This is a genomic window from Salinivibrio siamensis, assembly GCF_001996005.1.
GTDB lineage: Bacteria > Pseudomonadota > Gammaproteobacteria > Enterobacterales > Vibrionaceae > Salinivibrio > Salinivibrio siamensis.
Genome location: NZ_MUFB01000001.1, coordinates 173015 through 230685 on the forward strand (window position 1 = coordinate 173015; position 57671 = coordinate 230685).

A 57671-nucleotide genomic window follows, 5' to 3' on the forward strand; every position below is an offset into this window, starting at 1 on the left:
ATAAATGCAATCACTGCGCGTAACGCAGTAGCAAGGGAGAATTGCAATGTCGCTGTACAACCCAATGCTGGAAAAAGATAACTGTGGTTTTGGCCTTATCGCCCATCAAGAGGGGGAGCCCAGCCACAAACTGGTTCGTACTGCTATCGCTGCACTTGACCGCATGACCCACCGAGGTGGCATCAACTCTGACGGCAAGACAGGCGATGGTTGTGGGCTACTACTGCAAAAGCCCGACCGCTTTTTCCGCCTTATTGCTGAGCAAAACCAATGGAAGCTGAGCCGTCTATATGCGGTCGGCATGATTTTTCTCAGTGCCGATCCGGCAAAAGCCCAACAAGCCAAACAACGCTTCGAGCAAGAAATCAACGCTGAAACGCTATCAGTGGTGGGATGGCGGACCGTACCGACCAACCCAGATGTACTCGGGGATATCGCCAAACAGTCTCAACCGGTCATTGAACAAGTGTTTATCAATGGTCCAGCAGGCTGGCGCGCACGCGATTTAGAGCGACGCCTGTATATTGCGCGTCGCCGTGCAGAAAAAGCCTTGGCAGACGATGCTGACTTTTATGTCACCAGCCTATCCACACAAACCATTGTTTACAAAGGGTTGTGTATGCCAGCGGATCTGCCTCGTTTTTACACCGATCTCGCGGATCTGCGCCTAGAGTCATCTATCTGCTTGTTCCACCAGCGTTTCAGTACCAATACTCAACCACGCTGGCCGCTCGCACAGCCCTTTAGATACCTTGCCCACAACGGCGAAATCAACACCATTGAGGGGAACCGTCAGTGGGCACGCACACGTGCATACAAATTTAACTCCCCTTTGTTGCCTGACTTACATCAAGCCGCCCCGTTTGTGAATGAATCAGGGTCTGATTCCTCAAGCCTCGACAACATGATGGAAGTTTTTCTCGCCGGTGGGATGGACTTATTCCGGGCTATGCGCTTACTGGTGCCGCCCGCATGGCAAAATCACCCAGATATGGATGATGAACTGCGCGCATTTTATGACTTTAACTCCATGCATATGGAGCCATGGGACGGGCCAGCGGGCATCGTGATGTCAGACGGCCGCTATGCCGCCTGTAATCTTGACCGCAACGGCCTGCGTCCGGCGCGCTATGTGGTTACCAAAGATAAGTTTATTACCCTCGCCTCCGAGATTGGGATCTGGGATTACGCACCTGACGAAGTGTCAGAAAAAGGCCGCGTGGGCCCGGGTGAGCTTTTAGTGATCGATACCCGCGAAGGGAAGATTTGGCACTCAGGTGAAATCGATGATGAGCTAAAAAGCCGTCATCCGTATCGTGAGTGGCTGGACCAACATGTCCGTCGTCTCACACCGTTTGAAGACTTAGATCCTGACACCAGTGAAGGCAGCCGTAACCTTAAAGACGCCCAGCTTAAGACCTATCAAAAGCTGTTTGGGATGTCGAATGAGGAAGTGGATCAGGTCGTCAAAGTGCTGGGCGATATTGGCCAAGAAGCCACTGGCTCCATGGGTGATGATACGCCAATGGCGGTACTATCGTCGCGTCCACGCTGTGTGAGCGATTACTTCCGGCAAAAATTTGCCCAGGTGACTAACCCACCGATTGATCCGCTGCGCGAGAACCACGTGATGTCTCTGGCCACCTGTATTGGCCGTGAAATGAATGTGTTCTGTGAAACCGATGGGCACGCCGAGCGGGTCGCGTTTAAGTCTCCGGTTCTTTTGTTCTCGGATCTGGTGCAACTGCTCGAGCTGGACGATACCTATTATCGCAACAGCATTTTAGATATTAATTACGATCCGAACGAAAAAGATCTTCATCAAGCCATCCTCGATTTATGCGATCAGGCCGAGCGTTGTGTCCGTGATGGCACCGTTCTTGTGGTGCTCTCTGACCGCAGTATCAATAAAGATACGCTGCCGATTCCTGCGGCAATGGCGGTCGGTGCGGTGCAAAAACGCTTGGTTAACCAAAACCTACGCTGTGATGCCAACATCATTATCGAAACCGGCAGTGCTCGCGACCCCCATCAATTTGCGGTGTTACTCGGGTTTGGTGCCACGGCGGTTTATCCTTACTTAGCCTATGAAACACTGGCGAACTTGGTCGATATTGGCGCCGTCGATAAGCCGTATCGCGATGTGATGGTCAACTTCCGTAATGGCATTAATAAAGGCCTTTACAAGATCATGTCAAAAATGGGGATTTCGACCATTGCCTCTTACCGTTGCTCGCAGTTGTTCGAGGCGGTTGGCTTGCACCAAGATGTGATTGAGCTTTGCTTTAAAGGCGTGGCTAGCCGCATTCAAGGGGCCAATTTTGATGATTTCCAACAAGATTTGATCAACCTATCTCGCCGAGCATGGATCAAGCGTAAACCGCTAGAACATGGCGGTCTGCTTAAGTATGTCCACGATGGCGAGTACCACGCGTATAACCCAGATGTGGTGACCAACTTGCAAAGCGCGGTGCGATCTGGCGAAGCCATGGATTACAAAACCTACGCTAAAACCGTGAACGAGCGTCCTGTGGCAACCTTGCGCGATTTAATGCAACTGAAAAAAGCGGCCTCACCGGTTGCGCTCGAGCGTGTAGAGCCGGCAACGGAGCTGTTCAAACGGTTTGACTCGGCGGCAATGTCTATCGGTGCCTTGAGCCCGGAAGCGCACGAAGCGCTGGCTATTGCCATGAACCGTCTAGGTGGCCACTCAAACTCCGGCGAAGGAGGCGAAGACCCACGTCGTTTCAATAGCGAACGCAATTCACGCATCAAACAGATTGCATCTGGCCGTTTTGGCGTCACCCCGCACTATCTGACCAATGCGGATGTGCTGCAAATCAAGGTTGCCCAAGGCGCGAAGCCCGGAGAAGGTGGACAACTGCCTGGCCATAAGGTGACAGCAGAAATTGCTAAACTGCGTTTCTCCGTCCCCGGCGTGACCTTGATTTCGCCACCGCCGCATCATGATATTTACTCGATTGAGGATTTAGCCCAGCTGATCTTCGATCTCAAACAAGTTAATCCGCAGGCACTCGTGTCGGTTAAGCTGGTTTCAGAGCCAGGCGTAGGCACCATTGCCACCGGGGTGGCCAAAGCGTACGCCGACCTAATAACCATCTCAGGGTACGACGGTGGGACAGGTGCCAGCCCGCTCACCTCGGTAAAATATGCAGGTAGCCCATGGGAATTGGGGCTCGCTGAAACTCAGCAAGCACTGGTTGAAAACGGCTTGCGCCATAAGATCCGTTTACAAGTCGACGGGGGCCTAAAAACCGGTTTAGACATTGTCAAAGCCGCTATCTTAGGCGCAGAAAGCTTTGGCTTTGGTACCGCCCCTATGGTCGCACTTGGCTGTAAATACCTTCGTATTTGCCACCTCAATAACTGTGCAACTGGCGTTGCTACTCAAGATGAAACCTTGCGTAGTGAGTACTTTAAAGGCCTGCCCGAGCAAGTGATGAACTTCTTCAAAGGCCTAGGGGAAGAAGTGCGCGAGCTGCTGGCCGAACTAGGGGTGGAAAAGCTCACCGATCTGATTGGTCGAACCGACCTCCTTGAGGCGGTTGATGGCTTTACCGCCAAGCAACTGAAGCTCGACCTAAGCCATATTCTCGATGCGCCAACGCCGTGGCCAGGTAAAACCTTGTATTGCAGTGAGCCTAACACGCCATTTGACAAGGCTGAGCTTAACCAAGCCCTGCTTAGTGAGCTGGGTGAAGCTATTGCGGCCAACCACAGTGCCAGTGTCTACAAGTCTGTTCGTAATACCGACCGTTCAGTCGGTGCCAGCTTGTCTGGTGCGATTGCCAAGCGTTACGGCAATACCGGAATGGCAGCTAACCCGCTGGATGTCCAGCTGCAAGGTACCGCTGGCCAATCGCTCGGGGTATGGAATGCCGCGGGAGTGAACATCACCCTTATTGGGGATGCTAACGACTACGTCGGAAAAGGCATGAGCGGCGGACAGATTGTGATCCGGCCCCCTATCGGCTCAGCATTTGCCAGTCATGAGTCCACCATCATGGGTAACACCTGCCTATACGGTGCCACTGGGGGCAAATTGTTTGCGGCCGGTAAAGCCGGTGAGCGTTTTGCCGTGCGTAACTCAGGTGTCCATGCCATTGTGGAAGGCGCGGGCGACAATGCGTGTGAATACATGACGGGAGGCATTGTGGCCATTCTCGGTCGCACCGGGGTCAACTTTGGCGCTGGGATGACCGGTGGCTTCGCATACGTGCTGGATGAAGAGGGCGATTTTAACGGTCGTATCAACCCTGAGTTGGTTGAAGCGCTGTCGTTGGAGGCTTTGGCTATCCATCAAGAGCACTTACGTGGCCTGATAGCCCAACACTTCGAGCTGACCGGCTCGGATCGTGCACAACAGCTGCTCGATGACTTTGACACTTGGGTACACCGTTTCTACCTCGTCAAACCGAAAGCCGCTGATGTGAATACCTTATTAGGCCACCAAAGTCGCAGCGCTGCTGAGCTGCGCGTTCAGGCGCAGTAAAAGGAGGGACCCATGAGCCAGAACATCTATCAGTTTATTGATGTGCAGCGCATTGACCCGCGCAAAAAAGCGATTGAAACGCGCAAAATTGAGTTCGTTGAAATCTATGAACCCTTCACTGAAAAAGAGGTGTCAGCACAAGCGGATCGTTGTCTTGACTGTGGCAACCCCTACTGTGAATGGAAGTGCCCAGTGCACAACTATATTCCGCAGTGGCTCAAGCTCGCCAACGAGGGTCGGATTATAGAAGCGGTTGAGCTGTCGCACCAAACCAATAGCCTGCCCGAGGTATGTGGTCGCGTGTGCCCACAAGACCGTCTCTGCGAGGGGGACTGCACCCTCAACGACGACTTTGGCGCCGTCACCATCGGCAATGTCGAAAAGTACATCACGGACAAAGCCTTTGAGATGGGCTGGAAGCCTGACATGTCACATGTTGAGTGGACAGATAAAAAAGTCGCTGTGATTGGTGCCGGCCCAGCAGGACTCGCCTGCGCCGATGTACTGGTCCGCAACGGGGTAAAACCCGTGGTCTTTGACCGCTACCCAGAAATTGGGGGCTTGCTCACCTTTGGCATTCCATCTTTTAAGCTGGAAAAAGATGTGATGCGGCATCGTCAGCGTGTCTTTACCGAGATGGGGGTTGAGTTTCGCCTCAACACCGAAGTAGGTAAAGATATCGACATGCAAACCTTGGTCGATGACTACGATGCGGTTTTCTTAGGGGTTGGCACCTACAAGTATATGCGTGCAGGCCTCGCCAATGAAGATGCGCCCGGCGTCTTTGATGCGCTGCCCTTCTTAGTCTCCAACACCTATAAGGTGATGGCTCTGGACAACGCTCCACCGTTCATCGATATGGCGGGGAAACGTGTCGTGGTGCTTGGAGGGGGAGATACCGCGATGGACTGTGTCCGTACCTCGATTCGTCAACAAGCCGCCAGTGTCACTTGTGCCTATCGTCGTGATGAGGAAAACATGCCTGGCTCGCGCCGTGAGGTCAAAAATGCCCGCGAAGAAGGGGTGAACTTTATGTTCAACCTGCAACCGTTAGGGATTGAAGTCGACGGTAATGGCAATGTTAGCGGCGTCACTGTGGTGAAAACCCAGCTCGGAGAGCCTGATGCTGCGGGTCGCCGCCGCCCAGAGCCAATTGAGGGCAGTGAGCATGTGCTGGAAGCGGACGCGGTGATCATGGCCTTTGGTTTTCAGCCACACGCGATGGAGTGGCTAGAACCTTACGATGTCGCCCTTGATGAGCGCGGACGAATCCAAGCGCCCGCAAAAGGTGATATCTTGTACCAAACTACGAACCCCAAAATTTTTGCCGGGGGCGATGCGGTGCGCGGCTCCGATTTGGTGGTGACGGCCATTGATGAAGGTCGCAAAGCAGCAGAAGGCATCATGGACTACCTAGAAGTATAGCGCGGGCGACGCACCAAAGGCATCGTCCGACATCGTTCACGTAGACATCGATGTTATCTATCCAGAAGTGCCTCAGGGAGGCACTTTTTTATTGCCTCATGTACACTAACGGCATTTACACGAACAGGATTATCAGCATGAAAATCGGCATTATTGGCGCCATGGAGCAAGAAGTCACTCTACTGCGCGACAAGCTGGAAAACAGCGCCACTCACCAAGAAGGCGGCTGCACCTTTTATACTGGCACTTTGCAAGGCCATGATATCGTGTTACTTCAGTCTGGCATCGGTAAGGTTGCTGCTGCCGTTGGTACCAGCTTGCTGCTATCACAATTCAAACCTGACTGGGTGATCAACACAGGGTCGGCCGGTGCGTTTGAGCCCTCACTCAATCTGGGTGATGTGGTAGTGTCTTCCAAAGTCTGCTATCACGATGCGGATGCCACTGCATTCGGCTATCAAATGGGACAAGTGCCGCAGCAACCGGCGGTCTTCGAATCCGATGAAGCATTAATGCAACTCGCAGAAAAAGCAGTGGACAGCCAAACACATGTGGTGCGTGGCTTGATCTGTACCGCCGATACCTTTGTGCACACCGATGCCCACCGCCAACATATCTATACCCACTTCCCAGATGCGGTGGCCGCCGAAATGGAAGCGGCAGCGATCGCGCAAGTGTGTGCCCAGTTTGCCACGCCTTTTGTGGTAGTGCGCGCCATCTCCGATGTCGTGGCAGAAAAAGAGTCACCCATGACCTTTGAAGAGTTTCTGCCGTTAGCGGCCAAAAGCTCATCGGCCATGGTGGAAAACATGATCGCAATGATCGACGCCTGATCACTCAACCCCATGGATGATTTGCTCAATCCGCAACAATGGATGATCTACGCCGCCGACCAAGGCCGCTTATGGGCGCTGTGGTTGGCGGTATTAGTGCACTGGCTACTCCCATTGCCCAGTCAATACTCTCCGTTTCAATACTGGCGACAGTATGCCGACTTGCTCGCGAGCCAAGTCAACAAAGATACAGACCCTAAGCGCCAGCGTAAGCTTGCCGGTGCGCTCGCCTTAATGTTGATGGGTGGCACCCTCGCCATTTTTTTAATCGCCACCCGAGAGCTCGTTTGGTCGCGTCCCCTGTTCGATGCCATATTGCTCTGGCTCGCACTTGATTGGCGGCCAATCGATAAGTTTGGCCACACCATCGCCCATGCGATAGACCAACATGACAAGGGCGCAGCGCGCGCGTTGCTCGCCACACGCGTCAATCGTGAAACCGAGTCTCTGTCATTGATCGGAATAGGAAAAGCGGGCGCGGAAACACTGCTTCTTGGCACAGCGCGGCACTGTGTTTGCGTGATATTTTATTATCTGCTCGCAGGCGGTGTGGGTGCCTTGCTATACACCAGCTTGGTACACCTTCACCGCGTTTGGACCCCAAGCCGCTTAAGCTATTACCCGTTTGGACTCGCCAGCGCCCGCTTATTGAACCTGTTGGATATAGTGCCAATGGGGCTGTTTGCTGTGATCGTGGCAATGAGCCGTCAACCTTGGTCACACCTAAAAACCGGCTGGCAGCAGGGCAGACGCTGGCGAACGCCTGGTTCAGGTTGGCTACTCGCGTGTGCAGGTAGTCGCTTCCAGCTCTCTCTAGGCGGCCCGGCTGTTTATCAAGGTACTAAGACCTTGAGAACCAAAATTGGCTATGGGGTCACCCCTGCTTGTTATCACCTTTTATTGCTGCGCTTGAAGTTAACCCACAGTGTTTTAATCTGGCTCGGGTTATGCTCCTTGGTTTTAATCGTTTAAGGACACTGATTGATGCCACGTTTTCGTGCCCTTTGTACCCTTTTTCGCTTGCAAGCCTGTTGGCTTGTCTTGGCCTTAACATGGATGCCTTTTGCTCACGCCACTCCGTTGCGAGTGATTAGTCTCGCCCCCCACGCCACAGAGCTGGCTTATGCCGCTGGGCTTGGCCCCAATATGGTCGCTGCAAGTGCCTACAGTGATTATCCGCAGCCGGCTCAGTCGCTCGAACGCGTGGCCAACTATCGGGGAGTCAAACTCGAACGCATTATCGCCCTGCAACCGGATCTTATTTTAGCTTGGCGCGGCGGGAATCCGCCCAAACCTCTGGAAGCCTTGGCGGAATTAGGCTTTACCATCCGTTACCTCAACCCAGACACGCTCAGTGATATTGGTCAGTTTATTCGCGAGCTGGGTCATTATAGCGAGAGCCCAGACATCGCCACACGCAATGCTAACGCCTTTGATCAAAAGCTGGCGCAATTAAACGCCCAGTACCGCAGTGCAGAGCCCGTTCCCTACTTTTACTTACTCAGTGACACGCCACTGATGACCGCCAGTAACCGAGCCTGGCCGAGTCAGTTATTTCGTTTATGTGGAGGGAAAAATATCTTCGCCGACAGCCCCGCCGCCTATCCACAAGTCAATATGGAACAAGTCATCACACGTGCCCCCAAAGTGCTTTTCCACACAGGCGAGCAGCTACCAGACAGTTGGCATTCAATGGCTGAGTTGCTGCCTAAGGCGACGCGCCAGTTTACTTGGTCACTTAACCCGGATTGGCTCACTCGCGCGACCCCTCGTGCATTAAACGCCGCCGAGCAAATTTGTACCGCCCTCGATGAAGTCCGTCAGGCACAATAGGATTTAGCATGACTCAGACCATGATTTTGTATTTATTCGACTTATTCGGTACGGCCGTGTTCGCAATTTCCGGGGTGCTGGTGGCGGGCCGTCTGCGTATGGATCCCTTTGGCGTGGTCGTTCTCGCCTGTGCAACCGCCATTGGCGGCGGGACAGTGCGAGATATGGCGATGGGCGCCAAACCTGCGTTTTGGATCACCGACACCACCTATATCTGGGTGATTTTAGCCACCTGTGTGGCCACTATGCTACTTATCCGTCACCCTCGCCGTCTCCCCTGGTACGTGCTGCCTTGTGCCGATGCCATTGGGTTGGCGGTCTTTGTGGGTATCGGTGTCGATAAAGCCCTGAGTTGTGGCGCATCTCCCTTGGTAGCGGTGATCATGGGCGTGATCACCGCGTGTGGCGGCGGCATTATTCGTGATGTGCTCGCGCGCGAAGTACCTATGGTGCTGAGAACAGAAGTGTATGCCACTGCCTGTATTGCTGGCGGCATCGTTCATACGCTCGCCGTTCAAGTCAGCCCGGGCTCTGTCACTGCCTCTATTGTGGGTATGGTCACCACACTATTGATTCGCTTAGCGGCGATCCGCTGGCATTTGTCCTTGCCACCATTCGCGCTAGACAGGTCTTAAAAGCCATTATTGGGACAGTATGCCGAGCCTGAATAGACAGCGGTTGAAATTTAGACAACACACCCTAAGGTCTGACGTACAGTCTCAGTAAAGGAGCCACTATGATCAGCATTGCCATCATTTATCATTCTGTCGACGATCATACTCATGCGCTAGCCACCACGATTGCGGAAGGCATTCATGCCGGCGATGCCGAACCTGTGGTTTACCGCATTGAGCCAGACATGATTGAAAACGGACGCTTTGTCGATGACAAGGTGTTTGAAAAGCTTAAAGACGTTGATGCGATTATCTTCGGTGCGCCAACCTACATGGGTGGACCGAGCGCCCAATTTAAGGCGTTTGCCGATGCCTCTAGCCCCACCTGGGAGCGCCAAGACTGGCGAGGAAAGTACGCGGCAGGCTTTACCGTAGGCACCTACCCAGGAGGTGACCAGCCACAGACACTGCAGTATTTCCAAACCTTAGCCAGCCAGCATGACATGCTGTGGTTAAGTCTAGGTCGCGCCAACATAGGGGTGGAAAAGATTAATCCAAGTGGCACAAGCCTTGGGGTGACTGCACACACGCCAGACGATGATCAACCTAACGAAGCCTGCCTACAAACGGCGTTTTATCTTGGTCAACACATGGTACGTGCACTAAAAGGCGTTTGGCACACCTAGTGGCTAAGCGCCAGTCCCACTATCGGTGTTGAGTATTTGATATAAAAAACCCTCGCGTCATGCGAGGGTTTTGCACTCTCAGTGGCTGCTGAATACGCCAGCTAGGGTGCGGTTTAGCTGAGCGTCACCCGAGCAAACTTGCGTTTTCCCACTTGGTAAACGGCTTCACCCGCGGCAGGCACTAACTTGGTATCTTCGACTTTTTCGCCATCAATTTTCACCGCGCCTTGGCGAACCATACGCAGCGCATCCGAGGTGGAGTTAACCAACCCCGCCTCTTTTAATAGGTTAGCAATCGCCATACCTTGCTCGAAGGTGAAGCTTGGCATTTCATCCGGCATCGCGCCTTTTTGGAAGCGATTGACGAACGTTTGCTCAGCGGCATCGGCGTCGGCTTCGGAGTGGAAACGCGCGATGATTTCTTTGGCTAGCAGGATCTTAATATCACGTGGGTTTTTACCCGCTTGTACGTCCTGCTTAAATTGGACGATTTCCTCGAGGGGACGGAAAGACAGCAGCTCATAGTAATCCCACATCAGATCGTCAGAAATCGACATGATTTTACCGAACATATCATCCGGGCGTTCGCTCACACCAATGTAGTTGTGTGCTGACTTCGACATCTTTTTAACGCCATCTAACCCAACCAGCAGTGGCATGGTCATCACCACTTGCGGCTTCTGTCCTGCTTGCTTTTGTAGCTCACGCCCCATCAGCAAATTGAACTTTTGGTCAGTGCCGCCCAGCTCAACGTCAGCTTCCAGTGCCACCGAATCGTGCCCTTGAAGCAGTGGGTAGATAAACTCATGGATAGCAATGGCTTGGTTGCTGGTATAACGCTTTTTAAAGTCATCACGCTCAAGCATGCGAGCCACGGTCGAGCTTGCCGCCAAACGGATCATGCCATCTGTGCCCAGCTCCCCTAGCCATTTCGAGTTGAATTCGATACGCGTTTTCGCCGGATCCAGAATTTTGAACACCTGCTCTTTATAGGTCTCTGCATTTTGCAGCACCTGTTCACGTGTCAATGGTGGACGGGTAGTATTTTTACCACTTGGGTCACCCACCATACCGGTATAATCACCAATCAAGAAGATCACTTCGTGGCCAAGCGCTTGAAAAGCTCGCAGCTTATTAAGGATCACTGTGTGACCCAGGTGGATATCGGGTGCGGTGGGGTCCGCGCCAAGTTTGATGCGAAGAGGACGATCCTCTTTCAGCTTTGCCACCAGCTCGTCTTCCGGGATTACTTCATCTACGCCACGTTTTAGTTCTGCTAGCGCAGCTTCCAGGCTCGCCATAGTCTCTTGCTCCTACCCAATAGGCAAAAATGTGATAAACCGACATACTACTCGAATAGCGACAGTTTTTGAAACCAGTTAAACTGATAGAGTGTGTACAGGGTGCGCGCAGCGGCTGCCGTCAAAAGATGTTTGTGGTCTTTGTGTCAGCCGTGTCAAATCTACTTCAGGGCATCATCCCCAATAAAACCGATTGGGTGTCTGACTGTCATAACTTTATTCGTAGTGATTCAACATAGTCTTCATGCCGTTAAATAAACTCTCAGCCTTACCTAAGTTACATAAACTCGTTATCGGTGCATTGAGCGCATTCATTGTCTTATTAATCTTGGTACCAGACGGCGCCGATACGCCGCGCCCTAAACCTAATTTCGAACCGGGTAAACATTACCCGTTACCGGTTAAAGCGGTCTCATTACTGCCTCCCAAAGATGAGATGCCCGCGCAGTTTAAGCGCAATATCAACTGGCAAACCTATGAAGTGCAGCCTGGCGAGAGCATGGCGCTACTGTTCAGCCGTGCGGGGTTAAGCCCAACGACCCTTTATCGCCTTGTGAATGCCGACGAAAGAACGCAAACCCTCGCTTACTTAAATCCAGGCGATGAAGTACGCCTAGGGGTAGACGATGACGGCGAACTGGTGCAGCTCATTCAGCCTCGAGGCAGTAATGAAACGCTGATCGTCAACAAAATTGATGATAGCTATCAATCACGTATTGAAACCAAGCACGTGGATACGCAGCTAAACTTTGCGCGCGCGACCATCAAGTCAAACTTCTGGCAAGCAGCCTCGGATGCTGGATTAAACCCAAATCAGATCATGCAATTGGCGGGGATCTTTGGTTGGGATGTGGATTTTGCCCTTGATATTCGCAATGGTGATAGCTTCTCCGTGTTGTATGAAGAAGAGTTTGTGGAAGGGGAGCATATTGGCAGTGGTAATATCCTCGCCGCGACCTTCACTAACCGAGGAGATACCTTTACGGCAGTACGCGCAAAAAATGGTAAGTACTACACGCCGAGTGGTAAAGCGATGAAAAAAGCGTTTTTACGCTCACCGGTTAACTTCCGCTATGTTAGCTCAAACTTCAACCCACGTCGTTTGCACCCGGTCACTGGTCGTGTAAAGCCTCACCGTGGTACCGACTATGTTGCGCCAGTGGGTACCCCCATAAAAGCAGCTGGGGACGGCGTGGTGATGAAAGCCTCGTATAACCGCTTCAACGGCAACTATGTGTTTATCCGCCACAGCTCGACCTATATCACCAAATATTTGCACCTGACCAAGCGTAAAGTGAAAACCGGCCAGCGAGTCAAACAAGGGGATATCATTGGTACGCTAGGCTCAACAGGGCGCGTGACGGGCGCACACTTGCACTATGAGTTTCTCGTCCATGGGGTACACAAAAACCCGCGGACGGTAAAGCTGCCTGAGGCGAAGTCGTTGCAAGGCGAACAGAAAAAGGCGTTTGTGCGACTGGCCGAATCGCGTATGGCTCAGCTAAGTAAGTTTAATCAGTTACTGGCCACCGTGGGCAGCTTGAATCATTACAACCGAGGTGGCTAATCGCCTTGGCGCATAAAAAACGGCGCTCAAAGGCGCCGTTTTTTATCTCAAAAAGCTGAACGTCGCCATAAAAAGGTTAGACGCTAAACGATGCACCACAGCCACAGGTGGTCGTGGCATTGGGGTTATCAATGAAAAAGCGCGATCCTTCAAGGCCCTCAGTGTAGTCGACCTTACCGCCCATCAGGTACTGTAAGCTCATAGGATCAACCACCAGCATCACGCCGCTTTTTTCGATCTCCATATCCCCTTCATTGACGTTTTCATCGAAGGTAAAACCATATTGGAAGCCGCTACAGCCACCACCGGTGATATAGACGCGCAACTTCAGGTTGGGGTTTTCTTCTTCCTGAATCAGCGTCTTTACCTTGGTTGCCGCGGCCTCAGAAAACTCTAACGGCAAAGGTGCTTCGCTCATTGTTACCTCACATGCTCTTTGTGCTAAGTATGGGATTATCTAATACCTGAGTAAAGTGTTCAAGTATTGCGCGTTTGATCGCAACTGTGATCAGTACGTATTAATTGCCAATCTTGTCTTAACGAAATCATACTCTACCTCGCCAGTGTTCCGTATCTTTGGTTAAAATACGCCAACGCAATTTAGGCCAAGCCTTACCAAACAGGATATGTCATGACCAAATCAGCACAACTTTTTCAACAAGCTAGACGCACCATTCCCGGTGGCGTGAATTCTCCCGTGCGTGCTTTTGCCGGTGTCGGCGGCGACCCTGTCTTCATGGAGCGTGCTGACGGCGCGTATATTTTTGATGCCGACGGCAAAGCCTATATAGATTTTGTCGGCTCATGGGGCCCGATGATCTTAGGCCATAATCACAGTGCTATCCGCGAAGCCGTGGTGGATGCCGCACAGCGTGGCCTCAGCTTTGGTGCGCCAACCGAGAGTGAAACAACCTTGTCGGAGCTGGTTGCAGAGCTAGTGCCTTCGATGGAAATGGTACGCATGGTGAACTCAGGCACTGAGGCGACCATGAGCGCTATTCGTCTTGCGCGCGGATTTACCAAACGCGATAAGTTCATTAAATTTGAGGGCAACTATCACGGCCATGGCGATTGCTTGCTGGTCAAAGCGGGGTCTGGTGCCCTCACCCTCGGTGAGCCCAACTCGCCAGGAGTGCCGGCCGACTTTGCCAAGCACACACTGACCTGCACCTATAACGATCTTGAGTCGGTACGCCACACATTCGAAACTTACCCTGAAGATGTTGCCTGTATCATTGTTGAGCCGGTATCGGGCAACATGAACTGTGTGCCGCCGCAACCGGGTTTCTTACAAGGCCTGCGCGAGTTGTGCGACGAGTTCGGTGCCTTACTGATTTTTGATGAAGTCATGACTGGCTTCCGCGTGGCGTTAGGTGGCGCACAAGCTTACTACGACGTAAAACCTGACTTAACCACACTGGGTAAAATTGTCGGTGGTGGTATGCCGGTGGGTGCCTTTGGCGGACGTCGCGAAGTGATGGAATACTTGGCACCGACAGGTCCGGTATACCAAGCGGGAACACTGGCGGGGAACCCCGTCGCCATGGCGGCCGGGCACGCCTGTTTGTCTGAGCTACGTCAGCCAGGTAACCACGATTACTTGACCCATGTTACCCATCAGCTCGCAGAAGGGTTTAAGTCCTTGGCTGACAAACACGGTATTGCGCTGACCACCAACCAAGCAGGCGCGATGTTTGGCTTCTTCTTCACCGAGCAAGAGACCGTCACCTGCTTTAAAGATGTGCAACAGTGTGACACCGAGCGCTTCAAGCGTTTCTTCCACTTAATGCTCGAGCAAGGGGTCTACTTGGCACCTTCCGCGTTTGAGGCCTGCTTTACCTGCTTAGCTCACGGTCAAAAAGAAGTGGACGCTACGCTCGCCGCGGCCGATCACGCTTTCGCGACATTGGCGGCTGACGCGTAAACTCATTACGACATCAGAGCGTATTTGCCCAGTAAAAAGGCCCCGCAGCGTGCTGCGAGGCCTTTATAGGTTAAAGCGGCGTGAATATTGCCCTTATGATCGGCACAACAATCGAGACACATTAGAATATCGAGCGACCAATTCTCGCCGACAATAGCTCCAACGCGGCCGTCCCTGCCAGTGAATTACCTGAAGGGTCTAGCTCCGGCGACCAGACGGCAATCGACATCTCGCCAGGTACAATGGCAATAATGCCTCCCCCCACGCCAGACTTACCCGGCATGCCTACGCGATAAGCAAATTCACCCGCACCATCATACAAGCCACAAGTGGCCAATAAGGCATTCATCTGTTTACTTTGTGTAGGACTTAAAATCGCGGCGCTGTCAGACAGCGGTGTCCCTTTATTGGCCAGATAAAAGAACGCCTTCGCTAGATCGACACAGCTCATCTCTAACGCGCAGTAATGAAAGTAGTTGGTTAATACCGGCACCACATCGTTATCAAAGTTACCAAACGCGCGCATCAGGTACGCAATCGCCGCGTTTCTGTCACTGTGCAGCATTTCTGAATCCGCCACCCCTTTGTCATAACAAAGGTGCGGGTTGTCAGCGAGATGGCGAACAAACTCTAGCATACGTTGGCGCGGCGCAGATTGGCGCGTGTGTAGCATATCGCTGACCACCAAGGCACCGGCGTTAATAAAGGGATTACGTGGGATCCCTTGCTCCATCTCAAGCTGAATTAACGAGTTAAACGCTTGTCCCGAGGGCTCTTTGCCCACACGCGTCCAGATCTCCTCGGCTTGATAGTTTTGCATCGCCAGTGTCAGGCTCAACACCTTGGAGATCGATTGAATAGAGAATGCCTCATCCGCATCACCGGCACGGATCACATCGCCATCGTTATAACACACGGCGATACCGAGTTTGTGATGAGCCACATCCGCTAATGCCGGAATATAGTCAGCCACCTTACCTTGTCCAATTAATGGCCGAACATCAGCAAGAATTTGCTCGAGTAATTGCGCACTGGGTTTCACCGGCAGGATCCTTCTACAACATAGGACAAAAAAGCCAACGCTAGGTTGGCTTTAAGCGTGTCTGTGACACCGAAGCACACGCGCGTTTTTATGCGGTACGCGTATATTTGATATCCCAAACACCGTGGCCAAGACGCTGCCCACGCTGCTCAAATTTAGTGAGAGGACGATCGTCAGGGCGTGGCACATAAAGCCCCTCTTGCGCCACGTTCTGATAGTGAGGCGCGGCTTCCATCACGTCAATCATATGTTCGGCATAGTTTTCCCAGTCGGTCGCCATATGAAAAACGCCGCCCACTTTCAATTTATCGCGTACCATTTCTGCAAATGGCAATTGGACAATGCGGCGCTTATGGTGACGTTTTTTATGCCAAGGGTCAGGGAAAAACAGCTGAACCGTGTCGAGGCTGTCTTTCGGCAACATTTGCTCAAACACCTCCACCGCATCATGACACATCACACGTAGATTGCTAACGCCCGCTTCGCGCGCGGCCATCAAACAAGCACCCACGCCTGGGGTGTGGACTTCAATACCCACAAAGTTTTTCTCAGGCGCATTTTTAGCCATCTCCACCAGGGATGCGCCCATACCAAAACCGATTTCCAGCACCACTGGGTTATCGTTGCCAAACACCTGCTGCCAATCCAGTTCGGTTGCCTCGAAGTCAATGCCCATGGTCGGCCAAGACTCGTTGAGCGCTTGCTCTTGGCCTTTGGTTAAACGGCCTTCGCGACGCACAAAGCTGCGTACTTTACGAATAACTTTGCCATCCTCGGTCAGTTCGGTTTTAGTGACTTCAGTCATGATTGAGTGCCTGTGATGCAGTGTTAGTGATGGTGGTGAAAAAGACCATCGATTGTTGGAAATCTAAACGGACTGCGCATTATGCAAAGTTTTCGCCATTGCGCAAGTTGGCAGCACGGATCCTATTAGTGCGCCCTCGGGTTAGTGTACCCTGTGACCTGCCTTTGTGCACGTGTGAGCAAAACAATAAGAGAGAGCACAGTGAGTCAATCTTTTTCCGACGCCATTTTAAACTGGTACGAGCAATATGGCCGTAAAACCCTGCCTTGGCAGCAAAACAAAACCCCGTATAAGGTCTGGCTCAGCGAGATCATGCTGCAGCAAACCCAAGTGAGCACGGTGATCCCATACTTTGAGCGCTTTATGACGCGCTTTCCAACAGTCACCGATTTAGCGAATGCCGAACAAGACGAAGTGTTGCACCTATGGACAGGACTTGGCTATTACGCCCGCGCGCGCAACCTACACAAAGCGGCACAAGTGATCGCACGCGAACACAACGGCGTGTTTCCTACCACGCTTGAGCAAGTCATGGCGCTACCTGGTGTCGGACGCTCAACTGCCGGCGCGGTACTATCATTATCGCTTAATCAGCCCCACCCTATTTTGGATGGCAACGTCAAACGCACCTTGGCACGCTGCTATGCCATCGAGGGGTGGCCGGGAAAAAAGCCGGTAGAAAACAAGCTTTGGGACATCGCTGGAGCACTCACGCCCGCCACAGATACCGATAAATATAACCAAGCGATGATGGATATGGGTGCCATGGTCTGTACCCGCAGCAAGCCTAAGTGCGAACTTTGCCCAGTCGCAGAGCGCTGTGAAGCGCGCGCACAAGGTCGTCAGCTTGATTTTCCCGGTAAAAAGCCCAAAAAGACTCTGCCCGTAAAGCAAGTCAGCTTTTTACTCATTCAATACCAAGACGATATCTGGTTAGAGCAGCGTCCGCCCAGTGGGCTATGGGGCGGGCTATGGTGCTTACCGGAAGCATCAGAGCATACACTTGATGTCGATATTGCCGACAAGCTTCAGGGGATCAAACCGACTCACACTGAGGTGCTCACCGCGTTTAGACACACGTTTAGCCACTTTCACCTCGATATTGTCCCCGTCAAGGTGCGTGTTAATGAACGGCCGCAAATCATCATGGAAGCAAACCAAGGGCTTTGGTATAACTTGTCGCAACCAGCAAAAGTTGGGTTAGCCGCACCAGTGAAAAAGCTGTTAACCTTAGTAGAACACGAGCGCCAACAACATCTCACAGGCGATGACAAGGAGCCTAGATTATGAGCCGTACCGTATTTTGCCAACGTCTACAAAAAGAAGCCGACGGGCTAGATTTCCAGCTTTATCCCGGCGAGCTCGGCAAACGCATTTATGACAACATTTCCAAAGAAGCCTGGGCTGAGTGGCAGAAAAAGCAGACCATGCTCATTAACGAGAAAAAACTCAACATGATGGATCCTGAGCACCGTAAGGTGATCGAAGAAGAAATGGTGAAGTTTCTATTCGAAGGCCAAGATGTGCATATCGACGGTTATGTGCCACCCGAGGCCTAATTAACGCGGCCCCGTCCACACTCGGGCATTGCCAAGGCTACAAAGCACCCGCATTGTGTTAATCTCGGTGCGGGTGTTTTTTATACTAATGCAATAACGATGACGCGAATACTTTGCTTGTTGGTGTGCTGTTTTAGCACCTTGCTGTCCGGTTGTAGCCGCGAAAGCGTMGARMARTACGTGGGCGTGGATTATCAAACCACCAATCGGTTTGCTAAAAATCTAGCGCCTATCCCCGGCCAGTTCGAAAAAGACATCGACGCCCTGAATCAACTGATTAGCCAGTTCACCGGCAACATTGAGGTGCGCTGGGGCGAAAACCAAGTGTTCGTGTCAGGCAAACGGGATTACGTCAAATACACAGACAATTACAAAAGTCGGGCGCGCATTGATTTTGAACGCGGTGTTATCCGCGTGGAAACCGTCGCCACTGATGCACCGAAGTCTCACCTCAAACAAGCCATCGTCACCACCTTACTCACGCCCCGAGATCCGGCTTCCGTCGATCTGTATTCTGCGGCGAAAGTGCCACTCAATGGGCGCCCATTTCTCGAAGGACAAGTGGTGGATCATGAAGGAAAAACCATTACTTGGGAGTGGCGCGCCAATCGCTTTGCTAACTACCTAATTGACAAGCGGTTAAAAAAGAAAAAAGTGCGTTTTCAAAACATGTATTACGTCACCATTCCCATGGTGAACGATCATGTTGCCAAGCGCAGTTATCAATATGCCGATATCGTCCGCCGTGCATCCAAGCGTTACGGCATCTCTGAAAAACTGATTTATGCGATCATCAAAACCGAAAGCAGTTTTAATCCTTATGCAGTGAGTTGGGCCAATGCGTATGGATTAATGCAGGTGGTTCCCAAAACGGCTGGCCGCGATGTATTCAAGCTGGTAAAGAAGCGTAGTGGTCAACCTACGCCTAAGTATCTTTTTGATCCTGAGCGAAATATTGATACAGGCACTGCCTATTTTTACATTCTTAAAAACCGCTATCTTAAAGCCGTGCGCGATCCACTCTCTTTGCACTACAGCATGATCTCCGCTTATAACGGCGGAACAGGGAATGTCCTGCGCACGTTTGACAGCAATAGACGCCGAGCCATGCAGGATTTAAACAAGCTGCGCCCGAATCAAGTCTATTGGGCATTGACTCACCGCCACCCCTCTTCGGAGTCTCGGCGCTACTTGCAAAAGGTCACACGCTATCAAAAAGCGTTTTCTAAACTCCCCCAATAAAGGGTGGTGAGCGCCGATTTTTGCTTGTTTTTATCGCACTTCGCTGGGTTTTTATCCAAACAATGCGATATCAGCACTTTTTTCAAAAAAACAGTTGACGGTGACACGGAAAATCCGTTTAATAGCGCCCCGTTAGCCCGGATAGCTCAGTCGGTAGAGCAGGGGATTGAAAATCCCCGTGTCGGTGGTTCGATTCCGCCTCCGGGCACCATATAATGAAATAATGGTGTGACACACAGTATTTCGCGATTTGTGTGCCGGCTTAGCTCAGTTGGTAGAGCAACTGACTTGTAATCAGTAGGTCGCCAGTTCGACTCCGGCAGCCGGCACCATTGCCTCGATAGCTCAGTTGGTAGAGCAGGGGATTGAAAATCCCCGTGTCGGTGGTTCGATTCCGCCTCGAGGCACCATTATTCCCCCATAGTTCAGTTGGTAGAACGCCGGACTGTTAATCCGTATGTCACTGGTTCGAGTCCAGTTGGGGGAGCCACCTTTAAAGAAGCGCTAGCCGAAAGGTTAGCGTTTTTTTTGTTTGGCTTGTTTGGCTATCGCCAAATATGTCACTGGGCTAGGCGCCCCCGACTAGGCGTCCCCGATGAGTCAAGTTGGGGGAGCCACCTTTAAAGAAAACGCTAGCCGAAAGGTTAGCGTTTTTTTTAGCTATTGCCATGCCGTATTACTCTCCCTCATTCTAAGTCGCGATAACGCACTTAGTCCTGAGGCTCCCCTTATAAACTCGCCAGTGCATAGCCATTTTTTAAGAGCTGCTTAGCTAAAACTCCCCCTACGACTAAGAGATGTTGACTCATTATTTCGTGGTCGAGTCGCCTGAGGAGCCCCATGCCTAACCGAACAGTAGATAAGACATTTCGGCTTCTGACTTTATTCGCTTAAAAGTGCTTGCCCCATCCTTGAGTTTGCGCATGTGCCCCTGCCAGCCAAAACATAAGTTGCAGCGTGAGGGCTATCAACAAAATGATTTCGAACCTTTTTGGGCAGCGAGTCCGGTTTTTACGTAGGCCTCACCCAGACATTTTAAATCCACCATCACTGATAATCAGTGGGGTCACCAAGAAGGGGAAAATGCTTGCAAGATCAGATAAAAACTGATCATAAGTAGACATAGAGCACTACTTTGACAGTAGAAAGACCTTTTATACAAAGACTTTGACATTCTTAGGTTAATGCTATTAAATAGACCGCCTCAGCCCGGATAGCTCAGTCGGTAGAGCAGGGGATTGAAAATCCCCGTGTCGGTGGTTCGATTCCGCCTCCGGGCACCATACTTAAAAAAATCCCTACTCACACGAGTGGGGATTTTTTTATGCCGACACCGTGTCGGTGACCTTGCAGGCCGCACCTTGCAGGCCGCACCTTGCAGGCCGCACCGCTATAAACACGGTACGCAACGCTTTGCCACGACAGCAAATGCATCCCCCTCTGGCACTTTTTGCTACCCTTTAAGTCGACTTCCGTTCAGTGCGATAGCGATTAGGCTTTTTACTCAACATCGCCTATTTATGGTAATCTGTTGGGGTTTATTCTTGTCTTTTACCTCATGGATCGAGTGTCATTAACGCATGTCAGCCAATAGCATCAAGCTCTCAACAGAGCGACTTCAACCCGGTCTTTACATCAAACTGCCGCTAAAATGGCGCGATCATCCGTTTATGCTCAATCGTTTTCAAATAGAAAGTGAGGCACAAGCGAAGGTGATACGCTCGCTCCCGATAAGCTTTGTCTACTATTACCCGGATAAAAGTACGGCGGTGCCCTTACCCGCACTGACAGAAAAAAAAGAAAACCCGGATGAAGTCGACCCACATGCGGTCAGCCGAGAAAAAGCGGCAATGGAGCAGGAGAAACAACAGCGCATAGAGGAACAACGCCGCTTTCGTGCGCGCATTCAAAAAGTGCAGAAGCATTATCAACGTTCGATGGCACAGCTACGGGCCATCAATATGAAGGCAGCCAACCGTCCACAAGCGGCTAACGAGGATGTCCGCATGCTCGTCGATAGCATGATGGTCTTTGGTAGCGAGTCGAATGTCACCCTGCATCTAATGGACGATCCGAGCCTGGCAGAAGACATGTATGCGCACTCACTGAATGTGGCCGTCCTCGCGCTGATGTTGGCACGTAGTAACGGGTACGACAATGATCAGCTTCGCGCATTGATCACCGGCGCGGTGCTGCATGATATCGGTACAAAGAAGGTGCCGTCGGCCATCGTGCGAAAAAAGGAGCGACTGACGGAGCCGGAAATGAATTACTACCGTCAACATGTTAATTATGGGGCAGAACTGGTATCAGAAATGAAAGAGTGTACCCCTGAGGTAGAAACCATCATTGCCCAGCACCACGAGTTTGCTAACGGCAGTGGTTTCCCCAAAGGCCTATTAGGCGATGACATTGACGAAGCGGCACAAATTGTCAGTATGGTGAACTTTTTTGACCGCTTATGTCGCCCTCAGTTTGGCGCACCAGCAAGGATGCCTTTTGCTGCCTTGTCTCATCTTTTTAAAGACAACAAAGCCAAGTTCAACCCACGTTTGTTGGCATTATTTGTCAAGATGATGGGCGTCTATCCACCGGGGACGGTGGTGAAATTGTCGAATGACGATGTCGGCATTATTATTTCGGTGAACAGCTCTGCCCTGCTTAAACCCAATGTGATGATTTATGATCCGGATATTCCTTCCGATCAAGCCACCATCATTGACATGCGTGACAGTGAGCTAGAGATAGACACGGCCGTGCCTATCTCCAAATTGCCAGAAGTGGTGAAAGAGTACCTGAAGCCACGCACTCGAATTGCCTATTTTATGGACGCTGACGGCTAAGCAACGACGCATTAGTCGCCACTGGGATCAGCTTTGTCCGCTTTATCGACGGCTCGATGCAATTCCACTGTTAGGTTATCAATAAGGCGTGTATTACCAAGATAAGCGGCGACCAAAATCACGGCTTGTCGGCTGTCTTCGTTCACGTACGCAAGAGAGGTGGCGTCACGAATATAAAATTCGTCAGGCTGTAATCCCGCTGCACGCAGTTGATCATGAGCATCTTCAATCAGATCGTCGAGATCACGACGCCCATTGCGCATTTGTGCACTCATCCAGCGCATGGTTTTTGCCAATACTGGTGCACGTTGGCGCTCATCGACGGTTAGGTTGTTATTACGAGAGCTCATCGCCAACCCATCGCTTTCACGCACGGTGGGTACACCAATAATCTCAATCGGCATGGCCATATCTGCCACCAATTTGCGGATCACCGCCAATTGCTGAAAGTCTTTTTCGCCAAAACAGGCCACCGCTGGCTGCACCAAATTAAAGAGTTTGCTCACCACGGTGGCAACACCACGAAAATGACCGGGGCGCGATGCCCCTTCTAACATGGTTGAGAGCCTTGGCACCTCGACCGTGGTGTGTGCATCGAGTCCGTGTGGATATAGCGTGTCGGCCGTTGGTGTAAACACCAGATCCACGCCCTCCTCACGCAACTTGGCCAGATCATCATCCAATGTACGCGGGTAGTTGGCTAAATCGTCCGCGCGATCAAACTGCATCGGGTTAACAAAAATGCTAACCACGACAGCATCGCCTCGCTCGCGAGCTTTGCGCACCAAGGTTAAATGCCCTTGGTGGAGATTCCCCATGGTCGGCACAAAGGCGATGCGCTTATCCGCTTTTTGCCACTGGCTGATTTGATCGCGCAGTGGCGCCACCTCAGAAATTACCTGCATACTCGGTCTCTCTATTTAAACGTGTGGGCGGAACCGGGAAATTCGCCACTCGCCACTTCCTGCACATACTTAGCCACCGCAGCGCGCGCATCACCGGCCTCTGCCAAGTAGTTTTTCGAGAACTTGGGCATGTAGTTTGCCGATACGCCGAGCATATCATGCATGACCAAAATTTGACCATCAGTGTCACCGCCAGCACCAATGCCAATCACCGGCACCGACACCGTCTCGGTAATACGTTTAGCCAGTGACGCGGGAACGCATTCAAGTACGATAATCTGCGCACCGGCCTTCTCTAGCGCGACCGCATCGGCCACCATTTGTTCGGCTTTATCGTCCTCACGGCCTTGTACTTTAAAGCCACCAAAGATATTCACCGATTGCGGGGTGAGGCCCAAGTGCACACAAACCGGCACGGCGCGCTCAGTTAGCATTTTCACCGCGTCAACCAGCCATGATCCACCCTCGATTTTGACCATATTGGCGCCTGCTTTGATCAACGCTGCGGCATTGGTACAGGCTTGCTCAGGGGTGGCACAGCTCATAAATGGCATATCGGCCATCAGCAAGCTGTTGGGACTGCCCGCTCGCACGCAACGGGTGTGATATGCTAGCTCGTCAACCGAGACTGACAAGGTATCGCTTTTTCCTTGCAACACCATGCCTAACGAATCGCCAACTAATAAAACAGGCACACCCTGCTGCTCAAATAATTGAGCAAAGCTCGCATCATAGGCAGTCAAGGACGCAAACTTCTGCCCTTGCTGCTTCCAAGTGATCAGATCGGTAATTGTGATTTTTTTCATTGTGTCTCCCAAAGCCTGAAACTGGGGCCCACCGATTAAGCGTGATCGCTAATACGGGTTAAACCATTGCGATCAACGCGCGTCAGGCACGCGGCGAGGGTGCTGCCATCAGGCAGGCACAAGTCGGGGGCGATGTCGGCAAGTGGATAAAGCACGAACTCACGCACTTTCATGCCGTAATGTGGCACCGTCAGTCGCGGCTCGTCGATGACGCGATTGCCATAGAGTAGAATATCGAGGTCCAACGTTCTCGGTCCCCAACGCTCTGCTTTGCGTTCCCTGCCATAATCAAGCTCAATGGCTTGTGTTGCATCCAATAGTGTCAGAGGGTCAAGCTGAGTGTCCAGCGCCGCGACGGCATTAACATAATCGGGCTGATCGGTCGGCCCCATGGGTTTGCTGGTATAAAGGGCTGATACTGCCACAAAACGACTCTGCGGCAGTGTCTTTAACGCAGCAATCGCCTGTTTGGCTTTTTCTACAGGCTCACCGAGATTGCTGCCAATGGCGATATAGACCCGATTCATGCGTCTGAATTTGACTGCGGTTTACGCCGACGTGGCGGTCCCTTACGCCGACGAGACTTGGGTTTACGCGTATTATGAGCTTTATTGATCGCACGCACCATTTTTTGGCGGCCACTTTGATCCGCACGCTGAAAGTCTCGCCACCACGCACACAGCGCTTCGGTCTCTTCACCTTCGACCGCACCGCGCATCTCAAGCAAATCAAATGCCGCGCGGAATTTTTTCTCGTCCAGTGTTTTAAACGCACGCGCACCAGTGCGACGCGTCATACGCATTTGCAATTGCCACACTTCACGTATCATGGCGGTGAAGCGCCGCGGAATGGCGATGGTCTTAACTTGCTCATCCACAATGTCACTGGCGGCCACCATGAAGGCATCGTAGTAGCTCAAACCACTCTCAAATGCCATTTCTTCCGCCCGTGTCACCAAGGGATACCACAGCATGGCAGCAAATAAGAAAGCCGGATTAATGCGCTGTTCGTTAACCACCCGCTTATCGGTTGAGCGTAATACCTGCTCTAACATCTGTTCCGTTTGGCTAGATTGCGCTTCGGTAAAGTGTGCGGCCACGGCAGGGAAAAGCTGCTGAAATAAATTATACTCGCGCAACATTTGGTACGTCGCGAACCCTTGACCGGACTGCAACAGCTTCAAGCTTTCTTCAAACATTCGCGCGGCCGGGATGTCTTGCAATAACGGCGCAAGCTCGACAATCGGCGCCGCTGTCGCGCTATTAATCGTCATATCAAGCTTAACCGCAAAGCGCACGGCGCGTAGCATCCGTACCGGATCTTCACGGTAACGCGTTTCAGGATCACCGATCAGGCGGATAACGCGGTTATTGAGATCATCGAGTCCCCCCGCATAATCCCGAATAGAAAAGTCGGCGATATTGTAATACAGCCCGTTCACCGTAAAGTCACGGCGCTGCGCGTCTTCATCGATGGTGCCATATACATTGTCACGCAATAGCATCCCGTCTTCGGAGCGAGCGGTTTGCTTATCTTTTTCGCCTTTACCGTGGTGGCCTCGGAACGTGGCGACCTCAATCACATCGCGGCCAAATAAGATATGGGCAAGACGAAAACGCCGCCCAATGAGCCGGCAGTTACGAAACAGCTTTTTGACTTCATCTGGCGTTGCGTCGGTCGCAATATCGAAGTCTTTGGGTTCACGCCCCAACAATAAATCTCGCACACCGCCACCAACGAGGTACGCTTCAAAGCCCGCTTTGTGCAGGCGATAAAGCACTTTCAGCGCATTTTCGCTGATACCTTTGCGCGAAATGCCATGTGCTTTGCGGGGGATAACTTCCAACTTAAGATCCTCAATTGCGCGTGTTTTACTATCACGATTCAGAACCTTACGGCAAAAGCTGGTCACTCGATTAAAGATAGCTCACCTCGTATTTAATTGTTCGGGCCATGAAACAGCGGCATATAATATATCAGGGTGGGCCATTTTAGAATGCTGTCGTCACTTCCGTTTTTCTCGGTATCTGTGTCAACGACCAACGCTTAACCGCCAGGTCCAATAATTGGGTGGGACTTGCCACCTCTTGCTCAGCCACTGCATGCAAACCAAGAAACGTCATCGCTGCGCGTAAAGCTGGCAGCGGCGCTTGATTATCAATGGCAGGAGCCCGGTTTTGCTTAGAAAGCTTGTGTCCCTCTGCATTGACAGCCAGAGGAAGGTGTAAATAACGCGGCACGGGTTGGCCGAGTTGTTGGTACAACGCGATATGGCGTCCTGTCGGCATAATTAAATCCGCCCCACGCACGATATCAGTCACGCCTTGGTCGATATCATCCAATACCACCGCAAGGTTATACGCATACAAGCCATCGCGTCGTTTGATGATAAAGTCTTCATTGGCAAGATGCGCATCAAGACCAAGCGTACCATGCAACCTGTCCTGAAACGCGAGCACCTCAACGGGACTTTTTAGTCTCACCGCCGCCGCTTGCGCCCCTTTACCTTTATCACGACACCAACCTGGGTAGACGCCGCCCGCCTCTTTAATCTGCCGACGCGTACAGGTGCAATAATACGCCTGTCCCGATGCAAGCCAAGCCTCTATTTGTGCTTGATAATCAGAAAGGTGCTGGCTTTGGTAACGCACCTCTCCGTCCCACTCAAAACCAAACGCCTCCAGCGTGCGCAAAATGTCACTCGCGGCGCCCGGCTGCTCCCGAGGCGGATCGATATCTTCAATCCGAACCAGCCATTGCCCATGGTGTGCACGCGCATCTAAATACGAGCCAAGTGCCGCCACCAATGAGCCAAAGTGTAGCGGGCCCGACGGGGAAGGAGCAAAACGGCCAATATAAGCGGTCTGCAAAGTCATGATAAGCGCATAGACAGTAGGTGCAACGCCTGCAGCGAGTGTGAATAGCGCAAATTGTACGGGGATCTTGCGCTAACACAAGCACCCTAAAACACAAAAAGGGAGCCGAGGCTCCCTTTTATCTGTCTGATTTTCTCTCCGCTAACCACGGCTAGGCATCGATGTGTGCAAATATAACGCGCCAGCGTTAGCCAGCCATTTGCTTTTCTTTTAGCTCAGCCAGTGTTTTACAATCAATACATAGCTCTGCTGTTGGGCGAGCTTCTAAGCGGCGCACCCCAATTTCGATACCACACGAGTCGCAAAAGCCGAAGTCATCATCTTCGATACGCTGCAATGTCTTATCGATCTTCTTAATCAGCTTGCGCTCGCGATCGCGATTACGCAGCTCTAGGTTGAATTCCTCTTCCTGTGCTGCACGATCGACAGGATCGGGGAAATTGGCCGCCTCATCTTTCATATGATTCATGGTGCGGTCGACTTCTTCCCTGAGCTGATTACGCCACGCATTGAGGATTTTACGGAAATGCTCAAGCTGAGCCTCTCCCATATACTCCTCTCCAGGTTTCTCCTGGTATGGCTCTAATCCGGCAATGGCCAGGATGCCCAGCGATTTCTTTTCTTTGCTTTCTGGCATTCAGCTTCTCCTAAAAAACCTTGACATGACCCGTGTCTGTCAAATGAGGGCGCTATCTATAGCAGAAAGCCTTTAGGGTGGCAATCTTTGATTTACGCCGCGCAACGCCCAATGTGAACATGCTTACACTTTTGCGGTATGACTAACAAAAGGTACGGAATTAACCAGATTTAGCTCACTCGGCGACATCTGAGCCTGATAGCAGATCACTTCTACCCCTGACGCCAACGCCTGATTTAATAACTGGTTATAATCCGGGTCGATATGGGGGGCACCAGTGACTTTTTCAATCCCCGAGTGCAAAACAACGAACAATAAAACCGCACGATGTCCTTGCTCTGCCATCGCCATCAGCTCACGCAAGTGCTTTTGCCCACGCGTCGAGACGGCGTCCGGAAACGCGCCCCAGCCGTCTTCCTCCAATAATGTGACACTCTTTACTTCTATATAGCAGTCCGCTTTGTCATCGTCACGTAATAGTAGGTCTATGCGGCTGTTTTCACTGCCATAGCGTACTTCCGTCTGTAATTGTCGATACCCCACTAGTTCAGGAATACGATTCGCCTGCACCGCCTCAACCGCCAAGGTGTTGGCACGCGCCGTGTTGACACAAATCCAGTGTCCCTGCTGGGTATGATTAAGCTCCCAACTGTGAGGGTATTTACGCTTGGTATTATCGGAGGTGGAATACCAAACGGTATCGCCTGGCGTCGCACAACCGGTCATCGCCCCCGTATTGGCACAATGCATGGTCAGCGACTCGCCATTAGCCAAGGTCACATCGGTTAAAAAACGTTTATAGCGGCGTACTAAGGTTGCCGACGCTAGTGGTGGGGAAAACTGCATCTGCCGTTCCTGCTGATGATTAACAAAGGCTGAATTGATGCAGGCATTGGTATAACGCCCGCCCCTCATTATCTCGAGGTATCGATTCATCCGACGAGGAGGAAGGCGAAGCATATAATCCAAATCGTTGACACGCAAATGTCTGGGCAGGAGGCGTCGGTAAGTCCAGCGCATCGTCATCTTTGACACCACGACGCAAGGTAATATGCGGGGTAAACGCATGACTGTCCGCTTTCGCTGGCCAAACGGGTAAGGTCTGTAAATGATGAGCCAGCGCCAATAAGGCTTGCGGAGGAGACGCTAACGTTGCACAGACAATCCTCGGCTGAGCCCATACTTCAACGGTCGAGGCCGTGATGGAAAAGGCGGGCAGTTGAAGGTCTTGCACCGTGGCTTGTAGACGAGGAATATATGCATCCGGCACATCACCCAAAAACGCCAAGGTAAGATGTAAGTTTTGATCGGGCACCGCATGCCCGACTCCACTGAGGCGATTTTTATACGCCACCAGCTGCGCCCGGGCGGTTTGGTTAATGCCCTCCTCCAAACCTAGCGCGAAAAATAGTCGCATGGGCTCTCCTTTTACGCTCAGTCCGTTAAAATAGTCACTTTGATTCTGACACAAAGGGCAAATTCTTGTCGCAGCTTCCGATTGATGCCGTGATACCTGACCTGATAGACGGGCTCGCGGCCTATCCACAAATCCTCTTATCCGCACCACCAGGAGCGGGTAAGTCGACGCGCTTGCCCCTCGCGCTACTTGAGCAAGCATCACTGCCGGGAAAAATCGTGCTACTGGAACCCCGTCGGCTCGCCGCTCGCAACATTGCTCGCTTCCTCGCCCATCACCTGGATGAGCCTATTGGCCAAACCATAGGTTTACGCATGCGTGGTGAGACAAAAGTCAGTGCTAAAACGCGTGTTGAGGTGGTCACTGAGGGAGTGCTAACACGTTTGCTGCAAACCGACCCCATGCTCGATGGCGTGAGTGTGATCATGTTCGACGAGTTTCACGAACGCAGCCTGCATGCCGATCTGGCGCTCGCCTTGAGCCTAGATTGCCAAGCCGGCTTGCGAGATGATCTGCGCCTAGTGGTCATGTCTGCCACCTTAGATAATCACGCCTTGGCGCAACATTTACCCGACGCCCTGACCCTGACAACTGAAGGGCGCAGCTATCCGATTCATTATCACTATCACCCACTGTCACGGCATTCACAATGGGCCAGCGCAGTAGCGAGCGCCAGCCTTGATTTTATCGCTCAACACGCAGGGTCGGCCCTACTCTTTCTCCCCGGCGTGGGCACGATTAGACAGGTTTATGCCGCCCTAGAAGGGCGCCTACCTGATGACATGGATTTGCACCGCCTCCACGGCAGCCTTGACGTCTCGGCGCAATACGCCGCGATTGCGCCTCCCTCCCCTGGAAGACGTAAGTTAGTGCTCACAACCAACATTGCTGAAACCAGTTTAACCATCGAAGGGATTCGTTTAGTCATCGATGCTGGGCTTGAGCGCTTGGTGTTGCACCAAGCCCAAACCGGTATCAATAAATTGGTGACGCGGCAAATAACGCGTAGCGCTGCCATCCAGCGTGCGGGGCGAGCAGGTCGTCTCGAAGAAGGGCAATGCCTGCGCTTATACAGTGAAGAGCAATTTCAGCGCTTACCTGCCACTCCCACCGCGCCGATCTTGCGAGAGGACTTGACCGATCTTGCCCTCAATGTCATCCAGTGGGGCTGTGATGTCAAAGATTTACATTGGCTTGACGTGCCGCCCACCAAGCATTGGCAAGCGGCCTGTACCAGACTGACACAATTGGGGCTGATTGATACGCGCCAAGGACTCACAGCGCTGGGGCAACGTGCCATCCAATTGGCCGCTAGTCCGCGCGCTGCCGCCATGTTGGCTCGGGCTGAAAAGGCGGATACCGCCGTGTTACCCACCGCCTGCTGGCTCGCCGCATGGGCCGACAAACCGATGACCTCAGGTGTATCACTGGCACTGATTGACCAATTACAGGCGGTCATGTCTCACAAAGACTATCAAGACCGCGCTCAATCGCTGGCACGGGCACTTGGGATAAAGTTACAACGCTCACTCGATGAAGCCATATTGCCACTGCTGGCCGCGAACATCTGGCCAGATAGAATCGCATTGAGACGGGGAAAAACGGGGCGCTTTATGATGGCCAATGGTCACGGCGTGACACTCGATAGCCAAGACGCACTCAGTCACAACGAGGCAATCGTGGTTTGTGATGTGATGGCCGGTGAGCAACACGACAGCCGCGCCTACAGTGCTATCGCGCTTTCACTGCGCTCGCTACAACAAATGCGCCCCGACTTATTACGTCAACATGAGGTCGTACAATGGGATGACCAACGCGGCACATTACAAGCAGAAAAACAGCAACGCCTCGGCGAATTAGTGCTTTATCGTGAGCCACTTAATACACTCAGCGCCGAGCAGCAGGCGCAAGGGTTATTAAACGCCGTGCGCCAAAAAGGCATTAATACATTGAACTGGCAAAGCGGCAGCCAATCCTTGCTCACCCGCGCCCGCTGCGCACAAGCCTGGGGACTGGATATCATGCTACCGCCACTTAGCGACGACGACTTATTGGCATCGCTCGATACCTGGCTGGCGCCTTTTGTCCATGGCATGTCACGTTGGCAAGCCCTGCAGCAGTTGGATCTCAAGCCCGTGCTGGAGGCCTGGTTCGGTTTTGCGGCAACACAGCAATTAAACACCGCGTTGCCCACACACATTACTGTCCCAACCGGATCACGTTATCCGCTGCGCTATAACCCGGAAAACGCGCCCGTCTTAGCGGTAAAAATGCAGGAAATGTACGGACAGGCTGATACACCCACCCTGGCTAACGGCCAGGTGGCCGTGCAAGTGGAGTTGCTCTCTCCCGCCGGACGGCCACTGCAAATCACGCAAGATCTGGCGGGGTTTTGGCAAGGCAGCTACAAAGAGGTGCAAAAAGAAATGAAAGGGCGCTACCCTAAGCACCTTTGGCCAGATGATCCGGCCAACCATGCGCCAACCCGTAAAACCAAGCGCCATTTTAACCAGAGTTAAGCTATTGTATGGCAGAGAAAAAAACACGCTCACGCCCGAGCAACAAAAAACGTTCATCACCCAAGCGCCAGCCCAAAAAGACGTCTACTAAGCCAAGTTGGGGGAAACGCCTGTTAGGCTTGGGGCTAAAGTGCAGCCTCGTCGGGATTGCGGCCGTCGTTATGTTAGGTATCTATCTGGATGGCAAAATCCAAGACAGGTTCAGCGGCCAGATTTGGCAGCTTCCCGGGGTCGTTTATGGCCGAGTCATCAACCTGTCTCCTGGCAGCGACTTTTCCCTTTTGCAGCTGCGCCAACAGCTAGACGCCCTCAACTATCAGAAAGTGCGTACGCCCAAACGGCCTGGCGAGTACTCGGCGTCAAGCACTCGGCTTGAGATCATTCGTCGCCCATTTGATTTTGAGGATGGGCCCGCGCCGGCGCGTCATGCGATGTTGAGCTTTGCTGACGGCCAAGTGGGTAAAATCACCGAGGTAAACAGCCAACAACCGCTAGGATTACTGCGTATCGAGCCCAAGCTGTTGGGCATGATGGAATCTGGAATTCGCGAGCAGCGTTTATTCTTACCACGAGAGCGCTTTCCCGAATTTTTAGTTGAAGCTTTGATTACCACGGAAGACAGAGACTTCTATCATCACGAAGGCGTCTCTCCTACGGGTATTTTGCGTGCCTTGGTCGCCAATATTCGCGCAGGACGCACCGTGCAAGGTGGCTCGACGCTTACCCAACAGCTGGCTAAAAACCTATTCCTCACCCGTGATCGTACCTTGTGGCGTAAGGTGCAAGAAGCCTACATGGCTTTGATCCTCGATTTTCGCTACAGCAAAGACAAAATCCTAGAGGCCTACCTTAACGAGGTCTACCTTGGCCAAAACCGCGGCGAGCCGGTGCATGGCTTTCCTTTGGGCGCGCGCTTGTATTTTGGTCGCCCTATCAGTGAGCTACGTGTTGATCAACTCGCGCTGCTGGTTGGCATGGTAAAAGGGCCCTCTTATTACAATCCCTTCCGCCACCCTGAACGCGCGAAAACACGACGTGATCTGGTATTACGCTTGATGCTCGAGCAAAATCTACTCACCAGTGCCAATTACGATGCTGCCGCCAGTCGTCCGCTCGATATTCAGGCCACCCCGACACTTTCGCGTCCCCAACCCGCCTATTTTGATCAACTTAAAGAGGAGATCCGCCAACATGTAGGCGATAACTACGCGGCAGGAGAAGGGCTACGTATATTTACTACACTGGATCCTGTCTCACAGCAAGCCATTGAAGGCGCGGTGGTGGATAAAGTTAAGGCGCTGAAAAATAGAGCTGGCAACAAACTTGAAGCGGCGGCCGTCATCGCAGACAGACGCAGCGGTGAAATACGCGCCATGGTTGGTGGGGCGCGCCCAGGCTTTGCAGGCTTTAATCGCGCATTAAATGCCAAACGTCCTATCGGCTCGCTCTCAAAACCGGCGGTGTATCTGACCGCGTTGAGCCACCCCGAACGTTTCCAGCTCACCAGTAAGATTGACGATAAACCGATTCGCTTGGAGGGTAGCCAAGGCAGTAGCTGGCAACCACGCAACTATGATCGCCAGTATCGAGGCCGTGTGTCCTTACTCACCGCTCTCGCCAAGTCTTATAACGTCCCGACGGTGAATCTCGGCATGCAGTTGGGGTTAGATGAGGTGATCAATACCTTTGGCAAACTGGGTGCCAATACCGATAATATCCCCCAGGTACCGTCATTGCTCCTCGGCGCGTTTAGCATGAGTCCCTTCGACGTCACCCAAATCTACCAAACGCTCGGCAGTGGTGGGCAACGTGCGCCATTAACCGCCTTACGCGCGGTCACCACCAAAGAAGGACAGAGCCTTTATCAAAACTGGCCAAAAGCCGAGCGTGTTGTCTCTCAGCAAGCCGGCTGGCTAACGCTGTATGCGATGAAACAAGTGGTGCAACAAGGCACCGGCGGTTATTTAAAACGTCATCATGGCAACGTGGCACTGGCCGGCAAAACCGGCACCACAGACGATAACCGAGACAGCTGGTTTGTGGGTATTGATGATAAAGAAGTCACCACGGTGTGGCTTGGCCGCGACGATAACCAATCGACCGGGCTCACCGGGGCCTCAGGCGCATTGCGTGTCTATGATGATTATCTCAGTCGTCGAGGCGCCAGTGCGCTGACGTTATCTTGGCCGGCTCACATCACGACGGTCGCGGTGACGCAAAAAGGCAGTCAATACCAGCTGAGCTGTCGCGGAGATGCCTCGCTGCCGGTTTGGGACATTGATGGGCAGTTTGCCAAGCGCTGTGGTCAGTCAGACCCGGTCGGCTGGCTGAAAGGTTTATTTAATTAACCGTCAGCACACCATCAGGCATCACCGTTCAAGCTCGTAATAAAAAGCCCCGGCCATCATCGCCGGGGCTTTTTTATCCGATATTAATCCGAATCACAGATGCGGTGAGGTCGTTAACTACGCAAGCCTGTCCCTTTGGAAATCAAACCCCACGCCAGCGCATACAAGCCGATAATAAACAGCGTCAGTACCCCAAACGATGTCATGATGCCGACATCTGACACGCCAAGAAAGCCGTACCGGAACGCGTTCACCATGTACACAATCGGGTTGAGCTTGGATACTCCTTGCCAAAAATCGGGCAACAGTGAGAGTGAATAAAACACCCCACCTAAGTAGGTTAAGGGAGTCAGCACAAAGGTGGGGATAAGGCTAATGTCGTCAAACGTTTTGGCGAAGATAGCGTTGATAAGCCCACCCAATGCGAACACCGCCGAAGTAAAGACCACAGTGGTAATCACGATCAACGGATGCGCTATCTGCAAGTCGACGAAGAACAAAGAGGTCATGGTCACCAAGGCGCCGACCGCTAACCCCCGACACATCCCGCCACCGATATACCCGGCAATGATCRCGTAATTGGGGATCGGCGCCACCAAAAGCTCTTCAATATTATGCTGAAACTTGGCACTAAAAAATGAAGAGGCCACATTCGAGTAGGAGTTGGTGATCACCGACATCATGATAAGCCCCGGCACGATATACTCCATGTAGGAGAAACCTTCCATCTGGCCAATCCGCGAGCCAATCAGATTACCGAAAATGATAAAATAGAGGCTCATGGTAATCGCGGGCGGAACCAAGGTTTGCACCCAGATACGGGTAAAGCGCGCCACTTCTTTATGAATCAGCGTTCGAAAGGCGACCCAATACAAAGCATTCATGCACGCTCCTCCCCATTTTGCTGAATTAAGGTGACAAATAGCTCCTCAAGGCGGTTTGCCTTATTGCGCATCGACAGCACCTGCACCCCTTGTTGCGACAACTGATCAAAGACAGGGGTCAACCCGACTGACTTATTCACTTCGACTTCCAAGGTATTGGTATCGGTTTTCTGCCAGTTGACACCGTCTAAGGTGCTCAGTTTATGCCCTGGCTGTAAATCAAGGATAAACGTCTCTGCGTCCAGCTTCGCCAGCAAGGCCTTCATGGAGGTATCTTCCACCAGCTCGCCTCGATTGATGATACCGATGTTGCGACACAAGGTTTCGGCTTCTTCAAGGTAATGAGTGGTGAGAATAATGGTGATCCCTTGCCGGTTTATCTCGGAGAGAAAGTCCCACATTGAACGACGCAGCTCAATATCGACACCGGCGGTTGGCTCGTCCAAAATCAACAGACGAGGCTCATGCATCAGCGCACGGGCGATCATTAAGCGACGCTTCATGCCTCCCGACAAATTACGGGCAGGCTCGTGGCGCTTATCCCATAAATCGAGCTGCGAGAGGTATTTTTTCGCGCGTAATTTGGCTTGGTCGCGGGGCACACCATAGTAACCCGCTTGGTTCACCACGATCTGCTCCACTTTCTCAAACTGGTTAAAGTTAAACTCTTGTGGCACCAGCCCGATTTGTTTTTTGGCTTCCACTTTTTGGCTATCGAGATCGTAGCCAAAAATGCTCACCTGCCCCTGGGTTTTATTCACCAGTGAGCTCAAAATGCCAATGGTGGTGGATTTGCCCGCCCCATTTGGCCCCAATAGCGCATAAAAATCGCCCTCCTCCACAGAGAGCGATACCCCTTTTAGCGCCTTAACACTGGTCCCATAGGTTTTGACCAGGTCTTTGATGTCGATGGCTTTCATAAGCTCCCGTTCTTTTAAGGCATGACCTCGGTCACTCGGTGCGCAGCACGGAGTGCGTCATAACGGCTATCAAAAGTATGATCGTCAGTGAGCCAATTTTTAACATGCAAGCGCTCAAGCTGATCCCGTGTTTTTTGATGGGGGCAGAGCAGAAAAACTTGGCAATTGGCGTCAACCGCATCTTTGATCGCATTTTCCAGCGCGAGGCCGACGGTCATATCAATCATGGGCACGTCACTGAGGTCTAAGATCATGACATCGAATTCCTCGATTTTACTGTGCTGACGTGCAATCGCTTTCGAGACACTGAATATCATTGGGCCTGAGAGATAGAAAAACAACACTTTTCCGTTGGCGCTGTCTAATAAAGCCCTTTCCATCTCGCTCAGGGGGACGTCATCTTCATCCGCATCACTGATCGCTTTAACCTGCTTTTCTTGCTCACGGCTTAAGTGTTCGATGGCAATAATATTGGCAATAAACACGCCCACACCCACTGCCACGATTAAGTCCACCAGCACGGTTAATATCATCACTCCATACATGATCACGGTTTGATGTAAGCTGACTTTGTGAGCACGTTGGATAAAGGTGCGGTCAAGGATATTGAAGCCCACATAGATGGCGATACCCGCCAGCACCGCCATCGGGATGGGCTCAGTTAAAAAGCCTGCGACCAAGATCACCGCCGCTAAAATGAGGGCGCGCACAATGGCCGCAAAGGGTGAGCGCCCGCCCACTTGCACATTGACGACCGTGCCCATGGTGCCACCCGCTCCCGGCAAAGCGCCAAATAACCCCGCGACCATATTGGCCAGCCCCTGACCGCGCAACTCTTTATCCGAGTCGTGTTCCTCACGCGTGAGCGAGTCGGCAATCACAGCAGAGAGCAAAGTATCAATACAGCCCAAAGTCCCCAACACTAACGCGTCCACCACCATGGTGGTCAGCACCTCACTGTCGATGTGTGGCAGCATCAAGGTTGGCAAGCCAGTTGGAATAACACCAATTCGACGAATCGCCTCGAGATCAAACCACCACATTGACAGCAAAGTCACCACCACCAAGGCAACGAGTTGTACCGGCATATAACGGCGATATTTTTGTGGGAAAGAAAAGAGGATCCCAAGTGTAAGCAGCCCCATTAAAAGCTCACTGCGCTGAGTGTGTGCAATCAACTCAGGCAGCATCTTCAGTGTGCCCAACACGCCTCCTTCGGGGGTCACGTGTCCCAACAAAGGCGGCAGCTGCAAAATGATCAAGATAACGCCAATACCGGACATAAACCCAGATATCACGCTATATGGCATTAAAGTAACGTACTTTCCAAGCTTCAAGGTCCCTAAAATCACTTGGAATAAGCCCGCCATCATCACCACCGTAAAGCCCATTGCCATGCCCCCTTCGGGGTAACGTGACACCATGGTGGTGAGTACCGCGGTCATGATCACTGTCATCGGGCCGGTCGGCTCTGAGATAAGGGTTGAAGAGCCACCAAATAACGCGGCAAAAGCCCCACCAAAATGGCCCCCCACATCCCGGCTTCGGCGCCTGCACCTGACGCTACCCCGAACGCCAGCGAGAGGGGCAAAGAAATAACCGCCGTGGTGACGCCCCCAAACAGGTCCCCTTTCAGGGTCCAGTTCTTGAATCGTTCGAATTTCAAAACAGCTGATCCTTTCAAGTCGTATGCAGTATCACGGCCATGACGGCTTTACTCACTGGCACGGGGGTCCCCCAGTGCGCGCGCCAGTATATAGGAATGTGCACAAGATCAAATCAGGAGGGGAAACGCATGGTTAGTTTTCAACCAAAAAGAATAAAATGATGAGAAATGTGGCAAATATTCACTAAATACATTGTATTTAAGTGATCGTGTATGACGTAGTTTTGAGACTGAAAGTACCGAGCACCTGTCGGGATCCGTAATGACACTGGCACGCGCCAACCTAGCCCGTTGACGCACACCAGCGTATGCATGTGTAAGATAAATTGAACAGCGTGCTAAGGCATCACTTCTACCAAGCGGTTGGCCGCCTCGAGCGCGGGCTTGCGTGTGGTAAAAATATGCGCTTCTCTGACCCAGTCACCGATATGCAAACGCTGCAATTGCTCGCGCGTTTCATCATGCGGGCACAGCAAAAATACTGTGCAATCGGCCTCGCGCGCATCTTTAATCGCGTTCTCTAACGCCAAGCCAACCGTCATGTCTAACATAGGCACATCGCTTAAATCTAAGATCATCACGCGGAACTCGTTGATGTGCGCATGCTGGCGTGCAATCGCTTTCGAGACACTAAAGATCATTGGCCCTGAGAGATAGAAAAACAACACTTGGCCATTGCTCGCATCAAGCAGCGCACGCTCTTCGTCATCAAGCGGCACTTCATCGTCTTCGGCATCACTGATGGCCCGTACTTGCTTGGCTTGCTCTCGGCTTAGACGCTCAATGACCAGCAAGTTCGCAATGAATACCCCTAGGCCGACGGCAACAATCAAGTCGACAAACACCGTCAGCGCCATCACGCCATACATGATACCGGTTTGTTGCAAACTGATTTTATGTGCACGGTGAAGAAAGCTCCAATCGAGGATATTAAACCCGACATATACCGCAATACCCGCGAGTACCGCCATCGGGATCGGCGCGGTGAGCGCACCAGCCACCAATACCACAGCAGCTAACATCGCCGCCCGCAAAATCCCTGACAAAGGAGAACGCGCGCCCACTTGCACATTCACCACTGTGCCCATGGTGGCCCCCGCGCCAGGGAGCGCACCAAATAACCCGGCAATCATATTGGCAATGCCCTGCCCACGCAGCTCACGATCGGAGTTGTGCTCTTGCCGAGTCAGTGAGTCAGCAATCACCGCGGTTAACAAGGTATCAATACACCCTAAGGTGCCCAGCACGAGGGCATCAATTACCATCGCGGTAAAATGTTCTGTCGTGATATGCGGGATCACCAGCGAGGGTAAGCCTGTCGGTATTTCCCCAATACGGCGAATGCTGTCGGTATCAAACAGCAAAATAGAGACCAAGGTGATACTCACGAGTGCGACAAGCTGTGCGGGAATAAAACGACGATACTTGGCAGGGAAATAAAACAAGATGCCAAGCGTCAAAACACCGAGAAATACCTCTTTAATGTCGGCTTGACTGATTAAATCAGGCAATGCTTTGAGTGTGCCAAGCGCCCCGCCTGTCGGGGCCGCTTGCCCCAGCAAGGGTGCCAGCTGGAGCAAAATCAAAATCACCCCAATCCCCGACATAAACCCCGACACCACGCTGTATGGCATTAAGGTGACGTATTTACCCAGCCTTAAGCTACCAATCAGTATTTGGAACGCGCCTGCCATCATCACCACAGTGAACGCCATCGCTACGCCTCCTTCCGGGTAGCGAGACATCATCGCGGTTAGCACCGTGGTCATGATCACTGTCATCGGGCCGGTCGGTTCAGAGATCAGTGTAGACGAACCACCAAATAGCGAGGCAAACAACCCGACTAAAATCGCGCCCCATAACCCCGCTTCCGCGCCAGCCCCAGAGGCCACACCAAATGCAAGTGCCAATGGTAAAGAGATGATCGCGGTGGTCACCCCACCAAACAAATCCCCTTTTAATGTCAGCTGCGCAAATCGTCCCTTATCAAACACTCACTACCCTCTACTGCATTGATGGTGGAAGAGACAGTATACGAATTTTCTTGGATTAACCTATCCGAGCAGTGGCTTTGAAGGTAAACAGCGTGATCTATTGGGCGCGCAAGATGTAAAAGAATGTGAAATTTGATCTCAGTATATTTCAAACCTCATCATTGCGGTATAGTGGCAATTGATAACCTTGCCAAAAGACTGAGTGGATATGGCCCAAATCAAAGCGTTGTTCGCCAACAATAAAGCCTGGTCAAAAGACATTCGTGATACCAACCCACAATTTTTTGCCGACTTGGCGAAGGAGCAACATCCAGAATACTTATGGATTGGCTGTGCGGATAGTCGAGTTCCTGCAGAGCGCCTGACTGGCCTAGACTCGGGCGAGCTTTTTGTCCATCGTAATGTTGCCAATCAAGTCATTCATACCGATTTAAACTGCCTGTCGGTCGTGCAGTACGCCGTTGATGTGCTGCAAATCAAGCACATTATTGTCTGTGGCCACTATGGCTGTGGCGGGGTGCATGCTGCGATTGAAAACCCTGAGCTGGGTTTAATTAACAATTGGTTACTGCATATTCGTGATCTCTACCTCAAGCACAAAAGCTATCTTAGCCACCTGCCTGCACAAGCACGCGGTAATCGGCTATGCGAGATCAATGTCGCCGAGCAGGTGTACCACCTTGGTAATTCCACTATTTTGCGGGCGGCCTGGGAGCGCGGCCAAGATGTGAAGGTCCATGGCTGGTTTTACGATACGACCGATGGGATCTTGCGGGATCTGGGGATGACTGCCAATAGCCGGGAATCACTGGAAATCAACTATCAAGCGGCAATGTGTGAACTCGTGTCTGACAAGGTCGAGTGTTAGTCTTTCCACACCTCCCTGACAAAGCAGATTGGCACTCACCTGTTCATAGATCAAAAAAACCGAGCATCGGCTCGGCTTTCTCCTTTCGCATTCCTTGAACCCTTTAGTCCAACGGAATCACTTTACCGACGTACGGCAGATGGCGGTATTTTTGCGCATAATCAATGCCCACACCGACCACAAATTCATCTGGAATCGTAAAGCCCAACCAATCAACCTTAACGTCAACTTCTCGGCGCTCTGGCTTGTCTAACAATGTACAAATGCGTACTGAATTTGGCTCGCGCAAAGACAGGATTTCACACACCTTGCTCAGCGTATTGCCAGTATCGATGATGTCTTCGACTAAGAGTACGTCTTTGCCTTTAATATCATCATCCAAGTCTTTCAAAATACGCACATCACGCGTACTTTCCATGCTGTTGCCGTAACTTGATGCGGTCATAAAGTCGACCGCATGCGGCATATCAATCGCACGGCATAAATCCGCCATGAAAACGAACGAGCCACGCAGCAGCCCCACTAATACCAACTCAGATGAGTCTTTATAGTGCTCGCTGATCTCAGCGCCCAAGGCTTTCACTCGCGCCTGTACGTCCTGCTCTGAAATCATCACTTCAACGGTGTGTTTCATATCTGCCCCGATGGTTGTCTCTCTACAAAAGGGAGGTCACTAACAAAGGTGGCATAGTCTAGCACTAAATCGATTGCGGATCCCAGCGAGCGCGTTTTCATCGCTTATGCACCCGCACACTAGTTGGGTATCACACTGATTGATAAGAAAAAATAATCCGTGCCTTTGTTTTTTGTAATGAATGACTTTTTTTGCAGACAAAATTACGTTTTTACGGCCTAGATCAGGCTTCTAGCCGTTGTCAGGCCATAAATGGCTGGTATAAACTCAATCCCGCTAATAATAAAATCATTAGCACAAACAATAATTAATTTGTACAAACCAAAAATAAGTTGGCAGGTTTTAGGATGGCTCAATCAAATGAGAGAACAAGGACGCGGCTATCGCCCGAGCGCCGCAAAGAGCAGTTATTAGGGTGTGGCTTAGATGTGTTTGCCAAACGCGGGATTGGTCGTGCGGGGCACGCCGATATTGCCGAAATGGCAGACGTCTCCGTCGCAACGGTATTTAACTACTTCCCAACCCGTGAAGACTTGGTGGAAGAGATCTTGGCCCAGACCGAGAAACACTTCATTAAACTGATTAATGAGTGCACCGGGCAAGATCAATCAATGCGGGCATCGCTAAACTGCATTACCTCGCAAATTATCGACACGGCTCTGGCAGACAAAGCATGGATGAAAGTCTGGTTTGAGTGGAGTACCTCTATTCGCGAAGATATTTGGCCACGCTTTGTCAAAGGCAGTCGAGACGCGATGGATCAGTTCGAGCAAGTGTTCGAGCACGGGATGGCAAAAGGTGAGATGGTCGACCGTCACCAACCGCGTGAGCTTGCCAGTATGTTGGCAGGGGTATGCTATGTGCTCTTTTTACAGGCGCATCAGCAACCAGACAAAACGGCTTTAAACGCCATGGCTCAACACTATATTGACGTATTGTGCCAACAAAGCTAGCCACGTTGTCAACGCCGTAAAAAGCCAACCCCTCGGTTGGCTTTTTTGGTTCTGGTGCCTTAATCGTCAATAAAACTCGGCCCATCATTGAACAGGACTGGCTCGTGAGGGCGAATATGTAAGCTGACTTTATCCCCTACCAATAGCGGCTCACGCGCGTGCACCGACAGTTTTTGACCATGGATATCGATGGTATAACGGCTACTATCACCCATAAACTGTTGGGATAACACCTGTCCTTCCCCCTCAGCATCAGCACGAATGCTTAGAAATTGAGGACGCAGTAACCACCAATGCGGGCCTGGGTGACAATGCACCGGACGTGGCCACGGACCGAGCGGTGTCTGCATTTGTTCTTGCGACGAGACCGTTACGGGCACATAAGAGCCCTGGCCAAGAAAATCAGCGACGAAACGGCTCGCAGGTTGGTAATACACGTCTGTGGTATCGCCATACTGTTCAATGAGCCCCTGATTCATTACCGCTAGCTTATCGGCAAACGCGAATGCTTCCTCCCGACTGTGCGTCACAAGGATCGCCGTGACGCCTTGGGATTTAAAAATACGTCGGATTTCTTCAATTAAATCATGACGAACCTGGGTATCAATATTCGAAAAGGGCTCATCAAGCAATAACAGATCCGGTTCATAAGCCAGCGCTCTCGCTATCGCCACGCGCTGTTGTTGGCCGCCCGATAGCTGGTGAGGATAGCGGTCACCCAGCTCCGCCAGACGCACCAGCTTGAGCATCTCAGCCACTTTTTCACTTCGCGCTGCCGCGCTGAGTTCAGACAGACCAAACCCCACATTGTCTGCCACCGTAAGGTGTGGGAACAGCGCATAGTCTTGAAAAATCATCCCAATATTACGTTGCTCTGGCGGGATTGAATGCTGATTATCGTCCATGAGTTTGCACCCAATCGATAGTTTTCCTGACGATAATGGCATTAATCCTGCCATCGCTTTTAGCAACGTCGTCTTCCCGCAGCCACTGGCGCCGAGCAAGCACACAATTTCTCCCGGCGCGACTTGCAGCGACAAATCTTTTAAAACAGGGGTGCCGTTATAACTGCAGGTCAAATTCTCTATCGCGAGCGCACACTTCATTGATATTTTTGCTCCAATGACCGGTTAATCAGGATAAGGGGGACCAAGCCAACCACGACCAACAAAATGGCAGGTAAGGCGGCATACTCTAGGTGCTCATCCGAGGTAAAGTTGTACACATAAGTGGCCAGTGTTTCGAAATTAAAAGGGCGTAATAAAATCGCAGCATTAAGCTCTTTCATCGACTCAATGAACACCAACAGCATCGCAATGAGTGTCCCCCGCCGAATTAAGGGTAAATGCACACGACGAATCACCCCTGTGGTGGTGCACCCCATGGTTCGCGCCGCCATATCCAATGAAGGAGGAATTTTGGCCATGCTTGATTCAATGCTGCCAATGGCGACGGCACTGAACCGCACGACAAAGGCCACCAATAAGGCCACCATGGTGCCAGATAATAGGAGGCCAGGCCGTCCCCAGCCGTAATGCGTGGCGATATCGTTAATGAAGTGATCGCCGCGCGTCAGCACTAACATCACGCCAATCGCAAGCACCGTCCCCGGCACCGCATACCCCATAGACGCCAATCGCATGGGCGCCACACTGACCCCATGCCCACGCAGGCGGCGATACACATTCACTGTCCACGCAATGCCGACGGCAATGAGCGCCGCTAAACTTGAGGTATAAAAGCTGTTATAGCTAAAAGTGGCAAACTCGCTGACCGCATTTTTTTCGTAGTAGTGCCATGCATAAACTAAAAGCTGGAGCAGAGGTAAAATAAACGCCAGTGACAGCAGACTCCAACACCAGGCTAACACCCCCACTTTACGCCAGCCTGTTAAGGGCATTTTCTCAATCGCATCACTGCTCGAGCTTGGACTAAATTGTGCTTGTTTACGTCGCCCATAACGTTCAACACTGATCAAAAGGAAAATAGCAACCAGCATGATCGCAGAGATTTTGGCGGCAGCGGTTAAGCTCGAGTAGCTCAACCAAGTATCATAGACTGCGGTTGTTAGGGTGCTGACCGCAAAGTAATTGACCGTACCAAAATCGCCCAGCGCCTCCATCGCCACCAAAGAGGCCCCTACCGCAATCGCCGGCCGAGCCAACGGTAAAGAAATGCGACGAAAGCTTTGCATCGGCGAGCAACCGAGCAAACGCGCAGAGTGGGTCAAGGTGACACTTTGCTCCATAAACGCGGCACGGGTGAGCAGGTAGATATAAGGGTATAAGACTAACGCCAGCACAAAACACGCACCCGGCAAGGTACGCATATCGGGAAACCAGTAATCATTGACCGTTTGCCATTCAAACAATGCCCGCAAGCCACGTTGTAGCGGACCGGCATAATCAAACCAATCGGTATAGATATAGCCAATAATATAGCCCGGCATCGCAAGCGGAAGCACCATCGCCCACTGCAGTTGCCGGCTGCCCGGTACCTGATACATGGCCAGCATCCACGCGGTGGGCACCCCGAGGATAATCGCAATCGCCACCACGCCAGCCACTAACAAGCTGGTGTTCAAGGTATAAGTCGGCAGTACGGTCTCGAACAAATGGGGGAAAATATCCCCAGTGTCGCCCACCGCGGTATAAAAGATCGCTAAGATCGGCAAAACCAGCAATAGGGCTAAGCCCCAACTGCTGGTTTTTATCATGGGTAATCTATCTCGCATGGCCTACTACATTAAGGCGTCAGAGAAAGACAACAGGGGCGGCATCCGCCCCTATGCAATGGCTTACAGGTCGAACTGAACTTCATCCAGCAGTTTCACTGACTGGCTGTAGTTATCCGCAATCGCCTCAAGCGGCATTGGGTCATGCTTGTAGTCGCCCCAAGACGCCACGAGCTCAGACTGCTCAACACCCGGCTTCACAGGCTCTTCGAAGTTCACCTCAGCATACATATGCTGTGCTTTGTCTGACGTTAAAAATTCCATTAGTTTTAGCGCGTTTTCTTCGTTCGGTGCGTACTTCGCCATCGCCATGCCACTCACGTTCACGTGCGTACCGTGCGCGTTTTGGCCAGGATAGTTCAAGTAAACCGCTTCCGCCCACGCTGTTTGTTCTTCGTCGTTCAGCATTTTGCCTAGGTAATAGCTATTACCCAGTGAGACGTCACACAGGCCTTCTTTGATCGCTTTCACTTGTGCACGATCATTGCCTTGTGGTTTACGTGCGAGGTTGTCTTTTACGCCCTCAAGCCACTCTTTGGCTTTCGCTTCACCGTGGTTTTCGATGATAGCTGACACTAAAGAGACATTGTATGGGTGCTTACCTGAACGGGTGCAAATCTTGCCTTTCCATTCTGGTTTTGCCAAGTCGAGATAATCAAAATCGTCACCCAATTTGCCGACACGCTCGCGTGAAGAGTATACCGCACGAGCTCGTGTTGTCAGCGCGACCCACTTATCTTCACTATCTCGGAACTGCTCAGGCACGTTTTGATCGATAACATCACTTTGCACGGGCTGTACCACGTCTTGGTTTACCAGCTCTTTAAGGCGTGAAATATCAACGGTTAGCAGTACGTCAGCCGGGCTGTACTCACCTTCTTGCTTGACCTTTTCCGCCATGCCTTTTTTAGCGAATTTAACATTCACAGCAATGCCGGTCTCTTCGGTAAACGCATCGAACATGGGTTCAATCAAGAAAGGTTGGCGATACGAGTAAACATTGACTTCTTCGGACGCAACCGCGGCGCTGGTTCCTAATAGGCTTGCGGTAATAGCCGAGGCAATCAGTAGTTTTTTCATCGTGGCAGTCCTTAAATATGATGATAAATGATAACGAATCTCAGTTTCGTTAGTATACAACTAATGACTCAGGGCTCAATATGATCAGACGCAAAAAGAAAGAAACCTTACATCCAAAAATGTAAGGTTTCGTTTCAGAGTTTACTCGAGTTACGTGTAACTGACTATTTTACGCTAACAAATTCGGGATACGCATCAATACCACAGTCGTGAAGATCCATCCCTGACATCTCCTCTTCTTCGGTGACACGAATGCCCATGGTATTTTTCAGCACCAGCCACACGAGGAAACTTGCCGCAAATACCCAAGCAAAAATCACTGCCGCCCCCAGAAGCTGCGCTCCAAAGGTCGCCCCTGTGTTGCTTAATGGCACAACCATCAGGCCAAAGAAGCCACATACACCGTGCACGGAGATAGCACCGACAGGATCATCCACTTTAACCTTATCCAGACCGACAATACTGAATACGACAATCACACCCGATACCGCACCGATGATCAGCGCTGCCACGGGTGAAGGCGATAACGGATCCGCCGTGATGGCCACTAAGCCGGCTAAGGCACCGTTGAGCACCATGGTCAGGTCGGCTTTCCCCCATAGGGTTTTACACACCAGTAATGCTGCTATCGCACCAGCCGCTGCCGCTGCATTGGTATTCAAGAAGATTTGTCCGACAGCCGTGGCATTTTCAAAATCTGACACCATCAGTTGTGAGCCGCCGTTAAAACCGAACCAGCCGAACCACAAGATGAAGGTACCCAGTGTTGCCAGAGGCAGGTTTGAGCCAGGAATGGGGTTAATTTTACCATTTTTGCCGTATTTACCTTTACGCGCTCCCAAAAGCAGCACACCTGCGAGGGCTGCCGCCGCGCCCGCCATGTGAACAATCCCAGAGCCGGCGAAGTCACTGAAACCAGCCTCTGAGAGGAAGCCTCCGCCCCATGTCCAGTAACCTTCAACCGGATAAATCACCGCAGTCAAGATGACAGAGAACACGAGGAACGCCCACAGTTTCATGCGCTCGGCAACCGCCCCTGACACCACAGACATCGCGGTGGCAACAAACACCACTTGGAAGAAGAAGTCAGATTCGAGCGAATGATCCGCATCGGCGCCTTGGGTGCCAATCAAGGCCCCAAAAGAAGGGACAAAACCGCCGCCACTGTTGTCCACGTACATAATGTTGTAGCCCACCAACAGGTACATGGTACAAGCGATAGCATAGAGGCAGATATTTTTGGTCAGTATCTCAGTGGTGTTTTTCGAGCGCACCAAGCCTGCCTCTAACATGGCAAAGCCAGCCGCCATCCACATCACTAACGCACCAGATAAAAGAAAGAAAAAGGTGTCGAGCGCGTAGCGCAATTCAGTCACCGTGTTTACCAGTTCCATTGTCTTTACTCCCTGTTTTTAAATTGCTTCCAGATCCATCTCACCAGTACGGATCCGCACCGCTTGCTGAAGATCAAAGACGAAGATTTTACCGTCGCCGATCTTGCCCGTTTGTGCGGCCTTAGAGATCGCCTCCACAACACTGTCGACATGTTCGCTCTGCACAGCGATTTCTAATTTTACTTTGGGTAAAAAATCGACCTGATACTCAGCACCACGATATAACTCTGTGTGCCCTTTTTGGCGGCCGAAACCTTTCACCTCTGAGACAGTCATGCCGTCAATGCCAGCATCCGCCAACGCTTCACGTACGTCATCAAGCTTGAACGGCTTGATAATGGCGCTAATCAGTTTCATATCCTTCTCCTGAGTCCTTGTGTTTGCATCATCGTCTAACTATCAAGAGCCGTGCCAATATTTAATTTAATTAAAATCAACAGCTTAAATAAATGCGGGATAGAAAGGCGTYCATTTGCACCATATAAGTGCGAATTATTCACCAACACAGCGCATGCCAGGGAGAGCAGCATGCGATTGCACCAAGGGGGAACATCGAAACGAGAATCAGGAGAAAAAGCGAGGGGGAGGTTCAGCCATTCGAAGCACGCACACGGTGATACGTGCTCAGCCATGAAGAGTTGACTCAGAGAACCCGCTTAACGTCGACCGTAACGGGCAATGAAGTCTTGGTAGGCGTCCAGCATCACCACAAAGTCTTGGTAACCACACGCCGCGTAACTTTCTTCATCGTAAAAGGTCAGCGCTTGCTCATTGAGCGTGGTTTGCGCCTCATCCGAGGCAGGTTGCAGCATGGCATTCGCCACCACCACGACCTCATCACGATTGGCGGTAAGCGTGAACGTATGCCCGCGCCACTGCTGCTCTGACTCAAGTTGCTGCAGGGTATGTAGACAGGATGTTACTTGAGTCAGCTCAGTGCCGAGTTCATCCAATAGCCAACGTCCTATGGCTTCATGTCCCATCGAAAAAACAATCCGGTAGCTGTCATCAAAACTGTTGCGAGAAAATTCGTAATCCACACTGACCTCCAAAATTGGCCGGCTATTGTCCTGCTTTTTGTCAGAATTGCCAAGCCAGTGCTGTCATCAAAATGTCACTTCAACCATACTTAAATGGAATAACAGTAAGCAGTAAAGGATAGGCTTATGCATATCGTGATCGCGCCTGATTCATTTAAAGAGAGCCTGAATGCTCGCCATGTTGCACAGGCGATCGAGGCAGGCATGGCGCCTATTTTGCCTCACGCTCGCTTTTCACAACTGCCAATGGCGGATGGGGGCGAAGGTTATGCGCAAAGTTTTCTCGACCAAATCGGCGGTGAGCGTTATCACTGTGAGGTGACTGGACCCGACTTTCGCCCGGTGACCGCCGAATTTGTTATCAATCGCGAACATCGTCTGGCCGTTATCGATGTTGCCAGTGCTTCAGGCCTTCCCTTAGTCCCACAAGACGCACGCAACCCTCGTCATACCACCAGCTTAGGCACTGGCGAGCTTATTCGCGCCGCACTTGACCATGATATTGACGAAATCATTATCGGGTTGGGCGGCAGTGCGACCAATGATGCCGGTGCGGGGATCTTGACCGCCCTCGGTGCCAAGCTCCTTGATGGCGCAGGCCACCCCATCACGCCCACCGGGGAAGGACTCGGCGCCTTGATGACAATTGATCTTGATACGCTTGATTCACGGCTTAAGGCCGTGACACTGACCGCCGCCTGCGATGTGGATAATCCATTATGTGGACCGCACGGCGCCACCACTATCTTTGGGCCACAAAAAGGCGGGCAAGAAGAGGATATCCGTGTCTTAGAGCAATACCTGCACCGCTTTGCGAGTATCTGTCACTTGCAACTGGGACAGTCGGTTTGCCACTTTTCTGGCGCCGGCGCAGCAGGAGGTATAGGTGCTGCCTTGGGAGGGCTACTCGGGGCAAGACTCGAACCCGGGGTCGACTTATTACTCTCACGCACCCAGGCTCGTTCATTATTGGCCAATGCCGATTGGGTGATCACTGGCGAGGGGCGTGTCGATGGACAAACGCAGCACGGCAAAGTGCCGGCTGCTATCGCCAGCATTGCACAAGCTTATCAGATCCCAGTCGTGGTGCTCGCAGGCAGTGTGGGCGACGATTGCGAAGCGCTTTACCAACAAGGTGTCACGGCGATATTTCCCATTCAAGCCGGCCCCTGTGAATTGAGCGACGCGCTAATGAACAGTAAAAAAAACCTCATTCGCACCAGTGAAAACATCGCACGCATGATCCGACTCTCCTCCCATCGACCCACAACCGCTTAACACGCATAAAAAAAGCGCCCCACGTCTGGGGCGCTTTCAGAACGAAATGAGTCAGCAGCCGTTATACCGCTGCTTTAATAATCACATCATCCGCTTTTTTGGTGTAGGCATCCATTTGATGGAAGTTGAGGTAGCGATAGGTATCGCTGGCGGTCGCATTGATTTGCTCCGCGTACTCAAGGTACTCCTCTTTGGTCGGAATACGGCCAAGGATCGCGCCGACAGCAGACAACTCCGCTGACGCGAGATAAACATTCGCGCCTGTACCCAGTCGATTGGGGAAGTTTCGCGTCGAGGTCGACAGCACAGTCGATTTTTCTGCCACACGCGCTTGGTTACCCATACACAACGAGCATCCTGGCGTTTCGATGCGCACCCCTGCTCGGCCATAAATACCGTAGTAGCCTTCGGCGGTGAGCTGATCTCGGTCCATCTTCGTCGGTGGTGCCACCCACATACGGGTAGATAAACTCCCTCCGAACTTGTCCAGCAGTTTACCCGCCGCGCGGAAGTGACCAATGTTCGTCATACAGCTGCCGATAAAGACTTCATCAACACTGTCACCTGCCACATCTGACAAGCTACGTGCATCATCTGGGTCATTCGGCGCGCACAAAATCGGCTCTTTGATGTCAGCCAAGTCGATCTCGAGCACATGCGCATATTCGGCATCTTTATCTGCTTCCATCAAACTTGGGTTTTCCAACCATTGCTGCATAGCTTGAATGCGGCGCTCGATGGTACGGCGATCGCCATAGCCCTCAGAGATCATCCACTTAAGCATCACAATGTTCGACTCGAGGTATTCAGCCACTGAATCTTGCGACAGCTTGACCGTACAGCCAGCCGCAGAGCGCTCCGCTGACGCATCTGACAGCTCAAACGCTTGCTCTACCGTCAGGTGCTCAACCCCTTCGATTTCCAAAATACGGCCAGAGAACTCGTTAATCTTGCCCGATTTTTCCACCGTCAGCAGCCCTTTTTGAATGCCAAAATAAGGGATAGCATGAACCAGGTCGCGTAGCGTTACCCCAGGTTGCATTTCACCTTTAAAGCGCACTAAGACAGATTCTGGCATATCCAGTGGCATCACGCCGGTCGCGGCCGCAAAGGCCACGAGACCTGAGCCAGCAGGGAACGAAATGCCCAGCGGGAAACGGGTGTGTGAATCCCCCCCCGTCCCTACGGTATCGGGCAGCAGCATTCGGTTGAGCCATGAGTGGATCACACCGTCACCGGGACGCAGCGCCACGCCACCACGGTTCATAATAAAGTCGGGCAACGTATGGTGTGTTTCCACATCAACCGGCTTTGGATAAGCAGAGGTATGGCAGAACGACTGCATGGTCAAATCAGCGGTAAAACCAAGGCAGGCCAAATCTTTCAGCTCGTCGCGCGTCATGGGCCCGGTGGTATCTTGTGAGCCCACGGTGGTCATTTTTGGCTCACAATAGGTGTTCGGGCGCACGCCCTCAACGCCACACGCTTTACCCACCATTTTTTGTGCCAAGGTAAAGCCTTTGGTGGAATCAGCCACCGGACGTGGGCGACGGAACACCTCAGACGGCTCAAGCCCTAAGCATTCGCGGGCTTTGTCAGTCAGGCCTCGGCCAATGATCAATGGAATACGTCCGCCAGCACGCACTTCATCGTACAAGATGTCTGTTTTTAGTTGGAAGGTAGATAGGACATCATCGGTGCCGTGCTTGCACACTTTGCCGTCGGCCGGATACAGGTCAATCACATCGCCCATGTTGAGCTTGCTCACATCAAGTTCAATCGGCAGCGCGCCCGCATCTTCCATGGTATTAAAGAAAATAGGCGCGATTTTGCCACCTAAACAAAAACCACCTGAGCGCTTGTTAGGGACGTTAGGAATATCGTGCCCCATAAACCACAACACCGAGTTGGTTGCCGACTTACGAGACGAGCCAGTACCGACCACATCACCGACATAAACCAGTGGATGACCTTTTTCTTCCAGCTTTTTCATTTGCTCGATCGGGCCAATCTCTCCCGGTTTGTCCGGGTGAATACCTTCACGCTCGTTTTTCAGCATGGCCAGCGCGTGCAGGGGAATATCAGGACGCGACCAAGCATCTGGCGCGGGCGACAAGTCATCGGTGTTGGTTTCACCCGAGACTTTGAACACCGTCAGTGTCACTTTTTCAGGAATTTGTGGTTTTTCCAGGTACCACTCAGCGTTCGCCCACGACTCCATCACCTGCTTGGCGTAGGCATTGCCTGCTTTCATTTTGTCTTCAACGTCGTAAAACGCATCGAACATCAATAAGGTATGAGACAGCACTTTCGCCGCAATCGGCGCRAGCTTGTCATCATCRAGTAAGGTGATCAGCGGCTCGATGTTATAGCCACCTTGCATGGTGCCAAGTAATTCAGTGGCACGCTCGGGGCTAATCAACGGAGACTGCGCTTCACCTTTTGCCAGTGCGGCCAGAAAGCCTGCTTTCACGTAAGCGGCTTCATCCACACCGGGTGGGATTCGGTTTTCCAGTAAATAAACGAGGGTTTCTTCTTCGCCAGCGGGCGGGTTTTTCAGCAGTTCTATCAAACTGGCGGTTTGCTCAGCGTTAAGCGGTTTAGGCACAATACCCTGAGCGGCACGTTCTTCGACGTGTTTACGGTAGGCTTCAAGCACGACTATTTCCTCTTTTCTCGGTCAGACCGTATGATCCAACATCCTTGGAAAGTGTTAGTACTCGTATCACGCTTATCCGGCGAAGTTTATTAAAATTTTCCAGCAAGACGAGGGTTCGAGCACGTAACCGCTGCGTGAGGATAGCATTTTTAACCTAAAATTAAAATCTACTCGTTTTGTGAAACATAATACTTAGGTCGTAGTGACGCGGTACACTATCCTCCACCTCTGAGTACAGCTTACTCAGAGCCTATCGCGGTTGTGACTGATTCTACACCGCTTTTCGCCATAGCGCAGTGATCCCGCTACCATTGCTCGATGCACCAATGTCCCGCAAACGACAGCGCACTTTTACCGCTTTATGTTGAAATCGCGAGGAGAGTGTCATTTTTATCAATAACCCTGAGCAAAGGCTTCAATTTTATTGTTTCATGGTCGATACATAACCAATCATTCACTCATATCTGCTAACTTAGATGTTAGTGCCATAAACATCATCACATTTTTGTCACGCTAACCTATCGTCTGTTAATAGACCAAATAGAGAGAAGGGCATGAAGCTAAAGCAACTCACGATTAAACAAAAACTCGTGCTGGCATTTGTCTCAGCGGTGATCGCCTCCACCGCCATCATCAGTTATATGAGCTTGAGCCAAGCACGCGACATCATGGAAAAGCGCCTGTTAGAAAATGAGCTTCCCACCACCCTCACCCAGTTTAGAGATACCATTGATAGTGAGGTCAACCAACTACAATCCGCCGCACGTCAGCTGGCTTCTAACCCGGTGATGCTAGATATCATCAACCAAGATATTACGCCCGCAGAAGAAACCCGCGTGATCAAACAGCTCAACGTATTACGTGAGCAATACGATTTGAATGATGCCTCCATTGCCAACCGCAACACCGGGCAGTATTGGAATCAGAACGGATTTTTACGGGTGTTAACGCGTGAAAAAGACAGTTGGTTTTACAACTTCCTCGACAGTGGCAATGCCACCATGGCCCAGGTTTTCCAAGAAGAAAACGGCGAACTCAAGCTATTTGTTAACTTCCAACAGCTCAACGGCAAAGGGTTAGCCGGTTTCTCACGCTCGTTGGAGGACATGACCCGCTTTTTGAATCAATTTAAAATTGAGCAGTCAGGGTTTGTGTTCTTAGTCAATGCTGAGGGCTTGGTCCAATTACACCGCGACACCAATCTGATGGGTGAGCAAACCCTAAGTGATATTTATGGTGGCCAAGCACGCAGCTTGCTACAAAAAGGCGATTTTAACCTTCTCGACACCCGTATTAATGGTGAAGAAGTACTGCTCGCATCCAGTTATGTGCCCTCCATGGATTGGTTTGTTATTGCAGATGTCCCTGCCGAAGAAGTCTATGCCCCCCTCAATGAAACGCGTAATCAGATCCTGATGGTGTCGGTTGTCGTCGGTCTTATTTTTATCGTCGTCGCCGTCTGGTTAGCTGCAACCATTACCAAACCCATCCAATATGTCGCCAATGTGTTCCGTGAAATCGGTGAAGGGGAAGGGGATCTGCGCCAACGTGTAGACATCAATAGCCAAGATGAAATTGGCCAACTCGCCTCTGGTTTCAACAGTTTTGTGGAGAAAATCCATCGTCTAGTCTCAGACGTTGCCCGTACCGGTGGCGAATTACGTAGTGCGGCCGAGCAAGTCTCTTCACAAGCCAGTGCTACCCAATCGCAAAGCGAGTATCAGCGGGATCGCACCGTTCAAGTGGTTACCGCCATCAATGAAATGGGGGCGACCGTTAATGAGATTGCAGGCAATGCCGCCAGTGCTGCCAGTGCCGCCAACCAAGCCTCTGATGATGCGGCAAGTGGCCAAGGCGTGGTGACCCAGGCACGGGATACAATCGCTCGCCTTGCTGATGACATGGAGAATATGTCGAAAGTGATCAGCGCCTTGGCTGAAAACACCGATTCGATCGGCGGCATTTTGGATGTGATTCGCGGGATCTCCGAGCAAACCAACTTACTGGCGCTGAATGCGGCAATTGAAGCGGCGCGAGCCGGCGAGCAAGGACGTGGTTTTGCGGTTGTCGCCGATGAAGTACGCAGCTTGGCCAGTCGCACCTCTGATTCCACCGATGAAATCCAGACCATGATTGACCGCCTGCAGCAAGAAGCTCGCAACGCCGTAGATGCCATGGAGCAAAGTCGCACCATGACTGCTGAAGGGGTCAATGCCTCCGATGAGGCGTCACAATCGCTCAATGCAATCAACGAGCAGATTGTACAAATCTCGGACATGAATACCCAGGTGGCCACCGCGACTGAAGAGCAGTCCACCGTGGTCAACGATATTAACCAAAATATCGAAGAGATTAACCACAGCTCACAGCAAACCGCTGATACCGCCAACACCATGGCAGAAGCCAGTGAGTCACTACGTGATCTTTCTAAGCGTCTTGATACCTTGGTTGGGAGCTTTAAGCTCTAAACCATTGCGATGCTACCAACTGACGCACGAAGCGGGCCTTGGCCCGCTTTTTTATTGTGCTGAACGAGGCCGCGCACTAGCAACGTCTTTTCCATCTTTCCATAGCTGACGCCATAAAGGTTTGACGCCCTCCTCAATCCCTAAAATAACGCACAAAAAGCCAACTCCACCCACTAATAATAACGGTGCCAATGTCAAACTCAGCAAACCTGAGTAAAGAAACAAAAATGGCACAAAGCATATATATCCAAACACGGTTTTTGTCATTTCCAATAATGTGTTCATTATGTCTCCTTACCTAAGACCAAAACTGAGCGCGCTCACTAACAATAAAATGAGCGCGCTCAATTTACAATATTTTTAGGCTAAAAAAAGGACAAACAGTATTAAGATCGAGGAAAGGATCATGGCGAGCACCACACCAAGTCAGTATCATGAAACAAAAAAGGAGTGAATGTGGATACACCCAAAAAACAGGCGACACGCCAGAAGATCCTCGACAGTGCATGGGCATTATTTGTGGAGCAAGGGTTTGCGGATACCACTACACGTCAAATTGCACATAAGGCGGAGGTCGCGACAGGAACTGTCTTCTCACACTTTCCGTTGAAAATTGACTTGCTAAAAGTTGGGCTGATGACACGTATTGATACCGTGCTCGAAAACGCTGCCAAATTGGATCACTCAGACACGCCAACGCAACGACTTCTCCATTATGCCGATCACCTCTATGCGTTTTATCTCACGCATCCAGACTTCAGCCGAGAGCTCTTTCGTGCACTCTTGTGGCAGCAAAAAGCCTTAGCGCATCACATCGCGCCTTTTCAAGCTCACCTTTCTATTGAGCAAAGTCCAAATCATCAGGCGAAAACTGCGTTAATGATGGATACCTATTTCATGACCTTGTTTCAAGGCTTAAGTGAGCCTATCTCCACCAAAGAGGCCATGCTTAGCCGCCTAGCTGATAAGCTTGCGACCATCGCGTAACCATATCGCAGGTGTTGTAAATGACAGAGATAAAAAAGCCCCGCATGGCGGGGCTGAGTCAGAAAAACATAAACGTGTGGTTTATTTCTTTTTCTTCGCTTTCGGGTTAGGCATATCAGTGATTGAGCCTTCAAACACTTCTGCAGCCAAACCAACCGATTCGTGCAAGGTGGGGTGAGCGTGTACTGTCAAGGCGACATCTTCGGCATCACAACCCATTTCGATGGCAAGACCGATTTCACCCAGCAGCTCACCGCCGTTGGTACCCACGACGGCACCACCAATCACACGGTGGGTGTCTTTGTCGAAGATCATTTTGGTCATACCGTCTGAACAGTCAGACGCAATCGCACGACCTGAAGCCGCCCATGGGAAGGTCGCCACTTCGTAGTTAATGCCTTCTTCTTTACACTCTTTCTCAGTTTTGCCGACCCAAGCCACTTCTGGCTCAGTGTACGCAATCGATGGGATCACTTTTGGATCGAAGTAATGCTTCTTACCTGAGATAACCTCTGCCGCCACATGGCCTTCGTGTACACCTTTGTGCGCCAGCATAGGCTGACCCACGATGTCACCAATCGCATAGATGTGCGGCACGTTGGTGCGCATTTGCTTATCAACATTGATAAAGCCACGATCGTCGACTTCAACACCCGCTTGGCCCGCATCAAGCAGTTTGCCATTCGGGCTACGGCCGATAGCAACCAAGACAGCGTCATAGCGTACAGGCTCTGCTGGGGCTTTCTTGCCTTCCATGGTGACGTAGATGCCGTCTTCTTTAGCTTCTACCGCGGTCACCTTGGTTTCCAGCATGAGGTTCATCTTCTTGCTGATGCGCTTGGTAAAGACTTTGATCACGTCTTTATCTGCCGCAGGGATCACCTGATCGCACATTTCGACCACATCAACCTGTGAGCCGAGTGCGTGGTAAACGGTTCCCATCTCTAGACCAATGATACCGCCACCCATTAACAGCATTTTTTCAGGCACTTCTTTGAGCTCAAGCGCGTCGGTGGAGTCCCAAATGCGTGGGTCATCATGCGGGATAAATGGCAGCTCGATTGGACGAGAGCCAGCCGCGATGATGGCATTATCAAAGTTGATGGTAGTGCTTTCTTCCCCTTCAACTAACAGGGTGTTGGCGCCAGTGAAACGGCCTGTGCCATTAACGACTGTCACTTTACGCTGCTTGGCCATACCGCCTAAGCCACCCGTCAGTTGACCAATGACCTTATCTTTCCAAGAACGGATCTTGTCGATATCGGTTTGTGGTTCGCCGAATACCACGCCGTGCTCGGCCATGGCTTTGGCTTCTTCAATCACTTTGGCAACGTGAAGTAGGGCTTTAGATGGAATACAGCCGACGTTTAGACACACACCGCCAAGGTTGTTGTAACGTTCAACCAATACGGTTTCCAAACCTAGGTCGGCACAGCGGAAAGCGGCGGAGTATCCAGCAGGACCAGCGCCAAGGACGACGACTTGCGCTTTGATTTCTTTACTCATTCTGACCTCGTTATAGTCTTATTCCCTGACAGGCTAAGAGCGGTAATTTTTTATTGTTGTGGGTATCTGGGAGCCACAGTTTACAGCCATGTTAATGGGCTGAAAAATAAAAACCCATAGCCTGTGAGCTGCACAACAATTCCCGACCGACCTTTAACCGGCCAGTCGGGTTGTTGGTATTGCGATTAGAGTACCAAACGGCGAATATCAGACAGTAAGCCGTTGAGGTAGCTAATAAAGCGCGCGCCCTCGGCACCGTCAATCACACGGTGGTCGTAAGACAGCGATAGCGGCAGCATTAGGCGAGGTTCAAAGTCCTTACCGTTCCATACTGGCTTCATTTCTGACTTAGACACGCCCAAGATAGACACTTCTGGTGCATTAACGATTGGCGTAAACGCCGTACCGCCGAGGCCCCCTAGGCTAGAGATGGTAAAGCAACCACCTTGCATGTCAGAGGCCGTTAGCTTACCGCCACGGGCTTTCTTCGATACCACCATCAGCTCTTCAGATAGCTCGTGGATGCCTTTCTTATTCACGTCTTTAAAGACAGGCACGACCAGACCGTTTGGTGTGTCAACCGCGATACCGATGTTGACATACTTCTTCATGATCAGGCTTTCACCGTCTTCAGACAGTGACGCGTTGAATGAAGGGAAAGCTTCCAGCGCTTTAGCAGCCGCTTTCATGATGAACACCAATGGGGTGATCTTCATGCCTGACTCTTTCTTCTTCTCGATCGCGTTTTGCTCTTTACGGAACGCTTCAACTTCAGTGATATCGGCGTTATCCCACTGGGTCACGTGCGGGATCATTACCCAGTTACGTGCCAGGTTCGCACCCGAAATCTTCTTGATGCGAGACAGTGGTTTTTCTTCCGTTTCACCGAATTTGCTGAAGTCGACTTTCGG

General features: G+C 51.6%; 46 protein-coding genes, 5 tRNA genes and 1 pseudogene (1 of these 52 cut by a window edge). 25 read left to right on the forward strand and 27 right to left on the reverse strand.

Going from position 1 to position 57671, the window contains the following annotated elements; all coding sequences use genetic code 11:
• The first annotated feature begins 46 nt into the window (after positions 1-46).
• The 7 genes from gltB to BZG73_RS00840 all read left to right on the forward strand — a co-directional run bounded on the left by gltB (position 47) and on the right by BZG73_RS00840 (position 9904).
• Positions 47-4513 (forward strand): glutamate synthase large subunit, encoded by a 4467-nt coding sequence (gene gltB, locus BZG73_RS00810; RefSeq protein ID WP_077578763.1) that lies wholly within the window; start codon positions 47-49, stop codon positions 4511-4513.
• Between the two features lie 12 nt (positions 4514-4525).
• Positions 4526-5938: an FAD-dependent oxidoreductase gene (locus BZG73_RS00815; protein ID WP_046074048.1), complete on the forward strand. Its 1413-nt coding sequence runs from the start codon at positions 4526-4528 to the stop codon at positions 5936-5938.
• A gap of 137 nt (positions 5939-6075) precedes the next feature.
• Positions 6076-6771 (forward strand): 5'-methylthioadenosine/S-adenosylhomocysteine nucleosidase, encoded by a 696-nt coding sequence (mtnN, locus tag BZG73_RS00820; RefSeq protein WP_046074047.1) that lies wholly within the window; start codon positions 6076-6078, stop codon positions 6769-6771.
• A 12-nt stretch (positions 6772-6783) separates the two neighbouring features.
• Positions 6784-7743, forward strand: a complete 960-nt coding sequence (locus BZG73_RS00825) for a cobalamin biosynthesis protein (RefSeq protein WP_046074046.1) — start codon at positions 6784-6786, stop codon at positions 7741-7743.
• 12 nt (positions 7744-7755) lie between these two features.
• Positions 7756-8604, forward strand: coding sequence for a vitamin B12 ABC transporter substrate-binding protein BtuF (gene btuF / locus BZG73_RS00830; protein WP_101494444.1), 849 nt, complete (start codon positions 7756-7758; stop codon positions 8602-8604).
• 20 nt (positions 8605-8624) lie between these two features.
• The gene (locus tag BZG73_RS00835) at positions 8625-9239 is read left to right on the forward strand and encodes a TRIC cation channel family protein (protein WP_077667373.1); all 615 of its coding nucleotides are present in this window, start codon (positions 8625-8627) and stop codon (positions 9237-9239) included.
• 101 nt (positions 9240-9340) lie between these two features.
• A complete protein-coding gene (locus BZG73_RS00840) occupies positions 9341-9904 on the forward strand; it encodes a flavodoxin family protein (protein WP_077606124.1) in 564 nt (187 codons plus the stop codon).
• 113 nt (positions 9905-10017) lie between these two features.
• Here BZG73_RS00840 and tyrS read toward each other — a convergent pair whose 3' ends face one another.
• The gene (gene tyrS / locus BZG73_RS00845; RefSeq protein ID WP_077578760.1) at positions 10018-11205 is read right to left on the reverse strand and encodes a tyrosine--tRNA ligase; all 1188 of its coding nucleotides are present in this window, start codon (positions 11203-11205) and stop codon (positions 10018-10020) included.
• 244 nt (positions 11206-11449) lie between these two features.
• On the opposite strand from tyrS, the gene BZG73_RS00850 reads away from it, so the two are divergent.
• Entirely contained in the window at positions 11450-12772 is a 1323-nt protein-coding gene (locus BZG73_RS00850) for a peptidoglycan DD-metalloendopeptidase family protein (RefSeq protein WP_077667341.1), read from the forward strand.
• Between the two features lie 76 nt (positions 12773-12848).
• Here the strand turns inward: BZG73_RS00850 and erpA are convergent, their stop codons facing one another.
• Positions 12849-13190 carry an iron-sulfur cluster insertion protein ErpA gene (gene erpA, locus BZG73_RS00855; RefSeq protein ID WP_021022145.1) on the reverse strand — a complete coding sequence of 114 codons (342 nt, stop codon included), beginning with the start codon at positions 13188-13190 and terminating at the stop codon, positions 12849-12851.
• 213 nt (positions 13191-13403) lie between these two features.
• Here erpA and hemL point away from each other — a divergent pair, with 213 nt between their 5' ends.
• Entirely contained in the window at positions 13404-14696 is a 1293-nt protein-coding gene (gene hemL, locus BZG73_RS00860; RefSeq protein ID WP_077578758.1) for a glutamate-1-semialdehyde 2,1-aminomutase, read from the forward strand.
• Positions 14697-14817: 121 nt separating this feature from the next.
• On the opposite strand, the gene glsB is transcribed toward hemL, so the two are convergent.
• Entirely contained in the window at positions 14818-15738 is a 921-nt protein-coding gene (gene glsB / locus BZG73_RS00865; RefSeq protein WP_077667342.1) for a glutaminase B, read from the reverse strand.
• A gap of 88 nt (positions 15739-15826) precedes the next feature.
• Positions 15827-16543 (reverse strand): tRNA (guanosine(46)-N7)-methyltransferase TrmB, encoded by a 717-nt coding sequence (trmB, locus tag BZG73_RS00870; protein ID WP_046074032.1) that lies wholly within the window; start codon positions 16541-16543, stop codon positions 15827-15829.
• A 201-nt stretch (positions 16544-16744) separates the two neighbouring features.
• Here trmB and mutY point away from each other — a divergent pair, with 201 nt between their 5' ends.
• The 9 genes from mutY (at position 16745) to BZG73_RS00915 (ending at position 22187) form a co-directional block, all read left to right on the forward strand.
• The gene (gene mutY, locus BZG73_RS00875) at positions 16745-17833 is read left to right on the forward strand and encodes an A/G-specific adenine glycosylase (RefSeq protein ID WP_077667343.1); all 1089 of its coding nucleotides are present in this window, start codon (positions 16745-16747) and stop codon (positions 17831-17833) included.
• Positions 17830-18102: an oxidative damage protection protein gene (locus BZG73_RS00880; protein WP_046074030.1), complete on the forward strand. Its 273-nt coding sequence runs from the start codon at positions 17830-17832 to the stop codon at positions 18100-18102. The genes mutY and BZG73_RS00880 overlap by 4 nt, the downstream gene beginning before the upstream one ends.
• 99 nt (positions 18103-18201) lie before the next feature.
• Positions 18202-19344, forward strand: coding sequence for a membrane-bound lytic murein transglycosylase MltC (gene mltC, locus BZG73_RS00885; protein WP_101494445.1), 1143 nt, complete (start codon positions 18202-18204; stop codon positions 19342-19344).
• Between the two features lie 135 nt (positions 19345-19479).
• A tRNA-Phe gene (locus BZG73_RS00890) sits at positions 19480-19555 on the forward strand.
• 45 nt (positions 19556-19600) lie between these two features.
• Positions 19601-19676 (forward strand) — tRNA-Thr (locus tag BZG73_RS00895).
• A 2-nt stretch (positions 19677-19678) separates the two neighbouring features.
• Positions 19679-19754: transfer RNA gene (locus tag BZG73_RS00900), tRNA-Phe, on the forward strand.
• A gap of 4 nt (positions 19755-19758) precedes the next feature.
• Positions 19759-19834: transfer RNA gene (locus tag BZG73_RS00905), tRNA-Asn, on the forward strand.
• A 717-nt stretch (positions 19835-20551) separates the two neighbouring features.
• A tRNA-Phe gene (locus BZG73_RS00910) sits at positions 20552-20627 on the forward strand.
• Positions 20628-20924: 297 nt separating this feature from the next.
• Positions 20925-22187, forward strand: a complete 1263-nt coding sequence (locus tag BZG73_RS00915) for an HD-GYP domain-containing protein (protein WP_077667345.1) — start codon at positions 20925-20927, stop codon at positions 22185-22187.
• A gap of 11 nt (positions 22188-22198) precedes the next feature.
• On the opposite strand, the gene panC is transcribed toward BZG73_RS00915, so the two are convergent.
• The 8 genes from panC to thpR form a co-directional block, all read right to left on the reverse strand.
• On the reverse strand, positions 22199-23092 hold the full coding sequence (gene panC / locus BZG73_RS00920) for a pantoate--beta-alanine ligase (RefSeq protein WP_077578747.1): 894 nt from the start codon (positions 23090-23092) through the stop codon (positions 22199-22201).
• An 11-nt stretch (positions 23093-23103) separates the two neighbouring features.
• Positions 23104-23898, reverse strand: coding sequence for a 3-methyl-2-oxobutanoate hydroxymethyltransferase (gene panB / locus BZG73_RS00925; protein ID WP_077667346.1), 795 nt, complete (start codon positions 23896-23898; stop codon positions 23104-23106).
• A gap of 35 nt (positions 23899-23933) precedes the next feature.
• Positions 23934-24425, reverse strand: coding sequence for a 2-amino-4-hydroxy-6-hydroxymethyldihydropteridine diphosphokinase (gene folK, locus BZG73_RS00930; protein ID WP_077578745.1), 492 nt, complete (start codon positions 24423-24425; stop codon positions 23934-23936).
• Entirely contained in the window at positions 24422-25786 is a 1365-nt protein-coding gene (pcnB, locus tag BZG73_RS00935) for a polynucleotide adenylyltransferase PcnB (protein WP_235606001.1), read from the reverse strand. Before pcnB ends, folK begins: the two co-directional genes overlap by 4 nt.
• Positions 25787-25889: 103 nt before the next feature.
• Entirely contained in the window at positions 25890-26774 is an 885-nt protein-coding gene (gene gluQRS, locus BZG73_RS00940; RefSeq protein ID WP_077606109.1) for a tRNA glutamyl-Q(34) synthetase GluQRS, read from the reverse strand.
• Between the two features lie 187 nt (positions 26775-26961).
• Positions 26962-27411: an RNA polymerase-binding protein DksA gene (dksA, locus tag BZG73_RS00945; protein ID WP_046074011.1), complete on the reverse strand. Its 450-nt coding sequence runs from the start codon at positions 27409-27411 to the stop codon at positions 26962-26964.
• Between the two features lie 123 nt (positions 27412-27534).
• Positions 27535-28257, reverse strand: a complete 723-nt coding sequence (gene sfsA / locus BZG73_RS00950) for a DNA/RNA nuclease SfsA (RefSeq protein ID WP_077578742.1) — start codon at positions 28255-28257, stop codon at positions 27535-27537.
• 19 nt (positions 28258-28276) lie between these two features.
• Positions 28277-28828, reverse strand: coding sequence for an RNA 2',3'-cyclic phosphodiesterase (thpR, locus tag BZG73_RS00955; protein ID WP_077666491.1), 552 nt, complete (start codon positions 28826-28828; stop codon positions 28277-28279).
• A 65-nt stretch (positions 28829-28893) separates the two neighbouring features.
• Here thpR and hrpB point away from each other — a divergent pair, with 65 nt between their 5' ends.
• Positions 28894-31347 (forward strand): ATP-dependent helicase HrpB, encoded by a 2454-nt coding sequence (hrpB, locus tag BZG73_RS00960; RefSeq protein ID WP_077667348.1) that lies wholly within the window; start codon positions 28894-28896, stop codon positions 31345-31347.
• 8 nt (positions 31348-31355) lie between these two features.
• Positions 31356-33695, forward strand: coding sequence for a penicillin-binding protein 1B (mrcB, locus tag BZG73_RS00965; protein ID WP_077638547.1), 2340 nt, complete (start codon positions 31356-31358; stop codon positions 33693-33695).
• A 113-nt stretch (positions 33696-33808) separates the two neighbouring features.
• Here the strand turns inward: mrcB and BZG73_RS00970 are convergent, their stop codons facing one another.
• The 4 genes and pseudogenes from BZG73_RS00970 to BZG73_RS00985 all read right to left on the reverse strand — a co-directional run bounded on the left by BZG73_RS00970 (position 33809) and on the right by BZG73_RS00985 (position 39159).
• A complete protein-coding gene (locus BZG73_RS00970; RefSeq protein ID WP_077667349.1) occupies positions 33809-34579 on the reverse strand; it encodes an ABC transporter permease in 771 nt (256 codons plus the stop codon).
• Positions 34576-35499, reverse strand: coding sequence for an ABC transporter ATP-binding protein (locus BZG73_RS00975; RefSeq protein WP_077667350.1), 924 nt, complete (start codon positions 35497-35499; stop codon positions 34576-34578). Before BZG73_RS00975 ends, BZG73_RS00970 begins: the two co-directional genes overlap by 4 nt.
• A gap of 14 nt (positions 35500-35513) precedes the next feature.
• A pseudogene (locus BZG73_RS00980) lies at positions 35514-37165 on the reverse strand (SulP family inorganic anion transporter).
• Between the two features lie 338 nt (positions 37166-37503).
• On the reverse strand, positions 37504-39159 hold the full coding sequence (locus BZG73_RS00985) for a SulP family inorganic anion transporter (RefSeq protein WP_077666488.1): 1656 nt from the start codon (positions 39157-39159) through the stop codon (positions 37504-37506).
• Positions 39160-39367: 208 nt separating this feature from the next.
• Between BZG73_RS00985 and can the strand changes: the two genes are divergently transcribed.
• On the forward strand, positions 39368-40027 hold the full coding sequence (gene can / locus BZG73_RS00990) for a carbonate dehydratase (protein WP_046074002.1): 660 nt from the start codon (positions 39368-39370) through the stop codon (positions 40025-40027).
• A gap of 103 nt (positions 40028-40130) precedes the next feature.
• Here the strand turns inward: can and hpt are convergent, their stop codons facing one another.
• The gene (gene hpt / locus BZG73_RS00995) at positions 40131-40661 is read right to left on the reverse strand and encodes a hypoxanthine phosphoribosyltransferase (RefSeq protein ID WP_046074001.1); all 531 of its coding nucleotides are present in this window, start codon (positions 40659-40661) and stop codon (positions 40131-40133) included.
• A gap of 347 nt (positions 40662-41008) precedes the next feature.
• Between hpt and BZG73_RS01000 the strand changes: the two genes are divergently transcribed.
• Positions 41009-41614, forward strand: coding sequence for a TetR/AcrR family transcriptional regulator (locus tag BZG73_RS01000; protein WP_077578734.1), 606 nt, complete (start codon positions 41009-41011; stop codon positions 41612-41614).
• A gap of 59 nt (positions 41615-41673) precedes the next feature.
• Here the strand turns inward: BZG73_RS01000 and BZG73_RS01005 are convergent, their stop codons facing one another.
• The 6 genes from BZG73_RS01005 to BZG73_RS01030 all read right to left on the reverse strand — a co-directional run bounded on the left by BZG73_RS01005 (position 41674) and on the right by BZG73_RS01030 (position 47862).
• Positions 41674-42720: an ABC transporter ATP-binding protein gene (locus BZG73_RS01005; protein ID WP_046073999.1), complete on the reverse strand. Its 1047-nt coding sequence runs from the start codon at positions 42718-42720 to the stop codon at positions 41674-41676.
• Positions 42717-44348 (reverse strand): ABC transporter permease, encoded by a 1632-nt coding sequence (locus BZG73_RS01010; protein WP_077667351.1) that lies wholly within the window; start codon positions 44346-44348, stop codon positions 42717-42719. The genes BZG73_RS01005 and BZG73_RS01010 overlap by 4 nt, the downstream gene beginning before the upstream one ends.
• Before the next feature lie 63 nt (positions 44349-44411).
• Positions 44412-45428, reverse strand: a complete 1017-nt coding sequence (locus BZG73_RS01015; RefSeq protein ID WP_046073997.1) for a Fe(3+) ABC transporter substrate-binding protein — start codon at positions 45426-45428, stop codon at positions 44412-44414.
• 164 nt (positions 45429-45592) lie between these two features.
• Positions 45593-46822, reverse strand: coding sequence for an ammonium transporter (locus BZG73_RS01020; RefSeq protein ID WP_046073996.1), 1230 nt, complete (start codon positions 46820-46822; stop codon positions 45593-45595).
• An 18-nt stretch (positions 46823-46840) separates the two neighbouring features.
• The gene (gene glnK / locus BZG73_RS01025; protein ID WP_046073995.1) at positions 46841-47179 is read right to left on the reverse strand and encodes a P-II family nitrogen regulator; all 339 of its coding nucleotides are present in this window, start codon (positions 47177-47179) and stop codon (positions 46841-46843) included.
• Positions 47180-47478: 299 nt separating this feature from the next.
• Positions 47479-47862: a YacL family protein gene (locus BZG73_RS01030; protein ID WP_046073994.1), complete on the reverse strand. Its 384-nt coding sequence runs from the start codon at positions 47860-47862 to the stop codon at positions 47479-47481.
• 126 nt (positions 47863-47988) lie between these two features.
• On the opposite strand from BZG73_RS01030, the gene BZG73_RS01035 reads away from it, so the two are divergent.
• Positions 47989-49140: a glycerate kinase gene (locus BZG73_RS01035; RefSeq protein WP_077667352.1), complete on the forward strand. Its 1152-nt coding sequence runs from the start codon at positions 47989-47991 to the stop codon at positions 49138-49140.
• A 61-nt stretch (positions 49141-49201) separates the two neighbouring features.
• On the opposite strand, the gene acnB is transcribed toward BZG73_RS01035, so the two are convergent.
• Positions 49202-51799 (reverse strand): bifunctional aconitate hydratase 2/2-methylisocitrate dehydratase, encoded by a 2598-nt coding sequence (acnB, locus tag BZG73_RS01040; protein ID WP_046073992.1) that lies wholly within the window; start codon positions 51797-51799, stop codon positions 49202-49204.
• A 554-nt stretch (positions 51800-52353) separates the two neighbouring features.
• On the opposite strand from acnB, the gene BZG73_RS01045 reads away from it, so the two are divergent.
• Positions 52354-54267: a methyl-accepting chemotaxis protein gene (locus BZG73_RS01045; protein ID WP_046073991.1), complete on the forward strand. Its 1914-nt coding sequence runs from the start codon at positions 52354-52356 to the stop codon at positions 54265-54267.
• A 51-nt stretch (positions 54268-54318) separates the two neighbouring features.
• Here BZG73_RS01045 and BZG73_RS01050 read toward each other — a convergent pair whose 3' ends face one another.
• Positions 54319-54552 carry a hypothetical protein gene (locus tag BZG73_RS01050; protein ID WP_046073990.1) on the reverse strand — a complete coding sequence of 78 codons (234 nt, stop codon included), beginning with the start codon at positions 54550-54552 and terminating at the stop codon, positions 54319-54321.
• A gap of 171 nt (positions 54553-54723) precedes the next feature.
• Here BZG73_RS01050 and BZG73_RS01055 point away from each other — a divergent pair, with 171 nt between their 5' ends.
• Positions 54724-55254, forward strand: a complete 531-nt coding sequence (locus BZG73_RS01055) for a TetR/AcrR family transcriptional regulator (RefSeq protein ID WP_158075256.1) — start codon at positions 54724-54726, stop codon at positions 55252-55254.
• An 81-nt stretch (positions 55255-55335) separates the two neighbouring features.
• Here BZG73_RS01055 and lpdA read toward each other — a convergent pair whose 3' ends face one another.
• Together lpdA and aceF are read right to left on the reverse strand one after the other, a co-directional pair.
• The gene (gene lpdA, locus BZG73_RS01060; protein ID WP_046073988.1) at positions 55336-56760 is read right to left on the reverse strand and encodes a dihydrolipoyl dehydrogenase; all 1425 of its coding nucleotides are present in this window, start codon (positions 56758-56760) and stop codon (positions 55336-55338) included.
• A 185-nt stretch (positions 56761-56945) separates the two neighbouring features.
• Positions 56946-57671: the end of a pyruvate dehydrogenase complex dihydrolipoyllysine-residue acetyltransferase gene (gene aceF / locus BZG73_RS01065; RefSeq protein ID WP_077667354.1), read on the reverse strand. Its footprint extends 1146 nt past the window's final position; the window shows 726 of its 1872 coding nt (coding positions 1147-1872); the start codon falls outside the window, past its right edge — the gene reads right to left on this strand; the stop codon is at positions 56946-56948.

Coding starts and splice junctions, on each gene's coding strand:
- gltB (WP_077578763.1), top strand. CDS start 47: ATGTCGCTGTACAACCCAATGCTGGAAAAAGATAACTGTGGTTTTGGC.
- BZG73_RS00815 (WP_046074048.1), top strand. CDS start 4,526: ATGAGCCAGAACATCTATCAGTTTATTGATGTGCAGCGCATTGACCCG.
- mtnN (WP_046074047.1), top strand. CDS start 6,076: ATGAAAATCGGCATTATTGGCGCCATGGAGCAAGAAGTCACTCTACTG.
- BZG73_RS00825 (WP_046074046.1), top strand. CDS start 6,784: ATGGATGATTTGCTCAATCCGCAACAATGGATGATCTACGCCGCCGAC.
- btuF (WP_101494444.1), top strand. CDS start 7,756: ATGCCACGTTTTCGTGCCCTTTGTACCCTTTTTCGCTTGCAAGCCTGT.
- BZG73_RS00835 (WP_077667373.1), top strand. CDS start 8,625: ATGATTTTGTATTTATTCGACTTATTCGGTACGGCCGTGTTCGCAATT.
- BZG73_RS00840 (WP_077606124.1), top strand. CDS start 9,341: ATGATCAGCATTGCCATCATTTATCATTCTGTCGACGATCATACTCAT.
- tyrS (WP_077578760.1), bottom strand. CDS start 11,205: ATGGCGAGCCTGGAAGCTGCGCTAGCAGAACTAAAACGTGGCGTAGAT.
- BZG73_RS00850 (WP_077667341.1), top strand. CDS start 11,450: ATGCCGTTAAATAAACTCTCAGCCTTACCTAAGTTACATAAACTCGTT.
- erpA (WP_021022145.1), bottom strand. CDS start 13,190: ATGAGCGAAGCACCTTTGCCGTTAGAGTTTTCTGAGGCCGCGGCAACC.
- hemL (WP_077578758.1), top strand. CDS start 13,404: ATGACCAAATCAGCACAACTTTTTCAACAAGCTAGACGCACCATTCCC.
- trmB (WP_046074032.1), bottom strand. CDS start 16,543: ATGACTGAAGTCACTAAAACCGAACTGACCGAGGATGGCAAAGTTATT.
- BZG73_RS00880 (WP_046074030.1), top strand. CDS start 17,830: ATGAGCCGTACCGTATTTTGCCAACGTCTACAAAAAGAAGCCGACGGG.
- BZG73_RS00915 (WP_077667345.1), top strand. CDS start 20,925: ATGTCAGCCAATAGCATCAAGCTCTCAACAGAGCGACTTCAACCCGGT.
- panC (WP_077578747.1), bottom strand. CDS start 23,092: ATGCAGGTAATTTCTGAGGTGGCGCCACTGCGCGATCAAATCAGCCAG.
- panB (WP_077667346.1), bottom strand. CDS start 23,898: ATGAAAAAAATCACAATTACCGATCTGATCACTTGGAAGCAGCAAGGG.
- folK (WP_077578745.1), bottom strand. CDS start 24,425: ATGAATCGGGTCTATATCGCCATTGGCAGCAATCTCGGTGAGCCTGTA.
- gluQRS (WP_077606109.1), bottom strand. CDS start 26,774: ATGACTTTGCAGACCGCTTATATTGGCCGTTTTGCTCCTTCCCCGTCG.
- dksA (WP_046074011.1), bottom strand. CDS start 27,411: ATGCCAGAAAGCAAAGAAAAGAAATCGCTGGGCATCCTGGCCATTGCC.
- sfsA (WP_077578742.1), bottom strand. CDS start 28,257: ATGCAGTTTTCCCCACCACTAGCGTCGGCAACCTTAGTACGCCGCTAT.
- thpR (WP_077666491.1), bottom strand. CDS start 28,828: ATGCGACTATTTTTCGCGCTAGGTTTGGAGGAGGGCATTAACCAAACC.
- mrcB (WP_077638547.1), top strand. CDS start 31,356: ATGGCAGAGAAAAAAACACGCTCACGCCCGAGCAACAAAAAACGTTCA.
- BZG73_RS00975 (WP_077667350.1), bottom strand. CDS start 35,499: ATGAAAGCCATCGACATCAAAGACCTGGTCAAAACCTATGGGACCAGT.
- can (WP_046074002.1), top strand. CDS start 39,368: ATGGCCCAAATCAAAGCGTTGTTCGCCAACAATAAAGCCTGGTCAAAA.
- hpt (WP_046074001.1), bottom strand. CDS start 40,661: ATGAAACACACCGTTGAAGTGATGATTTCAGAGCAGGACGTACAGGCG.
- BZG73_RS01000 (WP_077578734.1), top strand. CDS start 41,009: ATGGCTCAATCAAATGAGAGAACAAGGACGCGGCTATCGCCCGAGCGC.
- BZG73_RS01005 (WP_046073999.1), bottom strand. CDS start 42,720: ATGAAGTGTGCGCTCGCGATAGAGAATTTGACCTGCAGTTATAACGGC.
- BZG73_RS01010 (WP_077667351.1), bottom strand. CDS start 44,348: ATGCGAGATAGATTACCCATGATAAAAACCAGCAGTTGGGGCTTAGCC.
- BZG73_RS01015 (WP_046073997.1), bottom strand. CDS start 45,428: ATGAAAAAACTACTGATTGCCTCGGCTATTACCGCAAGCCTATTAGGA.
- BZG73_RS01020 (WP_046073996.1), bottom strand. CDS start 46,822: ATGGAACTGGTAAACACGGTGACTGAATTGCGCTACGCGCTCGACACC.
- glnK (WP_046073995.1), bottom strand. CDS start 47,179: ATGAAACTGATTAGCGCCATTATCAAGCCGTTCAAGCTTGATGACGTA.
- BZG73_RS01035 (WP_077667352.1), top strand. CDS start 47,989: ATGCATATCGTGATCGCGCCTGATTCATTTAAAGAGAGCCTGAATGCT.
- BZG73_RS01045 (WP_046073991.1), top strand. CDS start 52,354: ATGAAGCTAAAGCAACTCACGATTAAACAAAAACTCGTGCTGGCATTT.
- BZG73_RS01050 (WP_046073990.1), bottom strand. CDS start 54,552: ATGAACACATTATTGGAAATGACAAAAACCGTGTTTGGATATATATGC.
- lpdA (WP_046073988.1), bottom strand. CDS start 56,760: ATGAGTAAAGAAATCAAAGCGCAAGTCGTCGTCCTTGGCGCTGGTCCT.